The sequence below is a fragment of the Burkholderia territorii genome (genome assembly GCF_001718335.1).
GTDB lineage: Bacteria > Pseudomonadota > Gammaproteobacteria > Burkholderiales > Burkholderiaceae > Burkholderia > Burkholderia territorii.
In genome coordinates this window covers 458,661-516,060 of sequence record NZ_CP013366.1, presented here as the reverse complement: position 1 = coordinate 516,060, position 57,400 = coordinate 458,661, and the positions used below count along the sequence as shown (strand labels likewise).

General features: G+C 64.8%; 49 protein-coding genes, 2 tRNA genes and 3 rRNA genes (1 of these 54 running past the window's edge). 27 read left to right on the top strand and 27 right to left on the bottom strand.

Going from position 1 to position 57,400, the window contains the following annotated elements; translation table 11 throughout:
- The 3 genes from rsmH to coq7 form a co-directional block, all read right to left on the bottom strand.
- Positions 1 to 789: the 5' portion of a 16S rRNA (cytosine(1402)-N(4))-methyltransferase RsmH gene (gene rsmH, locus WS51_RS13125; RefSeq protein ID WP_059451886.1), read on the bottom strand. Its footprint begins 153 nt before the window's first position; only the first 789 of its 942 coding nucleotides appear in the window; the start codon lies at positions 787 to 789; its stop codon lies beyond the left edge, outside the window.
- 23 nt (positions 790 to 812) lie between these two features.
- Positions 813 to 1,241, bottom strand: a complete 429-nt coding sequence (gene mraZ / locus WS51_RS13120; protein ID WP_006400450.1) for a division/cell wall cluster transcriptional repressor MraZ — start codon at positions 1,239 to 1,241, stop codon at positions 813 to 815.
- Positions 1,242 to 1,627: 386 nt separating this feature from the next.
- The gene (coq7, locus tag WS51_RS13115) at positions 1,628 to 2,254 is read right to left on the bottom strand and encodes a 2-polyprenyl-3-methyl-6-methoxy-1,4-benzoquinone monooxygenase (RefSeq protein ID WP_069229291.1); all 627 of its coding nucleotides are present in this window, start codon (positions 2,252 to 2,254) and stop codon (positions 1,628 to 1,630) included.
- Between the two features lie 277 nt (positions 2,255 to 2,531).
- Here coq7 and WS51_RS13110 point away from each other — a divergent pair, with 277 nt between their 5' ends.
- Positions 2,532 to 3,689 (top strand): porin, encoded by a 1,158-nt coding sequence (locus tag WS51_RS13110; RefSeq protein ID WP_059506872.1) that lies wholly within the window; start codon positions 2,532 to 2,534, stop codon positions 3,687 to 3,689.
- A gap of 361 nt (positions 3,690 to 4,050) precedes the next feature.
- Here WS51_RS13110 and WS51_RS13105 read toward each other — a convergent pair whose 3' ends face one another.
- The 8 genes from WS51_RS13105 to WS51_RS13070 form a co-directional block, all read right to left on the bottom strand.
- On the bottom strand, positions 4,051 to 5,724 hold the full coding sequence (locus WS51_RS13105; RefSeq protein ID WP_059506871.1) for a long-chain fatty acid--CoA ligase: 1,674 nt from the start codon (positions 5,722 to 5,724) through the stop codon (positions 4,051 to 4,053).
- Positions 5,725 to 5,860: 136 nt separating this feature from the next.
- Positions 5,861 to 7,936 (bottom strand): molybdopterin-containing oxidoreductase family protein, encoded by a 2,076-nt coding sequence (locus tag WS51_RS13100; RefSeq protein WP_069229290.1) that lies wholly within the window; start codon positions 7,934 to 7,936, stop codon positions 5,861 to 5,863.
- Between the two features lie 292 nt (positions 7,937 to 8,228).
- Positions 8,229 to 8,341 (bottom strand): 5S ribosomal RNA (gene rrf / locus WS51_RS13095).
- A 133-nt stretch (positions 8,342 to 8,474) separates the two neighbouring features.
- A 23S ribosomal RNA gene (locus WS51_RS13090) occupies positions 8,475 to 11,354 on the bottom strand.
- A gap of 288 nt (positions 11,355 to 11,642) precedes the next feature.
- Positions 11,643 to 11,718, bottom strand: a tRNA-Ala gene (locus WS51_RS13085).
- 41 nt (positions 11,719 to 11,759) lie between these two features.
- A tRNA-Ile gene (locus tag WS51_RS13080) sits at positions 11,760 to 11,836 on the bottom strand.
- Between the two features lie 63 nt (positions 11,837 to 11,899).
- Positions 11,900 to 13,432: ribosomal RNA gene (locus WS51_RS13075) — 16S ribosomal RNA — on the bottom strand.
- Together the 16S, 23S and 5S rRNA genes with 2 tRNA genes alongside form the textbook arrangement of a ribosomal RNA operon.
- Before the next feature lie 551 nt (positions 13,433 to 13,983).
- The gene (locus WS51_RS13070; protein WP_059449732.1) at positions 13,984 to 14,760 is read right to left on the bottom strand and encodes an enoyl-CoA hydratase; all 777 of its coding nucleotides are present in this window, start codon (positions 14,758 to 14,760) and stop codon (positions 13,984 to 13,986) included.
- A 129-nt stretch (positions 14,761 to 14,889) separates the two neighbouring features.
- Here WS51_RS13070 and paaN point away from each other — a divergent pair, with 129 nt between their 5' ends.
- The 5 genes from paaN to paaK all read left to right on the top strand — a co-directional run bounded on the left by paaN (position 14,890) and on the right by paaK (position 20,511).
- Positions 14,890 to 16,596 carry a phenylacetic acid degradation protein PaaN gene (paaN, locus tag WS51_RS13065; RefSeq protein WP_069229289.1) on the top strand — a complete coding sequence of 569 codons (1,707 nt, stop codon included), beginning with the start codon at positions 14,890 to 14,892 and terminating at the stop codon, positions 16,594 to 16,596.
- Between the two features lie 87 nt (positions 16,597 to 16,683).
- Positions 16,684 to 17,886: a 3-oxoadipyl-CoA thiolase gene (pcaF, locus tag WS51_RS13060; RefSeq protein ID WP_069229288.1), complete on the top strand. Its 1,203-nt coding sequence runs from the start codon at positions 16,684 to 16,686 to the stop codon at positions 17,884 to 17,886.
- 43 nt (positions 17,887 to 17,929) lie between these two features.
- On the top strand, positions 17,930 to 18,721 hold the full coding sequence (gene paaG, locus WS51_RS13055) for a 2-(1,2-epoxy-1,2-dihydrophenyl)acetyl-CoA isomerase PaaG (protein ID WP_059771565.1): 792 nt from the start codon (positions 17,930 to 17,932) through the stop codon (positions 18,719 to 18,721).
- Position 18,722: 1 nt separating this feature from the next.
- A complete protein-coding gene (gene paaI / locus WS51_RS13050) occupies positions 18,723 to 19,175 on the top strand; it encodes a hydroxyphenylacetyl-CoA thioesterase PaaI (protein ID WP_059545100.1) in 453 nt (150 codons plus the stop codon).
- Between the two features lie 37 nt (positions 19,176 to 19,212).
- Positions 19,213 to 20,511, top strand: a complete 1,299-nt coding sequence (paaK, locus tag WS51_RS13045) for a phenylacetate--CoA ligase PaaK (protein ID WP_059504731.1) — start codon at positions 19,213 to 19,215, stop codon at positions 20,509 to 20,511.
- Between the two features lie 131 nt (positions 20,512 to 20,642).
- On the opposite strand, the gene mltA is transcribed toward paaK, so the two are convergent.
- Positions 20,643 to 21,767 (bottom strand): murein transglycosylase A, encoded by a 1,125-nt coding sequence (mltA, locus tag WS51_RS13040; protein WP_236872380.1) that lies wholly within the window; start codon positions 21,765 to 21,767, stop codon positions 20,643 to 20,645.
- Between the two features lie 28 nt (positions 21,768 to 21,795).
- Between mltA and WS51_RS32865 the strand changes: the two genes are divergently transcribed.
- Positions 21,796 to 21,939, top strand: a complete 144-nt coding sequence (locus tag WS51_RS32865; RefSeq protein ID WP_230938212.1) for a hypothetical protein — start codon at positions 21,796 to 21,798, stop codon at positions 21,937 to 21,939.
- A gap of 14 nt (positions 21,940 to 21,953) precedes the next feature.
- Here WS51_RS32865 and apaG read toward each other — a convergent pair whose 3' ends face one another.
- Positions 21,954 to 22,328 carry a Co2+/Mg2+ efflux protein ApaG gene (gene apaG / locus WS51_RS13035; RefSeq protein WP_057924835.1) on the bottom strand — a complete coding sequence of 125 codons (375 nt, stop codon included), beginning with the start codon at positions 22,326 to 22,328 and terminating at the stop codon, positions 21,954 to 21,956.
- Between the two features lie 177 nt (positions 22,329 to 22,505).
- Here apaG and rpe point away from each other — a divergent pair, with 177 nt between their 5' ends.
- From rpe to WS51_RS12995, 8 genes are all read left to right on the top strand, one after another.
- Complete coding sequence (gene rpe, locus WS51_RS13030; RefSeq protein ID WP_006482066.1) at positions 22,506 to 23,192, top strand: ribulose-phosphate 3-epimerase; 687 nt, start codon at positions 22,506 to 22,508, stop codon at positions 23,190 to 23,192.
- A 4-nt stretch (positions 23,193 to 23,196) separates the two neighbouring features.
- Positions 23,197 to 23,952 (top strand): phosphoglycolate phosphatase, encoded by a 756-nt coding sequence (gph, locus tag WS51_RS13025; protein ID WP_069229287.1) that lies wholly within the window; start codon positions 23,197 to 23,199, stop codon positions 23,950 to 23,952.
- Positions 23,953 to 24,310: 358 nt separating this feature from the next.
- A complete protein-coding gene (gene trpE / locus WS51_RS13020) occupies positions 24,311 to 25,804 on the top strand; it encodes an anthranilate synthase component I (protein WP_059449739.1) in 1,494 nt (497 codons plus the stop codon).
- Between the two features lie 13 nt (positions 25,805 to 25,817).
- Entirely contained in the window at positions 25,818 to 26,417 is a 600-nt protein-coding gene (locus tag WS51_RS13015) for an aminodeoxychorismate/anthranilate synthase component II (protein WP_059791448.1), read from the top strand.
- Positions 26,418 to 26,430: 13 nt separating this feature from the next.
- The gene (gene trpD, locus WS51_RS13010) at positions 26,431 to 27,462 is read left to right on the top strand and encodes an anthranilate phosphoribosyltransferase (RefSeq protein WP_059545097.1); all 1,032 of its coding nucleotides are present in this window, start codon (positions 26,431 to 26,433) and stop codon (positions 27,460 to 27,462) included.
- Positions 27,463 to 27,491: 29 nt separating this feature from the next.
- Positions 27,492 to 28,277 (top strand): indole-3-glycerol phosphate synthase TrpC, encoded by a 786-nt coding sequence (gene trpC / locus WS51_RS13005; RefSeq protein ID WP_059449742.1) that lies wholly within the window; start codon positions 27,492 to 27,494, stop codon positions 28,275 to 28,277.
- On the top strand, positions 28,277 to 28,903 hold the full coding sequence (locus WS51_RS13000; protein ID WP_069229286.1) for a CYTH domain-containing protein: 627 nt from the start codon (positions 28,277 to 28,279) through the stop codon (positions 28,901 to 28,903). Before trpC ends, WS51_RS13000 begins: the two co-directional genes overlap by 1 nt.
- A gap of 13 nt (positions 28,904 to 28,916) precedes the next feature.
- On the top strand, positions 28,917 to 29,831 hold the full coding sequence (locus tag WS51_RS12995) for a uracil-DNA glycosylase (RefSeq protein WP_059504720.1): 915 nt from the start codon (positions 28,917 to 28,919) through the stop codon (positions 29,829 to 29,831).
- Positions 29,832 to 29,949: 118 nt separating this feature from the next.
- On the opposite strand, the gene WS51_RS12990 is transcribed toward WS51_RS12995, so the two are convergent.
- The 4 genes from WS51_RS12990 to WS51_RS12975 form a co-directional block, all read right to left on the bottom strand.
- Positions 29,950 to 30,546 carry an FMN-dependent NADH-azoreductase gene (locus tag WS51_RS12990; protein ID WP_059449745.1) on the bottom strand — a complete coding sequence of 199 codons (597 nt, stop codon included), beginning with the start codon at positions 30,544 to 30,546 and terminating at the stop codon, positions 29,950 to 29,952.
- A gap of 147 nt (positions 30,547 to 30,693) precedes the next feature.
- The gene (locus WS51_RS12985) at positions 30,694 to 32,493 is read right to left on the bottom strand and encodes a M61 family metallopeptidase (RefSeq protein ID WP_059944746.1); all 1,800 of its coding nucleotides are present in this window, start codon (positions 32,491 to 32,493) and stop codon (positions 30,694 to 30,696) included.
- Positions 32,494 to 32,620: 127 nt separating this feature from the next.
- Complete coding sequence (locus WS51_RS12980; RefSeq protein WP_059449747.1) at positions 32,621 to 33,349, bottom strand: DsbC family protein; 729 nt, start codon at positions 33,347 to 33,349, stop codon at positions 32,621 to 32,623.
- A gap of 90 nt (positions 33,350 to 33,439) precedes the next feature.
- Positions 33,440 to 34,618: a UbiH/UbiF family hydroxylase gene (locus tag WS51_RS12975; protein ID WP_059504716.1), complete on the bottom strand. Its 1,179-nt coding sequence runs from the start codon at positions 34,616 to 34,618 to the stop codon at positions 33,440 to 33,442.
- 247 nt (positions 34,619 to 34,865) lie between these two features.
- Here WS51_RS12975 and ychF point away from each other — a divergent pair, with 247 nt between their 5' ends.
- Entirely contained in the window at positions 34,866 to 35,960 is a 1,095-nt protein-coding gene (gene ychF / locus WS51_RS12970) for a redox-regulated ATPase YchF (RefSeq protein ID WP_059504714.1), read from the top strand.
- A gap of 182 nt (positions 35,961 to 36,142) precedes the next feature.
- Here the strand turns inward: ychF and gabP are convergent, their stop codons facing one another.
- From gabP to WS51_RS12955, 3 genes are all read right to left on the bottom strand, one after another.
- Positions 36,143 to 37,534, bottom strand: coding sequence for a GABA permease (gene gabP, locus WS51_RS12965; RefSeq protein ID WP_059545088.1), 1,392 nt, complete (start codon positions 37,532 to 37,534; stop codon positions 36,143 to 36,145).
- Positions 37,535 to 38,001: 467 nt separating this feature from the next.
- Positions 38,002 to 38,346, bottom strand: a complete 345-nt coding sequence (locus WS51_RS12960) for an MmcQ/YjbR family DNA-binding protein (protein WP_059449848.1) — start codon at positions 38,344 to 38,346, stop codon at positions 38,002 to 38,004.
- An 82-nt stretch (positions 38,347 to 38,428) separates the two neighbouring features.
- A complete protein-coding gene (locus WS51_RS12955; protein ID WP_069229285.1) occupies positions 38,429 to 39,691 on the bottom strand; it encodes an MFS transporter in 1,263 nt (420 codons plus the stop codon).
- 193 nt (positions 39,692 to 39,884) lie between these two features.
- On the opposite strand from WS51_RS12955, the gene gcvA reads away from it, so the two are divergent.
- From gcvA to ettA, 3 genes are all read left to right on the top strand, one after another.
- Positions 39,885 to 40,802: a transcriptional regulator GcvA gene (gene gcvA, locus WS51_RS12950; protein WP_059449752.1), complete on the top strand. Its 918-nt coding sequence runs from the start codon at positions 39,885 to 39,887 to the stop codon at positions 40,800 to 40,802.
- Between the two features lie 89 nt (positions 40,803 to 40,891).
- A complete protein-coding gene (locus tag WS51_RS12945; protein WP_069229284.1) occupies positions 40,892 to 41,200 on the top strand; it encodes a DUF3761 domain-containing protein in 309 nt (102 codons plus the stop codon).
- Between the two features lie 189 nt (positions 41,201 to 41,389).
- The gene (gene ettA / locus WS51_RS12940) at positions 41,390 to 43,057 is read left to right on the top strand and encodes an energy-dependent translational throttle protein EttA (protein ID WP_059771543.1); all 1,668 of its coding nucleotides are present in this window, start codon (positions 41,390 to 41,392) and stop codon (positions 43,055 to 43,057) included.
- Between the two features lie 132 nt (positions 43,058 to 43,189).
- On the opposite strand, the gene WS51_RS12935 is transcribed toward ettA, so the two are convergent.
- The 4 genes from WS51_RS12935 to WS51_RS12920 all read right to left on the bottom strand — a co-directional run bounded on the left by WS51_RS12935 (position 43,190) and on the right by WS51_RS12920 (position 46,519).
- A complete protein-coding gene (locus WS51_RS12935; RefSeq protein WP_069229283.1) occupies positions 43,190 to 43,813 on the bottom strand; it encodes an HAD family hydrolase in 624 nt (207 codons plus the stop codon).
- Positions 43,810 to 44,361, bottom strand: a complete 552-nt coding sequence (locus WS51_RS12930) for a cysteine hydrolase family protein (RefSeq protein ID WP_069229282.1) — start codon at positions 44,359 to 44,361, stop codon at positions 43,810 to 43,812. The genes WS51_RS12935 and WS51_RS12930 overlap by 4 nt, the downstream gene beginning before the upstream one ends.
- A 69-nt stretch (positions 44,362 to 44,430) precedes the next feature.
- Entirely contained in the window at positions 44,431 to 46,245 is a 1,815-nt protein-coding gene (locus WS51_RS12925) for an aminopeptidase P family protein (RefSeq protein WP_059504697.1), read from the bottom strand.
- A 19-nt stretch (positions 46,246 to 46,264) separates the two neighbouring features.
- A complete protein-coding gene (locus WS51_RS12920) occupies positions 46,265 to 46,519 on the bottom strand; it encodes a hypothetical protein (protein WP_059449757.1) in 255 nt (84 codons plus the stop codon).
- Between the two features lie 171 nt (positions 46,520 to 46,690).
- Between WS51_RS12920 and WS51_RS12915 the strand changes: the two genes are divergently transcribed.
- From WS51_RS12915 to WS51_RS12885, 7 genes are all read left to right on the top strand, one after another.
- The gene (locus WS51_RS12915) at positions 46,691 to 47,452 is read left to right on the top strand and encodes a response regulator transcription factor (RefSeq protein WP_059504695.1); all 762 of its coding nucleotides are present in this window, start codon (positions 46,691 to 46,693) and stop codon (positions 47,450 to 47,452) included.
- Between the two features lie 26 nt (positions 47,453 to 47,478).
- A complete protein-coding gene (hemA, locus tag WS51_RS12910; RefSeq protein ID WP_059791430.1) occupies positions 47,479 to 48,777 on the top strand; it encodes a glutamyl-tRNA reductase in 1,299 nt (432 codons plus the stop codon).
- A gap of 81 nt (positions 48,778 to 48,858) precedes the next feature.
- Positions 48,859 to 49,941 (top strand): peptide chain release factor 1, encoded by a 1,083-nt coding sequence (prfA, locus tag WS51_RS12905; RefSeq protein ID WP_059449760.1) that lies wholly within the window; start codon positions 48,859 to 48,861, stop codon positions 49,939 to 49,941.
- 7 nt (positions 49,942 to 49,948) lie between these two features.
- Positions 49,949 to 50,791, top strand: coding sequence for a peptide chain release factor N(5)-glutamine methyltransferase (gene prmC / locus WS51_RS12900; RefSeq protein WP_060330316.1), 843 nt, complete (start codon positions 49,949 to 49,951; stop codon positions 50,789 to 50,791).
- 67 nt (positions 50,792 to 50,858) lie between these two features.
- Entirely contained in the window at positions 50,859 to 51,170 is a 312-nt protein-coding gene (grxD, locus tag WS51_RS12895; protein ID WP_011883132.1) for a Grx4 family monothiol glutaredoxin, read from the top strand.
- 24 nt (positions 51,171 to 51,194) lie between these two features.
- Positions 51,195 to 51,791 carry a UbiX family flavin prenyltransferase gene (locus tag WS51_RS12890; protein ID WP_069229281.1) on the top strand — a complete coding sequence of 199 codons (597 nt, stop codon included), beginning with the start codon at positions 51,195 to 51,197 and terminating at the stop codon, positions 51,789 to 51,791.
- A 217-nt stretch (positions 51,792 to 52,008) separates the two neighbouring features.
- Positions 52,009 to 52,800 carry a DODA-type extradiol aromatic ring-opening family dioxygenase gene (locus WS51_RS12885; protein WP_059504690.1) on the top strand — a complete coding sequence of 264 codons (792 nt, stop codon included), beginning with the start codon at positions 52,009 to 52,011 and terminating at the stop codon, positions 52,798 to 52,800.
- Positions 52,801 to 52,905: 105 nt separating this feature from the next.
- Here WS51_RS12885 and WS51_RS12880 read toward each other — a convergent pair whose 3' ends face one another.
- A complete protein-coding gene (locus WS51_RS12880; RefSeq protein ID WP_059449764.1) occupies positions 52,906 to 54,504 on the bottom strand; it encodes an APC family permease in 1,599 nt (532 codons plus the stop codon).
- Between the two features lie 420 nt (positions 54,505 to 54,924).
- Here WS51_RS12880 and WS51_RS12875 point away from each other — a divergent pair, with 420 nt between their 5' ends.
- Positions 54,925 to 55,128 (top strand): cold-shock protein, encoded by a 204-nt coding sequence (locus tag WS51_RS12875; RefSeq protein ID WP_006477070.1) that lies wholly within the window; start codon positions 54,925 to 54,927, stop codon positions 55,126 to 55,128.
- 102 nt (positions 55,129 to 55,230) lie between these two features.
- On the opposite strand, the gene WS51_RS12870 is transcribed toward WS51_RS12875, so the two are convergent.
- Positions 55,231 to 56,481, bottom strand: coding sequence for an Hsp70 family protein (locus tag WS51_RS12870; protein ID WP_059504688.1), 1,251 nt, complete (start codon positions 56,479 to 56,481; stop codon positions 55,231 to 55,233).
- A gap of 253 nt (positions 56,482 to 56,734) precedes the next feature.
- Positions 56,735 to 57,340, bottom strand: a complete 606-nt coding sequence (locus WS51_RS12865; protein WP_059449766.1) for a nitroreductase family protein — start codon at positions 57,338 to 57,340, stop codon at positions 56,735 to 56,737.
- Positions 57,341 to 57,400: the final 60 nt, after the last annotated feature.

The window sequence follows — 57,400 nt, the reverse complement described above, 5'->3', positions numbered from 1 at the left end:
AGGCGCACTCGCGTGCGCCTGCATGAATCGCTTGACGATCCGGTCCTCGAGTGAATGAAAGCTGATGACCACCAGCCGCCCCCCTTGCTCCAGCAACGACAATGCCGCGTCTAGTACGACTTGCAGGTCCGCAAGCTCTTGATTGACGTGAATCCGTATAGCCTGAAAGGTGCGGGTTGCCGGATCCTTGCCCTTCTCACGGGTTTTGACGACGTTACCCACGATTTGGGCAAGCTCGCCCGTGGTGTCGAGAGGCCCAAGACGGTCGGACTCTGCCCGGCGAGCAACAAGCGCCTTTGCAATCTGAAAAGCAAACCGTTCTTCCCCATAATCCCGTATCACCTCCGTCAATTCCTGCACCGAAGCCCGAGCGAGCCACTCGGCCGCCGACTCGCCGCGCGTCGGATCCATACGCATGTCCAGCGGGCCATCGGCGCGAAAGCTGAAGCCGCGCGCCGGATCGTCCACCTGCGGCGAGGACACGCCCAGGTCCAGCAACACCCCCGACACCTTCTCGACACCGCGCGCCGCAAGCGCGTCGCGCATCGATGCAAAGCTGTCATGCACGATCGAGAAGCGCGCATCCTCGATGCGCTGCGCCGTCTCGATCGCCCTCGGATCCTTGTCGAACGCGATCAGCCGGCCGGCCGGCGCCAGCCGCGCGAGCACCGCGCGGCTATGGCCGCCGCGCCCGAACGTGCCGTCGACATAAATGCCGTCCGGCCGCGTCACGAGCGAATCGACCGCTTCGTCCAACAGCACGGTCCGATGCTGCAATTCGTTTCCCATCGCGGGCGTCTCCGTCACCGCAATCAGAACGTGAAATTCTTCAGCGCGTCGGGCATGCCCTGCGCCATCGCTGCCTGCTCCTTCGCGATGTAGGTCTGCGAATCCCACAGCTCGAAGTGACTACCCATTCCCAACAACATGACTTCCTTTTCCAGTCCGGCCGCCATTCGCAGCTCGGGCGATACGAGAATCCGGCCTGCGCTGTCGAGATCGACGTCCATCGCATTGCCGAGAAAAATTCGCCGCCACCAATGAGCGTCCATCGGCAGTGCGGCGATCTTGGCGCGGAACACTTCCCATTCGGGGCGCGGAAACAGCAACAGGCAGCCGTCCGGGTGCTTGGTCACAGTCACCCGTCCTTCTGCCTGTCCTTGCAGCGCTTCGCGATAGCGAGCCGGCACCGACATCCGCCCTTTCGCATCGAGCGTCAGCGCCGACGCCCCTTGGAACACGTTCCGCTCTCCCGTTCAGGGCACCGAAGCACCCGCTCAATGCTCGAGAATTTAGCCCGAATAGCCCGCCAAATCACACAAAAATACACTTTCTCACACTGTCTCCCACTTTAGTGGAAGGGTTTGGCACGGTCAAGGGAGCGGCCCGGATTTTTGACGAATTTTGTTAGTTAGAACAAGGACTTACGCGCGCATGCTCATGCGGCCCCTCATACCAAAAACCGTTATAAATGAATGAGCTAGTGCAACTTGTGAAGGTGATACGTGAGAAAGACGGGCCAGACTGGCGTGCGGAAGGGGCTTCGGGGGCGGGAAAACGCGGAAAAAACGGGCGGTATCGAGGACGGCGGACCGGGACGGCATCGCGCGCCGCCCCGGCCCGAATGTCAGAGATAGTACGCAGTGCTCGTCATGACTTTCGATGCGGCGCGCATCAGCATCCGTGCGGGCAGCGGCAACTCGACGCCGCCGGCATCGGTCGCGGCCTTGCCGTGCTTCACCTCGTCGAGCCGCATCTGCTCGACGATCGCACGCGACGCCGTGTCGGTCGCGGGCAGCTCGGACAGATGCCCGTCGAGATGGCTCTCGACCTGGCGCTCCGTCTCGGCCATGAAACCGAGGCTGACCTTGTCGCCCAGCGTGCCGGCGACGACGCCGATCGCAAGCGCGCCAGCGTACCACAGCGGGTTGAGCAGACTCGGGCGCGAATCGAGTTCCTTCAGCCGATGGGCAGTCCACGCGAGATGATCCTCCTCCTCGCGCGCGGCCTCCTCGAACATCGCCTTCGACGACGACGAGCGCGCGGTCAGCTTCTGCGCCTGATAAAGCGCCTGCGCGCAGACCTCGCCGACGTGGTTCACGCGCATCAGTCCGGCGGCATGCGTGCGCTCCGCGGGCGTCAGTTCGGCGGCCGGCGGCTCCGCCGGCGTGGGCACCGGCCGGCTCATCCGGCTAATGCCGGTCAGCGATCGCAGGCCGCGATCGAATTCGCTGATCAGTTCATCCAACACCATCGTGTTCTCCTGGCTGCGTGTGCTGCCGCGGGCGGCAAGGGCACGTGCTCCGCTGCGTAACCGACTTGATTATTCAGCGGAAATTGCGGTTAACCCGTGATTTTAACCATTGTTGCATAAAGGAAACATGGCAACCTTGCGCCACGGCATTTCGCTTTGTCGGAAAAAACGGCTTTGCTACATTACGTGCGACTTCTTGCGAAGTTGATGGGGCGCGTCAACACAACATAACTATCCGCCCCGCCAAAAAAATTCAGTGATTCTTGGAGATCCGTTAATGAAAAAGTCGCTTCTCGCGCTCGTCGCGCTGGGCGCGTTCGCTGGCGCAGCTCATGCGCAAAGCAGCGTGACGCTTTACGGCATCATCGATGAAGGCCTCATCTTCAACAACAACGCCAAGGGCGGCCACCTGTACGGCCTGGCAAGCGGCGTGATGCAAGGCAGCCGCTTCGGCCTGCGCGGCACCGAAGATCTGGGTAGCGGGCTGAAGGCGATCTTCGTGCTCGAAAACGGCTTCGACGTCAATTCCGGCAAGCTCGGCCAAGGCGGCCTGATGTTCGGCCGTCAGGCTTACGTCGGCCTGTCGAGCCAGTACGGTACGGTCACGCTGGGTCGCCAATACGACTCCGTCGTCGACTTCGTCGGCCCGCTCGAGGCAGGCGACCAGTGGGGCGGCTACATCGCGGCTCACCCGGGTGACCTCGACAACTTCAACAACGCATACCGCGTGAACAACGCGGTCAAGTACACGAGCCCGACCTACGGCGGCTTCTCGTTCGGCGGCCTGTACAGCTTCGGCGGTCAAGCCGGCCAGTTCTCGAAGAACCAGGTCTGGTCCCTCGGCGCCGGTTACAACAACGGTCCGCTGGTGTTGGGTGTCGGCTACTTGAACGCACGCACGCCGGCAAACTTCGGCGGCATGTTCAACACCGGCGCGTCGGCTGCGGCGACGGCGGTGTCGTCGCCGGTCTACGGCGCGTATGCGAACAGCGCGAACACGTACCAGGTCATCGGTGCGGGCGGTGCGTACACGTTCGGCGCAGCGACGATCGGCGCGACGTACTCGAACACGAAGTTCAAGGGCTTCTCGGTCGGTCCGTTCGTGAACCAGACCGCGACGTTCAACAACGGCGAAATCAACTTCAAGTATCAGCTGACCCCGGCGCTGATCGTCGGCGCGGCGTATGACTACACGCAAGGCAGCAAGATCGACGGCAACTCGGCAGCCAAGTATCACCAGGGCTCGCTGGGCGTCGACTACTTCCTGTCGAAGCGCACGGACGTCTACGTGATCGGCGTGTATCAGCACGCATCGGGCAACGCGCTCGATTCGAAGGGCAATGTCATTCCGGCCACCGCATCGATCAACGGTCTCGATCCGTCGAGCACGAGCAACCAGGTTGCAGCGCGCGTCGGCATCCGTCACAAGTTCTAATCAGCTTGCCTGACAAGCCGCAGCATATTGAAGGCGCCTTCGGGCGCCTTTTTCTTTTGCGGCCATGAAGCGGTGTGGGAGGAGAACGGGACGATCGCCCGTACGGGGCGTGCCATCGACGTGAATGCCACGGCCGCTCGTCTGCACCCTGCACCCTGCACCCTGCACGCAGGGTATCGCATCAAGCGTGTGGCGGATCACGGTCGCCGCTGAGTCGGCCTGACGGCTCCGTCGACCATGGCGCCTCCCGGTAGAACGCGTACCGTTCCCGCGACCGTCGAATCACGGCGCGGAAGCCTCGCTGCAGCATTACAAATGAAAAAGCCCGGCACTTGCCGGGCTGACTGGTTCCACTTCGGCGTTACGCGCGTCCGTCGCGCAATTCGCGCCGCAGGATCTTGCCTACGTTCGTCTTCGGCAGCTCCGTGCGGAACTCGACGAGTTTCGGCCGTTTGTAGCCAGTGAGACGCTCCTTGCAGTACGCGAGGATGTCCTTGTCGGTGAGCGCCGGATCCTTCTTCACGACGAACAGCTTCACGGCTTCGCCCGAGTGCTCGTCCGGTACGCCGACCGCCGCCACCTCGAACACGCCCGGATGCGACGCCACCACGTCCTCGACCTCGTTCGGATACACGTTGAAACCGGATACCAGGATCATGTCCTTCTTCCGGTCGACGATCTTCACGTACCCGCGCGCGTCCATCACGCCAACGTCGCCGGTCTTGAAGAATCCGTCCGGGAACATGACCTTCGCGGTTTCCTCCGGACGATTCCAGTAGCCGGCCATGACCTGCGGCCCGCGGATGCAGATCTCGCCCGGCTCGCCGAGCGCGACGTCGTTGCCGGCGTCATCGCGGATGGCCACTTCGGTCGACGGCAGCGGCAAGCCGATCGTCCCGCTGTATTCGGTCGCGGTCACCGGATTGCAGGTCGCGACCGGCGAGGTCTCCGACAGACCGTAACCCTCGACGATCGCCGTATGGGTCTTCTCGTACCAGCGTTTCGCGACGCCTTCCTGGATCGCCATACCGCCGCCGTTGGCGATCACGAGCTTCGACAGGTCGAGCTGGTTGAAGTCAGGATGGTTCAGCAGGGCGTTGTACAGCGTGTTGACGGCCGGAATCGTCGAGATCTGATAACCCTTCAACTCCTTGATCATGCCGCCGATGTCGCGCGGATTCGGGATCAGGATGCCCATGCCGCCCGTGCGCATCGTCAGGAAACCGCACACCGTCAACGCGAACACGTGATAGAGCGGCAGCGCGACGACCGTCACGAACTGTTTCACCTCAGGGTACTTCTCGTGCGCGGGATGGTGCCATGCGCCGGCCTGCAGCACGTTCGACACGATGTTCCGGTGCAGCAGCGTCGCGCCCTTCGCGACACCCGTCGTACCGCCCGTGTACTGGAGGAACGCGACGTCGTCGGGGCCGAGCTGCTGCGGCTTGAAGGTCTGCCGCGCGCCTTCGGACAGCGCGGCCTTGAAGCGCGTGAACGACGGAAGCTGCCACGCCGGCACCATCTTCTTCACATTGCGCACGACATAATTGACGAGCCAGCCCTTGATACCCAGCAGATCGCCCATCGACGCGACCACGACATGCTTGACCGCGGTATTGGCGATGACGGCCTGCAGCGTCGACGCGAAATTCTCGAGGATGACGATCGCCTCCGCCCCGCTGTCCTTGAGCTGATGCTCGAGCTCGCGCGGCGTATAGAGGGGATTGACGTTGACGACGGTGAAGCCCGCACGGAGCACTGCGACGATCGCCACCGGGTACTGCAGCACGTTCGGCATCATGAGCGCGACGCGCGCGCCGCGCTTCAGGCCGCGGGACTGCAGCCACGCGCCGAACTGGCGCGATAGTGCATCGAGCTCGCCGTACGTGATGCTCTTGCCCATGCAGACGAACGCCTTGCGGTCGCGATACTGCTTGAAGCTCTCGTCGAGAAGATCCGGAATGGAAGGATACGGGGACGCGTCGATTTCGGCTGGAACGCCGGGCGGGTACGATTTCAGCCAAATTTTATCCATACTGCGCGTCTCCTCACTGATTTTCGAATGGTCGTGCTAAAACGCATCGTAGCGGCTCGCCCACCCCGAGACAACAGGGTTAGATGCCCACTTCCAACTTTCGGGCAGAATCGTCTGATGATATCTCGAAGTTCGGTCAAATCCGCTCAACTTCCACCAGACAATCGTAAAAAGTCGCCGAGTTGCCGAGATCGGTCAGCGCCTGGCTCGTCACCTCGTTCGCGTTTCGCCCATCCGGCGACAATTTCTTCCACCAGATCGACAGCCCGACGACGAGCCCCGCTCGCGCACGATCAGTCACTCGCGCAACCGCCTGCATCGATCCGCGGTCGTTGAAGATGCGCACGATGTCGCCCTCGCCGATGCCGCGCGCGTCTGCGTCTTCCGGGTGTATGTCGAGGTGCGGCTGGCCTTCCGTACTGCGCAGGCTGTCCACGTTCACGAACGTGCTGTTCAGGAAGTGACGGGCCGGCGGGGAAATCATCGCCAGTGGGTAGCGCGCGGCGAGTTCCGGCGCCGCCTCCGCAGATTCGAACGGCGGCAGGTAATCGGGCACCGGGTCCATGCCCATCTGCTCGAGTCGCGCACTGTAGAACTCGCATTTGCCGGACGGTGTACGGAAACCGCCATTTGCGAAAGGCGCGTCCGCCAACTTCAGTTTGAGCCAGCCGGCACGCTTCAACGTTTCCCAATCACTGTCGAGCGCCGGATCGTCCCAACGCAGCGCCACCCGCGCGACCTGTTCGTCGCTGTGATAAAGCGCCGGCTCGTCGAGCTCCATGCTGCGTGCGATGCCGCGAAAGATTTCCGTGTTCGGCCGCGCCTCACCGACGGGCGGAATCGCCGGGAGATTTGCCATCACGTAGGTATGGCCATACGACTTGTGGACGTCGAGATGCTCGAGTTGCGTCGTGGCCGGCAATACAATATCGGCGAAATCGGCCGTATCTGTCTTGAAGTGCTCGAGAACGACCGTGAACAGATCTTCGCGCGCGAATCCGGCGGCGACTTTCGACGAATCGGGCGCGACCGCGACCGGATTCGAGTTGTAGACGATCACCGCTTCGACCTTGGGGCCGAAGGTTGCGTCGCCCGGGTGCAGCAGCGCGTCGCCGATCGCATTCATGTTGATGACGCGCGGCAGTGTATGAGGCCAGCCGGGCATCAGGTCCGGACGCTGCAGCCCCGCGTGATTGACCGGTGCGGATTCGGACGATGACAGCAGCAGCCCGCCAGCCCGATCGCGCCACGCGCCTGTCAGCGCGGGCAAGCTTGCAATCGCGCGCACGGCATTGCCGCCGCCGCGCACGCGCTGCATGCCGTAATTGAGGCGAATCGATGCCTTGCGGGTCGCACCGTAAAGGCGTGCGAGTTCGATCAGTTCCGATACTTCGATGCCGCAGATTTGCGCGACACGCTCCGGCGGATAGGACAGAGCTCGCGCCTTGAGCGCATCGAAGCCGATCGTATGGCGCGCGATGTAATCGTGATCGAGCAGATCTTCGGTAATCAGCACATGCATCATGCCGAGCGCGAACGCGCCGTCGGTGCCCGGTTTCAACGCGATGTGCTGATGGCATTTTTCTGCCGTCAGCGAGCGGTAGGGATCGATTGCGACCAGACGGGCGCCTCGCCGCTTGGCTTCTTGCGCCCGGGTCCAGAAATGCAGGCTGGATGCGATCGGGTTGGCGCCCCAGATCAGGATCAGCTCGCTCTCCTCGAAATGCTCGAGATGCATGCCGATGCTGCCGCCATACGTATAGCGCAGCCCTGCCGCACCGGCCGCGGAGCAGATGGTCCGCTCGAGCCGCGACGCACCGAGTTTATGGAAGAACCGCTGCGCAATGCTGTCGCCCTGCACGAGTCCCATCGTTCCCGCGTAGCTGTATGGCATGATCGCCTCCGGCGCGCGCGCTGCGATTTCCCCGAGACGTCGGCCAATCTCGTCAAATGCGTCGCTCCAGCTGATCGGCACAAAGCGCCCTTCTCCCTTCGCGCCGACGCGCTTGAGGGGCACGGTAAGCCGGTCGGGATGATGAACGCGGTCGGCATACCGGCTGACTTTCGTGCACAACACGCCCTGCGTAGGCGGATGGTCGGGGTCACCCGTAACCTTGATGGCTCGGCCGTTTTCGACGGTCACGCGCATCGCGCACGTATCCGGACAATCGTGCGGGCAAACGGCCCGAGCTATCTGAGTGGCGACGTTCATCGTTCGGGATGCGACTGAATGGAGATTCGCAAATTTTACGTGGGTGGACCCGATAAGGCCTCATTTCACATGAATTTTGCGTCTATGCGGTTTCGCCCGAAGCGGTACGAGCCGTCTGTGTGGCCGGAAATTGCAGCGATGAAGGCGGGATGAGTTCGGGATGAGGAAGCGGGGATTCAAGGTACGCCACTCGAACGACACGTGCGGAGGTTCGGTTACCTCCGCGCGCATTTGCGCCGCTCAAATGCAAAAACCCCCGCCTGTTTGGGCGGGGGTTTCTGGCTTGAGGGGAGCCTGACGATTACCTACTTTCACACGGGAATCCGCACTATCATCGGCGTAGAGTCGTTTCACGGTCCTGTTCGGGATGGGAAGGGGTGGGACCGACTCGCTATGGTCATCAGGCAAAGGGGGTTGTCCTGCTGGCGTGGCCAACAGAACCAATCCTGGAAGAAGCAGTAATCTTGGGTTGTGTGTATCACACACGAGAATCCAACTTGTCCGACGCGCTCATCTTGGCGCGAGACAGACTTGTTATAGGATCAAGCCTTACGGGCAATTAGTATCGGTTAGCTGAACGCATTACTGCGCTTACACACCCGACCTATCAACGTCCTGGTCTCGAACGACCCTTCAAGGGGATCTAGTCCCCAGGGATATCTCATCTTAAGGCGAGTTTCCCGCTTAGATGCTTTCAGCGGTTATCTCTTCCGAACATAGCTACCCGGCGATGCCACTGGCGTGACAACCGGTACACCAGAGGTTCGTCCACTCCGGTCCTCTCGTACTAGGAGCAGCCCCCTTCAAATATCCAACGCCCACGGCAGATAGGGACCAAACTGTCTCACGACGTTTTAAACCCAGCTCACGTACCTCTTTAAATGGCGAACAGCCATACCCTTGGGACCGGCTACAGCCCCAGGATGAGATGAGCCGACATCGAGGTGCCAAACACCGCCGTCGATATGAACTCTTGGGCGGTATCAGCCTGTTATCCCCAGAGTACCTTTTATCCGTTGAGCGATGGCCCTTCCATACAGAACCACCGGATCACTATGACCTGCTTTCGCACCTGCTCGACTTGTCGGTCTCGCAGTTAAGCACGCTTATGCCATTGCACTATCAGCACGATTTCCGACCGTACCTAGCGTACCTTCGTACTCCTCCGTTACGCTTTGGGAGGAGACCGCCCCAGTCAAACTGCCTACCATGCACTGTCCCCGACCCGGATCACGGGCCAAGGTTAGAACCTCAAACAAACCAGGGTGGTATTTCAAGGACGGCTCCACCGAAACTAGCGTTCCGGTTTCATAGCCTCCCACCTATCCTACACAGATCGGTTCAAAGTCCAATGCAAAGCTACAGTAAAGGTTCATGGGGTCTTTCCGTCTAGCCGCGGGTAGATTGCATCATCACAAACACTTCAACTTCGCTGAGTCTCGGGAGGAGACAGTGTGGCCATCGTTACGCCATTCGTGCAGGTCGGAACTTACCCGACAAGGAATTTCGCTACCTTAGGACCGTTATAGTTACGGCCGCCGTTTACCGGGACTTCAATCAAGAGCTTGCACCCCATCATTTAATCTTCCGGCACCGGGCAGGCGTCACACCCTATACGTCCACTTTCGTGTTTGCAGAGTGCTGTGTTTTTATTAAACAGTCGCAGCCACCAGTTTATTGCAACCCCTTCACCCTCCTGGCGCAGGCCAGTCAAGCTACAAGGGCGTACCTTATCCCGAAGTTACGGTACCAATTTGCCGAGTTCCTTCTCCCGAGTTCTCTCAAGCGCCTTAGAATACTCATCTCGCCCACCTGTGTCGGTTTGCGGTACGGTCATCGTTAGACTGAAGCTTAGAGGCTTTTCTTGGAACCACTTCCAATTGCTTCGCTCCCGAGGGAGCTCGCGCCACACCCTTGAATTACGCGCCCGGATTTGCCTAAGCGCCTTCTCCAATGCAGCGACCGGGACTTCCAACACCCGGACAACCTTCCGCGATCCGTCCCCCCATCGCATCTAACGACGGTGCAGGAATATTGACCTGCTTCCCATCAGCTACGCATTTCTGCCTCGCCTTAGGGGCCGACTCACCCTACGCCGATGAACGTTGCGTAGGAAACCTTGGGCTTACGGCGAGGGGGCCTTTCACCCCCTTTATCGCTACTCATGTCAGCATTCGCACTTCCGATACCTCCAGCACCCTTTACAAGGCACCTTCGCAGGCTTACGGAACGCTCTCCTACCATGCGTGCAAGCACGCATCCGCAGCTTCGGTATATAGCTTAGCCCCGTTACATCTTCCGCGCAGGACGACTCGATCAGTGAGCTATTACGCTTTCTTTAAAGGGTGGCTGCTTCTAAGCCAACCTCCTGACTGTTTTAGCCTTCCCACTTCGTTTCCCACTTAGCTATATTTGGGGACCTTAGCTGGCGGTCTGGGTTGTTTCCCTCTTGACACCGGACGTTAGCACCCGATGTCTGTCTCCCGTGATTGCACTCTTCGGTATTCGGAGTTTGCTATGGCGGGGTAATCTGCAATAGACCCCCAACCATGACAGTGCTCTACCCCCGAAGGTGAGACACGAGGCACTACCTAAATAGTTTTCGGAGAGAACCAGCTATTTCCAGGTTTGTTTAGCCTTTCACCCCTATCCACAGCTCATCCCCTAACTTTTCAACGTTAGTGGGTTCGGACCTCCAGTACGTGTTACCGCACCTTCATCCTGGCCATGGATAGATCACCTGGTTTCGGGTCTACGCCCAGCAACTGAACGCCCTATTCGGACTCGCTTTCGCTACGCCTGCCCTATACGGTTAAGCTTGCTACTGAACGTAAGTCGCTGACCCATTATACAAAAGGTACGCCGTCACCCCTTGCGAGGCTCCGACTGTTTGTATGCATGCGGTTTCAGGATCTATTTCACTCCCCTCCCGGGGTTCTTTTCGCCTTTCCCTCACGGTACTGGTTCACTATCGGTCGATCACGAGTATTTAGCCTTGGAGGATGGTCCCCCCATCTTCAGACAGGATTTCACGTGTCCCGCCCTACTTGTCGCACACCTAGTTCTTTCATACTGTTTTCGCCTACAGGGCTATCACCTGCTATGGCCGCACTTTCCAGAGCGTTCGGCTAACAATACAAATAAAGAGTGCAAGGCTCATCCCATTTCGCTCGCCACTACTTTGGGAATCTCGGTTGATTTCTTTTCCTGCGGTTACTTAGATGTTTCAGTTCACCGCGTTCGCTTCGCATGGCCTATGTATTCAGCCATGGATACTCCATACGGAGTGGGTTTCCCCATTCGGACATCCCCGGATCAAAGCTTGTTTGCCAGCTCCCCGGGGCTTTTCGCAGGCTACCGCGTCCTTCATCGCCTGTGATCGCCAAGGCATCCACCACATGCACTTGTTCGCTTGACCCTATAACGAGTCTGTCTCTTCGACAGTCGCTACAGGTTGAGTTCTCGCGTTGTGCCGTATTCCAATTAGAGTCGAACATGAAGTTCGAATCATCTTGAGATACATCGATACAATCACAACCCGGATAGTTTCCACGTCCATCTCAAAGACGCTTCCGCTATCCAAATTACTTACTTCTTCCAGATTGTTAAAGAACGACAGCCGATATGGTGTTACTCATATCACTCTGACTGGCTCAATCGCCAATGACAAAGACTCGACCCAAGTCGAACGCTTGTCATTGAGGGTTGGTGGAGGCAGACGGGATCGAACCGACGACCCCCTGCTTGCAAAGCAGGTGCTCTCCCAGCTGAGCTATGCCCCCATGTACAGAATTCCTCAGGTGTGTACCGCCACACAAGACGGTGGTGGGTCTGGTTGGATTCGAACCAACGACCCCCGCCTTATCAAGACGGTGCTCTAACCGACTGAGCTACAGACCCCTGAGTCTGTCTTTAATTTACAGCCGATAAGCGTGAGCGCTCAATTTTGCGAGATAGCTCTGGAAAGGAGGTGATCCAGCCGCACCTTCCGATACGGCTACCTTGTTACGACTTCACCCCAGTCATGAATCCTACCGTGGTGACCGTCCTCCTTGCGGTTAGACTAGCCACTTCTGGTAAAACCCACTCCCATGGTGTGACGGGCGGTGTGTACAAGACCCGGGAACGTATTCACCGCGGCATGCTGATCCGCGATTACTAGCGATTCCAGCTTCATGCACTCGAGTTGCAGAGTGCAATCCGGACTACGATCGGTTTTCTGGGATTAGCTCCCCCTCGCGGGTTGGCAACCCTCTGTTCCGACCATTGTATGACGTGTGAAGCCCTACCCATAAGGGCCATGAGGACTTGACGTCATCCCCACCTTCCTCCGGTTTGTCACCGGCAGTCTCCTTAGAGTGCTCTTGCGTAGCAACTAAGGACAAGGGTTGCGCTCGTTGCGGGACTTAACCCAACATCTCACGACACGAGCTGACGACAGCCATGCAGCACCTGTGCGCCGGTTCTCTTTCGAGCACTCCCGCCTCTCAGCAGGATTCCGACCATGTCAAGGGTAGGTAAGGTTTTTCGCGTTGCATCGAATTAATCCACATCATCCACCGCTTGTGCGGGTCCCCGTCAATTCCTTTGAGTTTTAATCTTGCGACCGTACTCCCCAGGCGGTCAACTTCACGCGTTAGCTACGTTACTAAGGAAATGAATCCCCAACAACTAGTTGACATCGTTTAGGGCGTGGACTACCAGGGTATCTAATCCTGTTTGCTCCCCACGCTTTCGTGCATGAGCGTCAGTATTGGCCCAGGGGGCTGCCTTCGCCATCGGTATTCCTCCACATCTCTACGCATTTCACTGCTACACGTGGAATTCTACCCCCCTCTGCCATACTCTAGCCTGCCAGTCACCAATGCAGTTCCCAGGTTGAGCCCGGGGATTTCACATCGGTCTTAGCAAACCGCCTGCGCACGCTTTACGCCCAGTAATTCCGATTAACGCTTGCACCCTACGTATTACCGCGGCTGCTGGCACGTAGTTAGCCGGTGCTTATTCTTCCGGTACCGTCATCCCCCGGCCATATTAGGACCAAGGATTTCTTTCCGGACAAAAGTGCTTTACAACCCGAAGGCCTTCTTCACACACGCGGCATTGCTGGATCAGGCTTTCGCCCATTGTCCAAAATTCCCCACTGCTGCCTCCCGTAGGAGTCTGGGCCGTGTCTCAGTCCCAGTGTGGCTGGTCGTCCTCTCAGACCAGCTACTGATCGTCGCCTTGGTAGGCCTTTACCCCACCAACTAGCTAATCAGCCATCGGCCAACCCTATAGCGCGAGGCCCGAAGGTCCCCCGCTTTCATCCGTGGATCGTATGCGGTATTAATCCGGCTTTCGCCGGGCTATCCCCCACTACAGGACATGTTCCGATGTATTACTCACCCGTTCGCCACTCGCCACCAGGTGCAAGCACCCGTGCTGCCGTTCGACTTGCATGTGTAAGGCATGCCGCCAGCGTTCAATCTGAGCCAGGATCAAACTCTTCAGTTCAAACCTGTTACTGTTTTCGGTTCTTTCGAACCGGTCGCTCACTCAAAGCTGACAGGAATATGAACCACTTCATAAACCTGACTTACTTTAGTGTGAGACTCTTGATACTTTTGCTATCTGATCCGAGGATCAGCTCGCCGCCATCAAGCGCCCACACTTATCGGCTGTTAATTTTTAAAGAGCATTTCTGCGGGAAACCTGGAGTTTCCCAACAGCGCTGCGTTTTCAGCAGCAGAGAAGCGAGATTATGAACCGCGTTTCTCGGTTCGTCAACAACTTTTTGAACTGCTTCGTTGCGACGACCGGGGTTCAACTTCGTGTGCGCCGGCGGCTCTACAGCCAGCCCAACCGCACCGCTTCCCTTCTTCCTCCGCGCCGCGTTACCGTTAGCGCGAAAGAGGCGTGATTCTATGCACCCGCCCCCGTCTCCGCAAGCCCTTTGTGAAAATATTTTGAAAAGCGCCCGTGCGCTGTCGCGCACGGGGGCTTCGGGCTCGGTGCACCGGACGATCTACCGACGACCGGCGCCCATCAGCCAGTCGCCGCCCAAATCAGCGGTTCTTGAACACCGGCTTGCGCTTTTCGACGAATGCCGCCATCCCTTCCTTCTGATCTTCGGTCGCGAACAGCGAATGGAACAGTCGACGCTCGAAATGCACACCCTCGGCCAGCGTCGTCTCGTAGGCGCGATTCACCGACTCCTTGACCATCATGATCGCCGGCAGCGAAAACTCGGCGATCGTCGTCGCAGCGGCAATCGCTTCGTCAAGCAGTTTGTCGGCCGGCAGCACGCGCGACACGAGCCCCGCCCGCTCCGCCTCGGCTGCGTCCATGAAGCGCGCCGTCAGGCACATGTCCATCGCCTTCGCCTTGGACACCGCACGCGGCAGGCGCTGCGTGCCGCCCGCGCCCGGCATCACGCCCAGCTTGATCTCGGGCTGGCCGAACTTGGCCGTATCCGCCGCGAAGATGATGTCGCACATCATCGCGAGCTCGCAGCCACCGCCAAGCGCAAAGCCAGCCACGGCAGCAATGATCGGCTTGCGAATCTCGCGGACGGTCTCCCAGTTGCGCGTGATGTAGTCGCCGCGATAGACATCCATATAGGAATAGGTCGCCATCATGCCGATGTCGGCCCCGGCCGCGAACGCCTTCTCGCTTCCCGTCACGACAATCGCGCCGATTCCGTCGTCCGCGTCGAACGCTTTCAGCGCAGCGCCCAACTCATCCATCAGCGCATCGTTCAACGCATTCAGCGCCTTCGGACGGTTCAGCGTGATCAGCCCGACTCGCCCCCGGGTCTCCACCAGGATGTTCTCGTAAGACATCTATTTCTCCTCGATCAATGAAATGAGAAACGCCTCGCACATGCGAATAGTTTGATGCTACCATTCTCCGACCAACCGGTCGGTTAATTAATCGATCCAACCCTTCCCTATGTCCATCAGGCTGCCGTCATGACCCATGCACTGTTCACGAAGCACGAAGACACGCTGAAACACGCCCTCGCCGCCATCGAGAGCCGCGGGTACTGGAGCCCGTTCGCGGAAATGCCGAGCCCCAAAGTGTACGGGGAAAGCGCGAACGCAGATGGCGAAGCGGCGTTCAACGCACACCTCGGCAACACGTTCGCGCTCGACCAGCCGGCCTCCGGCGGAACCGTCGGTGCGGAGCAGTCGCCGTACGGGATCGCGCTGGGCGTCCGCTATCCGAAATCGACGCCCGACGAACTGATTGCCGCAGCCGCCGCTGCCCAGCGCGCATGGCGTGAGGCCGGCCCGAGCGCCTGGATTGGCGTCAGTCTCGAAATCCTCGCACGGCTGAATCGCGCGAGCTTCGAGATCGCCTACAGCGTGATGCACACGACGGGCCAGGCGTTCATGATGGCGTTCCAGGCCGGGGGCCCGCACGCGCAGGATCGAGCGCTCGAAGCGGTCGCCTACGCGTGGGCCGAATTGCGTCGCGTCCCCGCCGATGCACACTGGGAGAAGCCGCAAGGCAAGAACCCGCCGCTCGCGATGCACAAGCGCTATACGATCGTTCCGCGCGGCACCGGCCTCGTGCTCGGCTGCTGCACGTTCCCGACCTGGAACGGCTACCCCGGCCTGTTCGCCGACCTCGCGACCGGCAACACGGTGATCGTCAAACCTCATCCGGGCGCGATCCTGCCGCTCGCGATCACGGTCCGCATCGCGCGCGACGTGCTGCGCGAAGCCGGCTTCGATCCGAACGTCGTTACGCTCCTTGCGACCGAACCGAACGACGGCGCCCTCGTGCAGGACCTCGCGCTGCGCCCTGAAATCAAGCTGATCGACTTCACCGGCAGCACGCAAAACGGCACGTGGCTCGAACGCACTGCGCATCAGGCACAGGTGTATACCGAAAAGGCCGGCGTCAACCAGATCGTGATCGATTCGACCGACGACCTGAAGGCCGCGGCCAAGAACATCGCGTTCTCGCTGGCGCTGTACTCCGGCCAGATGTGCACGGCACCGCAGAACATCTACGTGCCGCGCGACGGCATCCGGACGGCAGACGGCCATGCAAGCTTCGACGAAGTCGCCCAGGCGATCGCCGTCTCCGTGCAGAAACTGACCGGAGACCCGGCTCGCTCGGTCGAGCTGATCGGCGCAATCCAGAACGACGGCGTGGCCGCGCGGATCGACGACGCCCGCAAGCTCGGTCGAGTACTCGCCGACAGCCAGACGCTCCAGCATCCGACGTTCGCCAATGCCCGAGTGCGCACGCCGCTCGTGCTGCAGCTCGACGTGGCCGATCGCGCGAAATTCACGCAGGAGTGGTTCGGCCCGATCTCGTTCGTGATCGCGACCGACTCGACCGCGCAGTCGCTCGATCTCGCCGGCGAAATCGCCGCGGAACATGGCGCGCTGACGCTCTCCGTCTACAGCACCGACGACAAGGTTCTCGACGCCGCGCACGATGCGGCGGTGCGTGGCGGCGTCGCGCTGTCGATCAATCTGACGGGCGGCGTGTTCGTCAACCAGTCGGCGGCATTCTCCGACTTCCACGGCACCGGCGCGAACCCGGCCGCCAATGCGGCGCTCGCCGATCCGGCGTTCGTCGCCAGCCGGTTCCGCGTGGTGCAAAGCCGCGTTCATGTTGCGCCGAAGGCCGTACCCGTGGAAGCCGGCCAGACGGCATAACCCGAATGGCCGACGTGCAAACGCCGTCGCATTCTTTACCATGAACGAATCCGCCAACCGGCGGGTTCGTTGCACATCGACACCTCCATGAACGACGCCTACATCTGCGACGCGATTCGCACACCCATCGGCCGCTACGGCGGCGCCCTGAAAGACGTTCGTGCCGACGATCTCGGCGCGGTGCCGCTCAAGGCGCTGATCGAACGCAACCGCAACGTCGACTGGTCGGCGATCGACGACGTGATCTACGGCTGCGCGAACCAGGCAGGCGAAGACAACCGCAACGTCGCGCGCATGTCCGCATTGCTCGCGGGCCTGCCGACAGCCGTGCCGGGCACGACGCTGAACCGGCTGTGCGGTTCCGGCATGGACGCCGTCGGCACCGCCGCACGCGCGATCAAGGCGGGCGAAGCACGCTTGATGATCGCGGGCGGCGTCGAAAGCATGACGCGCGCGCCGTTCGTGATGGGCAAGGCCACCAGCGCATTCGCGCGCCAGGCCGCCATTTTCGACACGACGATCGGCTGGCGCTTCGTCAATCCGCTGATGAAACAGCAATACGGCGTCGATTCGATGCCCGAGACGGCCGAGAACGTCGCGGACGACTACAACATCAGCCGTGCCGACCAGGATCTGTTCGCGCTGCGCAGCCAGCAGAAGGCTGCGCGCGCGCAGCAGGACGGCACGCTCGCCGACGAAATCGTCCCGGTCACGATTCCGCAGAAGAAGGGCGACGCGCTCGTCGTATCGCGTGACGAGCATCCGCGCGAAACGTCGCTCGAAGCGCTCGCGAAGCTGAAGGGCGTCGTGCGCCCGGACGGATCGGTGACGGCCGGCAACGCGTCGGGCGTCAACGATGGCGCATGCGCGCTGCTGCTCGCCAATGCGGAAGCGGCCGACCAGTACCGGCTGCGCCGCCGCGCACGCGTCGTCGGCATGGCGACCGCCGGCGTCGAACCGCGCGTGATGGGAATCGGCCCGGCGCCGGCCACGCAAAAACTGCTGCGCCAGCTCGGCATGACGATCGACCAGTTCGACGTGATCGAGCTGAACGAAGCGTTCGCGTCGCAGGGTCTCGCGGTGTTGCGCATGCTCGGTATCGCCGACGACGATCCGCGCGTGAACCCGAACGGCGGTGCGATCGCGCTCGGTCACCCGCTCGGCGCATCGGGCGCGCGGCTCGTGACCACGGCGCTTCACCAACTCGAGCGTACGGGCGGCCGCTTTGCGCTCTGTACGATGTGCATCGGCGTCGGCCAGGGCATCGCGATCGCCATCGAGCGCGTGTAACCGACGCGCCGCGCCTATAACGAAGTCATGAAGGAGACACTGCATGTCATATGAGGCGATCCAGCTGGATATCGATCAGACTGCCCGCGTGGCCACGATCACCCTCAACCGTCCGGACAAGCTGAACAGCTTCACGCGGGCGATGCATCGCGAACTGCAGTCTGCCCTCGATGAAGTCGAGACGGCCGGCGCACGTGCGCTGATCCTGACCGGTGCGGGGCGCGGCTTTTGCGCAGGCCAGGACTTGGCCGACCTCGACTTCACGCCCGGCGCGTCCACCGACCTCGGCACGCTGATCGACGAGCATTTCAATCCGCTGATCCGTCGCCTGCAACGCATGCCGATTCCCGTGATCGCCGCCGTCAACGGCACGGCGGCCGGCGCCGGCGCGAATCTCGCACTCGCCTGCGACCTCGTCTTCGCCGCACGCTCGAGCAGCTTCATCCAGGCCTTCGTCAAGATCGGGCTCGTGCCCGATTCGGGCGGAACGTGGTTCCTGCCGCAACGCATCGGCATGGCACGCGCGCTGGGGCTCGCCCTGACCGGCGACAAGCTCGGCGCCGAACAGGCCGAACAATGGGGCTTGATCTGGCGCGCAGTCGACGACGACAAGCTCGCCGCGTCCGCCCGTGAGCTCGCCAGCCAGCTCGCGCAACAACCGACGCTCGCGATCGCGTCGATCAAGCAATCGATGCGCGACAGCGTCACGAATACGCTCGATCAGCAGCTCGACCTCGAGCGCGACCTGCAGCGCAAGCTCGGCCAGTCACACGACTATGCGGAAGGCGTGAAGGCGTTCATCGAGAAGCGCGCGCCGCGCTTCGAGGGGCGTTGACATGACCACGTCCAATGACATGCTCGACCCCGATGCGCTCGCCCGCGCGACTGCACGGGCCATGTACGACGCAGATGCCTGCAGCCGCGCGTTCGGCATGGAAATCGCGGAAGTGCGGGCCGGCTATGCGCGCCTGCAAATGCGCGTCCGGCCGGAATTCCTGAACGGACATCAGACTTGCCACGGCGGCATCATCTTCACGCTCGCCGATTCGACGTTCGCGTTCGCGTGCAACTCGTACAACCTGAATACTGTTGCGGCCGGCTGCTCGATCGAATACCTGCGTCCCGTACACGGCAACGACCTGCTGACGGCCGAAGCGATCGAGCAGACGCGCAGCGGCCGACACGGGATCTACGACATCCGCGTCACGAACCAGACAGGCGAAACGGTCGCGATGTTTCGGGGCAAATCGGCCCAGATCAAGGGCACGGTGCTGCCCGAAGAGCATTGACGTCACGGCTCGCCCATAACAATCACTGGAGACAGGCATGACTACCCCGCTACCGCTCGAGCCGATCGAGACCGCCTCGCGCGACGAGCTGACCGCACTGCAGCTCGAACGCATGAAGTGGTCGCTCCGGCACGCGTACGACCATTCACCCGTCTATCGCCGCAAATTCGACGAAGCGGGCGTACATCCCGACGACCTGAAGACGCTCGCGGATCTTTCACGCTTCCCGTTCACGACCAAGGCCGACCTGCGCGACAGTTACCCGTTCGGAATGTTCGCGGTGCCGCAGGACCAGATCTCGCGCATTCATGCGTCGTCGGGCACGACCGGCAAGCCGACCGTCGTCGGCTATACGGCACGCGACATCGACACGTGGGCCAATCTCGTCGCGCGCTCGATCCGCGCGGCCGGTGCGCGGCGCGGCGACAAGGTTCATGTCAGTTACGGATACGGGCTGTTTACCGGCGGGCTCGGCGCACACTACGGCGCCGAACGCGCGGGGCTGACCGTGATTCCGTTCGGCGGCGGCCAGACCGAAAAGCAGGTGCAGCTGATCCAGGATTTCCGGCCCGACATCATCATGGTGACGCCGAGCTACATGCTGTCGATCGCCGACGAGATCGAGCGCCAGGGCCTCGATCCCGCACAAAGTTCGCTGCGCATCGGCATCTTCGGCGCGGAGCCGTGGACCAACGACATGCGCACGGCCATCGAGCAGCGGATGGGCATCGACGCGGTCGACATCTATGGGTTGTCCGAAGTGATGGGACCCGGCGTTGCATCGGAATGCGTCGAGACCAAGGACGGCCCGACCATCTGGGAAGATTACTTCTATCCGGAGATCATCGATCCCGACACCGGCGAAGTATTGCCTGACGGCGAACTCGGCGAACTGGTGTTCACGTCGTTGACGAAGGAAGCGCTGCCGATCATCCGCTACCGGACGCGCGACCTCACGCGTCTGCTGCCCGGCACCGCCCGCACGATGCGCCGGATGGAAAAGATCACCGGGCGTTCGGACGACATGATGATCGTGCGTGGCGTCAACGTCTTCCCGACGCAGATCGAGGAGCAGCTGCTGAAACAGCGCGCTCTAGCACCGCACTATCAGATCGTGCTGACGAAGGAAGGCCCGCTCGACGTGCTGACACTCAACGTCGAGCCGTGCCCGGAAACGGCACCCGACACGGCGGCGATCCATGCAGCCAGGCAGGCGCTCGCGCACGACATCAAGTCATTGATCGGCGTGACGGCCGTCATCAACGTGTTGCCCGTGAACGGAATCGAACGCTCGGTCGGCAAGGCGCGCCGCGTGATCGACAAGCGCAAGGGCTGATACCCGCCACTGCCCGACCGCCGCGAGCAACAACATCGGCCGCACAAAAAACAGCCCGACCGGCCAACGACACCGGTCGGGCTGCTTCATTTCGAGCGCCGGTCAAACTTGAACACCGGCGCCACTGCACGTCATGAATTCGGGAACAGCAGCCACATCCGGCCGATCTGCTTCATCCGTCCGGCCAGGTCGCCCGCTTCGTCGCCCAGCCCCCAGAAATAGTCGGCCCGCACGCCGCCCTTGATCGCGGAACCCGTGTCCTGTGCGAACACGAGCCGGTTCATCGGCGTATTGGTCAGCGGCCGCGTCGTCTGCAGGAACACGGGCGTACCGAGCGGAATCGACGACGGATCGACCGCGATCGAGCGCTCCGCCGTGAGCGGCACCCCGAGTGCACCGATCGGACCGTCCGCGCCGCCGTGCGGCGCGTCTTCCTTTGTCGGCATGTCGCGGAAAAACACGAATCGCGGATTCGTGTCGAGCAACGCATCGACGCGAGTCGGGTTCGCCTTCGCCCAAGCCTTGATGCCCTGCATCGTCGCCTGCGCGGGCGTCAGCTCGCCGCGATCGAGCAGCCACTTGCCGATCGAGCGATACGGCTGGTTGTTGGTGCCGCCGAAGCCGACCCGCATCACCGAACCGTCGTCGAGAAGCACGCGCCCCGAACCCTGCACCTGCAGAAAGAATGCCTCGATCGGATCGTCGACCCACACGAGTTCGTTGCCGTTCAGGATGCCGGCCCGCTCGAGCTGCGCACGCGGGGGCAGCGCCGCACCGGCGCGATAGCCGGCCGGCCAGCGGTACAGCGCGTACTGGTAAGGACCGCGACGCACGCGCGAGCCGTGCAGCAACGGCTCGTAATAACCGGTCACGAGCCCGTCGAGCGTGCCGTTGGTGTTCGCGAGCTGAAACGGCGTGAAATACGTTTCGAAGAACGCGCGCGCGCTGCTGACGTCGAGCTCGTCGAGGCGGTCGGCGGCAGCGCAGGCACGCTGCCACGCCGGCTGGCGCGCGAGCCGCACGCAGTTCTGCCGCAGCGCGGCCGTCGCACCGATCAGCGAATCGTCCTGCCACCCCGGCACCTGCTGCCACGCGACCGGCGTGAGCCGCTTCGCGGCCACCTGTCCCGGCACGATCGCCGCGCCGGTCGGCGGCTTGAGTGCCGACGTCCGCGTCGGCGCGCCGCCGCACGCGGCAAGCAGCACGGCCGTCGCGGCGGCCGCAACCCAGCCGGCCGCCCGGGGCCCAAACCACATACAATGTCCGTTCTTGATGGAAACCGCCATGTCAGATTTTCTCGACCAATATCCGATGCTCATCTTCGCGCTCGAGGCTTTCGTAGCGCTTGCCCTGCTTGTCTTCATCGTCGTGTGGACGTCGTCCGGCCGGAAGAAGCACGCGCGCGGCAACGACCGCCAGCCACGCTGACCGACAGCGCACGCTCAATGCAGCGTGCGAGGCATGTGCAGCGCGAACTCGTCGACCGGCGCGTCGAACCGCTCGCCGTCCTCCGCCACGCAGAAGTACGCGCCGCGCATCGTGCCGACCGGTGTCGCGATCACGGCCCAGCTCGTGTATTCGAACTGTTCGCCCGGCTGCAGCAGCGGCTGGTGCCCGACGACGCCGAGCCCCTTCACTTCCTGCACGTGATTTTCGCTGTCCGTGATGATCCAGTGGCGCGCGATCAGTTGCGCCGCGACCTGCCCCGTGTTGCGGATGGTCAGCGTGTACGCGAATGCGTATTGACGCCGATCGGGGTCGGATTGTTCCGGCAAGTAGCTGGTTTTCACCGAAACGGTGAACTGATACTGACTCATGGTGTTTCCACTGTAGGTAACCGCCCGCGCCGACTGGAGCGGCTGGGCCGCGGGCGCGCCGCACTGGTTCGGCATTCTATTCGGAATCGGGCCGCAACCGCACGGCCCGTCGCCGCGAACCGGGCTGCCGGACGGTAGAATGGCGGTTTTGCGCCGCAGCGTCCCCGCTCCCCTGTCATGACTCAATTCCGCATCGCTCCCAGCATCCTGTCGGCCGACTTTGCACGGCTCGGCGAAGAAGTCCGCAACGTGGTCGCCGCCGGCGCCGACTGGATTCACTTCGACGTGATGGACAACCATTATGTGCCGAACCTCACGATCGGCCCGCTCGTCTGCGAGGCGATCCGCCCGCACGTGCAGGTGCCGATCGACGTGCATCTGATGGTGCGTCCGGTCGACCGGATCGTGCCCGATTTCGCGAAGGCCGGCGCGAACCTGATCAGCTTCCACCCGGAAGGCTCGGATCACATCGACCGTACGCTGTCGCTGATCCGCGATCACGGCTGCAAGGCCGGCCTCGTGTTCAACCCGGCGACGCCGCTGAACTATCTCGATCACGTGATGGATCGCCTCGACTTCGTGCTGCTGATGTCGGTGAACCCGGGTTTCGGCGGCCAGTCGTTCATTCCGGAAACGCTGAACAAGCTGCGCGAAGCGCGCGCCCGCATCGACGCATACACGGAACGCACCGGCCGCGAAATCCTGCTCGAGGTGGACGGCGGCGTGAAGGCCGACAACATCGCGGAAATCGCGGCGGCCGGTGCGGACACCTTCGTCGCGGGCTCGGCGATCTTCGGCAAGCCCGACTACCGCAAGGTGATCGACGAAATGCGCGCAGCACTCGCCACCGTCGAGCGGAGCTGACGCCGTGGCCGAATCCTCGCTGGCTGGACCGGCATCGGCCGGAGCCGACGGCCCGATCCGTTTCGGGATGCCGCGCATCGACGCGGCGCTGATCGACCTCGACGGCACGATGGTCGACACGGCCGACGATTTCACGGCCGGGCTGAACGGAATGCTCGCGCGGCTGGGCGCACCGGCCACGTCGCGCGACGAGGTGATCGGCTACGTCGGCAAGGGTTCCGAGCATCTGATCCAGAGCGTGCTGAAGCCGCGCTTCACGCCCGATGAGGCGCACGCGCGCTTCGACGACGCGCTCGCGATCTACCAGACCGAATACGCCAAGATCAACGGCCGCCACGCACGCCTCTATCCGGACGTCGCAACCGGCCTCGACGCACTGCGCGCGGCCGGCGTCCGGCTCGCGTGCGTGACGAACAAGCCGCACCGCTTCGCGGTCGAGCTGCTCGAGCAATACGGGCTGATCGATCGCTTCGGCATCGTGCTCGGGGGCGACAGCGTCGCGCGCAAGAAGCCCGATCCGCTGCCGATGCTGACCGCATGCGACGCGCTCGGCGTCGCGCTTGGCGCGGCGGTCGCGATCGGCGACTCGGAAAACGACGCGCTGGCCGGCCGCGCGGCGGGAATGGCGACGCTGACGGTGCCGTACGGCTACAACCACGGCAAAGCTATACAAACGATAAATTCGGATGGTATAGTCGATTCGTTGCTGGTCGCGGCCCGCGCGATTACCGCGCACAACGTCGGCCGGCCAACCATCTGATTATTTCTTCCATCCGCATGTTTCTGAATAAAAAACGGAGTCTGAGCAGCATCGACCGGGGAGCCTGGCCCTGGCGTCGCTGGTCGCGCTAACCTCTTCGATGAGGTACGCTGAGGCACGTCTTCAGCGCCGTTTTTTATCTCGCTGCGCATCCGCGCGCCGATCGTCGCACCACCTCGAGTTCTACCGCGTCCGAATGCTTGCGTTCAGGGCCGGCCGCAGGCTCGCGACGTTCACGCCCGGAGTGCCGGCCGGCAACAGGCACTTCTCGATCGACCGCCCTTTCGCCGACGGCAGCCCGCGCAGCGTCAAGTGATCCCTGGCGCACTCCGCCGCTCGTCCCGAACAGGACCGGAACATGACCGAACTCGAATTCCAATCGCTGGCGAACGAAGGCTACAACCGCATCCCGCTGATCGCGGAAGCGCTCGCCGACCTCGAAACGCCGCTGTCCCTCTACCTGAAGCTGGCCCAGCCTGAACGCGCGGGCGCCAACTCGTTCCTGCTCGAGTCGGTGGTCGGCGGCGAACGCTTCGGCCGCTACTCGTTCATCGGCCTGCCCGCTCGCACGCTGGTGCGCACGCGCAACGGCGTGTCCGAAGTGGTGCGCGACGGCCAGGTCGTCGAGACGCACGACGGCGACCCGTTCGAATTCATCGAGTCGTTCCAGGCGCGCTTCAAGGTCGCGCAGCGTCCGGGCCTGCCGCGCTTCTGCGGCGGCCTCGCCGGCTATTTCGGCTACGACGCGGTGCGCTACATCGAGAAGAAGCTCGCGAATACCGCGCCGCGCGACGATCTCGGCCTGCCGGACATCCAGCTGCTGCTCACCGAGGAAGTCGCGGTGATCGACAACCTTGCCGGCAAGCTCTACCTGATCATCTACGCGGACCCGGCCCAGCCCGAAGCCTATACGAAGGCAAAGCAGCGCCTGCGCGAACTGAAGCAGCGCCTGCGCACGACCGTGCAGCCGCCCGTGACGTCGGCGAGCGTGCGCACCGAAACGTTCCGCGAATTCAAGAAGGAAGACTATCTGGCCGCCGTGCGCCAGGCGAAGGAATACATCGCGGCCGGCGAGCTGATGCAGATCCAGGTCGGCCAGCGGCTGACGAAGCCTTACCGCGACAATCCGCTGTCGCTGTATCGCGCGCTGCGTTCGCTGAATCCGTCGCCGTACATGTATTACTACAACTTCGGCGATTTCCATGTGGTCGGCGCGTCGCCGGAAATCCTCGTGCGCCAGGAAAAGCGCGGCGAAGACCAGATCGTCACGATTCGTCCGCTGGCCGGCACGCGTCCGCGCGGCAACACGCCCGAGCGCGACGCGGAACTCGCGACCGAACTGCTGAACGATCCGAAGGAAATCGCCGAGCACGTGATGCTGATCGACCTCGCGCGCAACGACGTCGGCCGCATCGCGGAGATCGGCTCGGTGCAGGTGACCGACAAGATGGTGATCGAGAAGTACTCGCACGTGCAGCACATCGTCAGCTCGGTCGAAGGCAAGCTGAAGCCCGGCATGACGAACTACGACGTGCTGCGCGCGACGTTCCCGGCCGGCACGCTGTCCGGCGCGCCGAAGGTGCGCGCGATGGAGCTGATCGACGAGCTCGAGCCGATCAAGCGCGGGCTGTACGGCGGTGCGGTGGGCTACCTGTCGTTCTCGGGCGAGATGGATCTCGCGATCGCGATCCGCACCGGCCTGATCCACAACGGCAACCTGTACGTGCAGGCGGCGGCCGGCGTCGTCGCGGACTCGGTGCCCGAATCCGAATGGCAAGAGACCGAGAACAAGGCGCGCGCGGTGCTGCGTGCGGCCGAACAGGTCCAGGACGGCCTCGATAGCGACTTCTGACCGGAGACTGACCATGCTGCTCATGATCGACAACTACGACTCGTTCACCTACAACCTGGTCCAGTACTTCGGCGAACTGGGCGAGGACGTGCGCACGTACCGCAACGATGAAATCACGCTCGACGAGATCGCGCGCCTGGACCCCGACACGATCTGCCTGTCGCCCGGCCCGAGCAACCCGCAGCACGCGGGCATCACGCTCGACGTGCTGCGCGAATTCGCGGGCAAGAAGCCGATCCTCGGCGTGTGCCTCGGCCATCAGGCGATCGGCGAAGCGTTCGGCGGCCGCGTCGTGCGCGCGAAGACCATCATGCACGGCAAGGTGAGCCGGATCGAAACCGACTGCCGCGGCGTGTTCGCCGACCTGCCGAAGCATTTCGACGTCACCCGCTACCATTCGCTCGCGATCGAACGCGAATCGCTGCCCGACTGCCTGGAGGTGTCCGCGTGGACCGACGACGGCGAAATCATGGGCGTGCGTCACAAGACGCTGCCGATCGAGGGCGTGCAGTTCCACCCGGAATCGATCCTCTCCGAGCACGGCCACGCGCTGCTCGAGAATTTCCTGAAGCAGAATCGTGCAACGGCCCGCGCGGCCGCGCAGCCGGCCTGACGGGAGACGCACGATGACGATTACCCCGCAGGAAGCGCTGCAACGCACGATCGAGCACCGCGAGATCTTCCACGACGAAATGCTGCACCTGATGCGGCTCATCATGCGCGGCGACATGTCGCCGGTAATGGCGGCCGCGATCATCACCGGGCTGCGCGTGAAGAAGGAGACGATCGGCGAGATCGCCGCCGCCGCGACCGTGATGCGCGAATTCGCGAACCACGTCGACGTGCAGGACAACTCGAATTTCGTCGACATCGTCGGCACGGGCGGCGACGGCTCGCACACGTTCAACATCTCGACCGCGTCGATGTTCGTCACGGCGGCAGCCGGTGCGAAGGTCGCGAAGCACGGCAACCGCGGCGTGTCGAGCAAGTCGGGCAGCGCGGACGTGCTCGAAGCGCTCGGCGTGAACATCGACCTGCAGCCCGACCAGGTTGCCGCGTCGATCGCCGAAACCGGCATGGGCTTCATGTTCGCGCCGAACCATCATCCGGCGATGAAGAACATCGCGGCCGTGCGCCGCGAGCTCGGCGTGCGGACGATCTTCAACATTCTCGGCCCGCTGACCAATCCGGCCGGCGCGCCGAACCAGCTGATGGGCGTGTTCCACCCTGACCTCGTCGGCATCCAGGTGCGCGTGATGCAGCGCCTCGGCGCGCAGCACGTGCTGGTCGTGTACGGCAAGGACGGAATGGACGAAGTCTCGCTCGGCGCCGCGACGCTCGTCGGCGAATTGCGCGACGGCAAGGTGCACGAATACGAGATCCATCCCGAGGACTTCGGCCTGCAGATGGTGTCGAACCGCACGCTGAAGGTGGAAAATGCCGAGGAATCGCGCACGATGCTGCTCGGCGCGCTGGACAACCAGCCGGGCGTCGCCCGCGAGATCGTCACGCTGAACGCGGGCACCGCGCTCTATGCGGCCAATATCGCCGAATCGATCGCGGACGGCATCCAGCTCGCCCGCGAAGCGATCGCCAGCGGCAAGGCGCGCGCGAAGGTCGACGAACTCGTGCGCTTCACGCAGCAGTTCAAGCGCTGACTCCCCTTTCGAATCAAGCAGGAATCCACATGAGCGACATTCTCGATCGAATCATCGCCGTCAAGCGCGAAGAAGTCGCGGCGGCCATGCGCAGCACGCCGCTCGAGGCACTGAAACTGGAAGCGTCCGCCCGCGACCTGCGCGACTTCGTCGGCGCGCTGCGCGCGAAGCAGGCGGCCGGCAATGCGGCGGTGATCGCCGAAGTGAAGAAGGCAAGCCCGTCGAAGGGCGTGCTGCGCGAACATTTCGTACCGGCCGACATCGCGCGCTCGTATGCGGCCCACGGCGCGGCCTGCCTGTCGGTGCTGACCGACGAGCAATTCTTCCAGGGCAGCGTCCGCTATCTCGAGGAAGCGCGCGCGGCCTGCACGCTGCCGGTGCTGCGCAAGGACTTCATCGTCGACGCGTACCAGATCCTCGAAGCGCGCGCGATGGGCGCCGATGCGATCCTGCTGATCGCGGCCGCGCTCGACACGCCGCTGATGCAGGAACTCGAGGCCTATGCGCACTCGCTCGGCCTCGCGGTGCTGGTCGAAGTTCACGACCGCAACGAGATGGAGCAGGCGCTGACGCTGAAGACGCCGCTGCTCGGCATCAACAACCGCAACCTGCGCACGTTCGAGACGACGATCCAGACCACGCTCGGCATGCTCGACATGATTCCGGCGGACCGCATGGTCGTGACCGAGTCGGGCATCCTGTCGCGTGCCGACGTCGACACGATGCGCGCGGCGAACGTGAACGCGTTCCTCGTCGGCGAGGCGTTCATGCGCGCCGACCAGCCGGGCGAGGAACTCGCGCGGATGTTCTTCTGATGGCGATCGAAAAGGAAATCAAGCTCGCGCTGCCGGCCGGCCAGGCCGATGCGGCGCGACGCTTCTTCGAGACGCTGACCGGCGAACCCGGCCACGACATCACGCTCGCGAACGTCTACTACGACACGCCCGATCTCGCGCTGGCCCGCTCGAAGAGCGCGGTGCGCGTGCGCCGCGCGCCGCAGGGCTGGCTGCAGACGTTCAAGACGGTCGGCAGCGCGGAAGGCGGCCTGCATCGGCGCCATGAATGGGAGCTGCCCGTCGCCGGCGATGCGCTCGAAATCGACGCGCTCGTCACCGCATGCGACGTGCCGGAAGCCGCCATCGCGCTGCGTGATGCGGCGCCCGCGCTGCATGCGCTGTTCCGGACGGATTTTTCGCGTACGCTGTGGCGCATCGCAATCGGCGGCGCGACCGTCGAGGCCGCGGTGGACGTCGGCGAGATCGTCGTCCAGGCGGAAAACGATACGCGCCGCGAACCGATCAGCGAAATCGAACTCGAATTGATCGACGGACCGGAAGCGGCGCTCGCGACACTCGCTGCCGAACTGCAGCAGGCGCTGCCGGGCCTCGCTCCCGAAAACATCAGCAAGGCGCAGCGCGGCTACCGGCTGCGTGCGCAATAAACCCGCATCACGCATGGCAACCCGCAAGACTCTTCGCACGCCTCAACAGGCGTCGCTGTTCGACGATCCCGTGCCGGAAACGGCGCAGGACGACATTTCCGCCCCGGCGCCCGCGCCCGCCGCGGCCGGGCGCAAGCCCGCACGAAAAGCCGCGGCGACCGCCCCGGCGTCTTCCGCGCCGCAGCCGGCAGTCGCGCACCACCCGCAGGTCCCGCATCTTGCCGCGCAGTTCGACGCGCTGCCGGCCGTCTGGCGCGACGTGCTGAAACCCTTCACCGACAGCGACGCATACGCACCGCTGTGCCGCTTCGTCGACGACGAGCGCGCGGCCGGCAAGACGGTCTACCCGACCGACGTGTTCCGCGCGCTGCGCCTGACGAGCCCGGACGACGTGAAGGTCGTGATTCTCGGCCAGGACCCGTACCACGGCGACGATCGCGGCACGCCGCAGGCGCATGGCCTCGCATTTTCAGTGCCGCCGGCCGTGCGCACGCCGCCGTCGCTGCGCAACATCTTCAAGGAAATCGCCGCGAACTTCGGCCACGACACGCCGCGTCACGGCTGCCTCGATAGCTGGGCACGCCAGGGCGTGCTGTTGCTGAACACCGTGCTGACGGTCGAGCGCGGCGCGGCGGCGAGCCACGCAAAGCGCGGCTGGGAGCAGTGCACGGACACGCTGATCCGCGAACTCGCCAACCGCCATCGCGGGCTCGTGTTCATGCTGTGGGGCGCGCATGCGCAGGCCAAGCGCGCACTATTCGATGCGAGCGCGCACTGCGTGCTCGAGGCGCCGCATCCGTCGCCGCTGTCCGCGCACCGCGGCTTCCTCGGTTGCCGTCACTTCGCGCTCGCGAACGACTATCTGGTCGAAGCGGGCCGCGAGCCGATCGACTGGCGCCTGCCGGAAGTCGCCGAAACGCTCGCGTAACCGCCGTTCAGCGTTTCGCGCTCACGTCGGGCTGCACCACGCAAAAACGCCGCGCCTCTTTCGGGGCGCGGCGTTTTTTTTCGGGTGACGCAGCGGGTGCGACTCACCCGCATCGGCGTTACGCGGCAGCGATCGCTTCGCGGGCGCCGGCGAGCGCGGCGCTTTGCGCATCGGGCCCGAGGTTCAGGCCTTCCGCATGGATGAAGCTCACGTCGGTCAAACCGATGAAGCCGAGGAACGTGCGCAGGAACGGCGTCTGGCTGTCGTTCGGCGTGCCGAGGTACTTGCCGCCGCGCGCCGTGACCACGTGAACCTTCTTGCCCTTGATCAGGCCTTCCGGGCCGTTCTCGGTGTAGCGGAACGTGACGCCTGCACGCGCGATCCAGTCGAAATACGTCTTCAGTTGCGACGACACACCGAAGTTGTACATCGGCGCGCCGATCACGATGATGTCGGCGGCCTGCAGTTCGGCGATCAGTGCATCGCTCTTCGCGACGATCGCATTCTGTTCCGCGCTGCGCTGGTCGGCCGGCGTGAAGAATGCGCCGAGCACCGATTCGTCGAGGTGCGGCAGCGCGTCGGCCAGCAGATCGCGAACCACGACCTTCGCGCCCGGGTTCGATTGTTGCAGCTTTGCCGTCAGCTCGTTGGCCAGCAGCGTGGATTGCGCACCTTGCGAGCGCGCCGCGGAATTGATTTGCAGAATGGTCGTCATGTCAGGCTCCGGTTTGGTTGCGCTTCGGTAGCGCGAGTGACGCCATTGTGCGTGGCCGCATGATCGCGAAAAAGCGGGTTCCGGGCGACGGATTGTTGCAACAGCAGAACGATCGTCGATCGAGCCCCGAAACCCGCCCGTGCATGCTCAGCCCTTCAGCCAGGCTTCGCGGGCCTTGTGCGCGGCAGCCGGCTTCGCGGCCGCCGTGAGCCGGTAGCGCGCGACTTCCGGCCCGTCGAGCTTCAGTTTCGCGGTCCGCAGCTCGTCGCGGCGGAATGCGTGCACCTCGACCTTGTCGCCCGGGCGGTAGCGCGCGAGCAGCGTGTCGAGATTCGTGCCGGTGACGCGCAGCCCGTCGAGCGCGATCAGCGTGTCGCCGGCCGACAGCCCCGCACGGTGCGCGCCGCCGCCTTCGTACACCGCCGCCAGCGTGCAGTCCGCGCCACCGCGCAGGCGCGCGCCGATCGTCGGCTTCGCGGCAGCGCCAGGTGCGACTTCGGGCGCGAGCGTCACGCCGAACGGCGCGAGCAGCTCGGCGAGCGGCAGGTCGCGCGTGCCGTGCACGGCGTCGGCGAACAACCGGCCCAGCGCGACGCCCGTCGCTTCCTCGATCAGCGCCTCGACCTCGTCTTCCTCGACGCCCGCCTGCTTGCCGCGATAGAACTCGCGTCCGTAGCGTTGCCACAGCAAGCGCATCACGTCGTCGAGCGACTTGCGGTTGCGCGTCTGTGCCCGAATCGCGAGATCGAACGCGAGCGCGACGAGCGAACCCTTCGTGTAGTAGCTGACGATCGCGTTGGTCGCGTTCTCGTCCTGACGGTAGTACTTGATCCACGCGTCGAACGAGCTTTCCGCGACGCTCTGCTTCAGCCGCCCGGTGCCGCGCAGCACGCCGCCGATGGTGCGGCCGAGCGCCGCGAAATATTCGTCCTGCGACATCAGCCCGCAGCGCACGAGCATCAGGTCGTCGTAGTACGACGTGAAGCCCTCGAACAGCCACAACAGCGACGTGTAGTTTTCGCGCGCGAGGTCGTACGGCACGAACGCGGCCGGCTTGATGCGCTTCACGTTCCACGTATGGAAATACTCGTGGCTGCACAGGCCGAGGTACGTGCGATAGCCTTCCGTCGTTTCCGGCCGGCCCTTCACCGGCAGGTCGGTGCGGTTGCAGATCAGCGCGGTCGACGCACGATGCTCGAGACCGCCGTAGCCGTCGCTGACGGCGAGCGTCATGAACACGTAGCGGTCCATCGGCGCTTTCTTCGATTTCGGCTCGAACAGCGCGATCTGCGCCTCGCATACGCGCTTCAGATCGGCGCGCAGGCGTTCCATGTCGAGCTGCGTCACGCGCCCGGCGATCACGATGTCGTGCGGCACGCCGTGCGCGTCGAACGTCGCCAGCGCGAATTCGCCGATCGTCACCGGATGATCGGCGAGTTCGTCGTAGTTCGATGCCCGATATGCACCGAAGCCGTAGCGCCTCGTGCCGCGCCCCTCGGGCAGCGACGTGCCGACGCGCCACGTGCGGAACGCCGCGCCCGCCGGCTTCGCGATGTCGACTTCGCACGGCGCATCCTCGCGGCCGGCGACGCTCAGGAACACGGCCGTGGCATTGAAGAAGCCGCCCGATTCGTCGAGATACGCGGAGCGGACCGACAGGTCCCACGCGTACACGTCGTAGCGCAGCGTCAGCGCGCCGCTCACCGGCGCGGCGCGCCACGTGTTCTTGTCCGTTTTCGCGATCCGCACCTTGCGGCCGGCGTCGTTGAACGCGGCGAGCGTCACGATGTTGCGCGCGAACTCGCGCACGAGGTAGCTGCCCGGAATCCACACCGGCAGCGAGAAGTGCTGGCCTTCGGGATCGGGATCGGCGACCGTCACCGACACTTCGAACAGGTGCGCGGCAAGATCTTTCGGGGCAATCGAGTAACGGATCGGCTGGGTCATCGCGGAAATGGGTAGAAAATCGGACGAAACGTGGACGAAATGCGGCGAGCGGAAACGAAGAGAGGCGCCGGCTGATGTCGCGGGCGCCCCTCGCTGACCGGGCCATGCGGCCCGGCGTGCCGGTCGGTTACTTGCTCGACGCGAGCGCCTGGTTCAGCTGGTCGGCCGACACCGCGCCCGGCAGGCGACGGCCATCGGGCAGGAAGATCGTCGGCGTGCCCGTGACGTTCATCCCGCGGCCGAGCGCGAGGTTCTTGTCGAGCGCGGTCGTGTCGCAGGTGCCGGCGCCGGTCGGCGCGCGATGGTCGAGCATCCAGCCCTCCCAGCTTTTCGCGCGGTCGGTCGCGCACCAGATCGCCTTCGACTTCGCGGTCGAATCGGGCGACAGCACCGGATACAGGAACGTGTAGACGGTCACGTTGTCGATCGACTGCAGCGTCGTCTCGAGGCGCTTGCAGTACGGGCAGTTCGGATCGGAGAACACCGCGATCTTGCGTGCGCCGTTGCCCTTGACGACCTTGATCGCGTTCGCGAACGGCAGGCTCGCGAAGTCGATCTTGTTGAGGTCGGACAGGCGCGCGTCGGTCAGGTTCTTGTGCGTCTTGGTGTCGACGAGATCGCCGAGCAGCACGTAGTCGCCGGCGGCATCGCTATAGATGATCTGGGAGCCGAGGTTCACTTCGTAGAGGCCCGCGACCGGCGATTTCGACACGCTCTTGATCGGCGCGTCGTTGCCGAGGCGCGCTTGCAGCGTGGCTTTCAGCTTGTCGGTGGTCTGGTCGGCCTGCGCGGTGCAGCCGAGCGTCGCCATCGCGACGGCCAGCGCCAGCGATGCGATGCGGATCGTTTTTTTCATCCTGTAGTTCCTTCAGCTCAATCGGAGTGCACGTCACAGTGTACGCCGTAACGCAGCCCTGTCCGACAGGCCGAAGGCGCGAAGGTTCGATCAGCCGAGCGCGGCCGACACGAGCCAGCGCTTCACGAGCGGTTGCGCGCCGACGAACGCCATGCCCGCGTTGCGCACCGCCTTCGCCAACGAGCCAGGCACCGCGAACAGCCGCTGCAGCCCGTCGGTCGCGACCATCAATGCGCGGATGTCCTCGCGGCGCGAACGCTCGTAGCGGCGCAGCAGCACCGTGTCGCCGAGATTGCGGAAGCTCTCCTTGTTCGCGATCGCATCGGCGAGCGCCGCGACGTCGCGCAGCCCGAGATTCATCCCCTGCCCCGCGAGCGGGTGAATCAGGTGCGCCGCATCGCCGACGAGCGCGACACGCGGCGCGATCAGCTTGTCGACGGTCTGCAGCGCGAGCGGGAAGCCGGCCGCCGGTGTCACGCATTCGAGCGTGCCGACCTGGCCGTGCGACACGCGCTCGACTTCGGCCGCGAGCTGCGCGGGATCGAGCGCGAGGAGTTCGTCCGCGTGTGCGGTGTGCGCGGACCATACGAGCGACACGTGCCCGTCCGGCAGCGGCAGCAACGCGATGATCTCGCCTTCGTGGAACCACTGGCAGGCCGTCTCGCGGTGCGGCAGCGACGCCTTGAAGTTCGCGACGACGCCAGTCTGCCGGTAATCGCGCCGTTCGACCCTGGCCCCCATTTGAGAGCGCACCCACGAATGCGCGCCGTCCGCGCCGACCACGAGATCCGCTTCGAGCACCTGGCCGGACGACAGCGTGAGCACGGCCGCGTCGTGGCGCACGTCGAAGCCCTGCGCGCGCGCATCGAACCACGTGAGGTTCGGCTGGAATCGCAGCGCTGCATCGAGCGACGTCTCGATCAGCGACGATTCGGCGATCCACGCCAGTTGCGGCACGGACGCCTGGTATGCGGAAAAATGCAGTTCCGCGTGCGCATCGCCGTACACGCGCATGTCGTAGACCGGCGCGAGCCGCGCGTGGTCGAGCGCCTGCCAGACTCGCAGCCGCTCCAGCAATGCCTGCGAGCTCGACGACAACGCGTAGATGCGCGTGTCGAACGCGAGATCGGCGGGGCGCGGCGTGGCCGGCTGGGCGAGCAAGGCGGTCTTGTAGCCGGACTGGGTCAGCGCGAGCGCGGCCGTCTTGCCGACGAGCCCGCCGCCGACCACGGCGACGTCGAAGGTGTGGTGGGCAGTCATGGCGGGCATTATAGCCGCGGGGCCAATCCCTTACGCGGCCGGACTTTGCGGGAAATCAGCAGAATCGCAGACCGCGCCGGCAGCGCGGCGGCCCGTCGCATCGGGCATTCGGGGGAAGGCCGGAAACCGGGGCATCGGCACGGTACAATAACGCCTCTGAACGTCGGTCCGGCGCGCCTGCAGCGCTGGCCGTCCCTATTTTCCCGCGCTGCCGTGCCGTGGCCGGCCGCGCCGCCTTACCCGTCCGAAGGATTCCATGAGTCTCAAATGCGGCATCGTCGGCTTGCCCAACGTCGGCAAGTCCACTCTGTTCAATGCGCTGACCAAGGCCGGCATCGCCGCCGAGAACTACCCGTTCTGCACGATCGAGCCGAACGTCGGCATCGTCGAAGTGCCCGACGCGCGCCTGAAGGCGCTCGCCGAGATCATTCACCCCGAGCGCATCGTGCCGGCCGTCGTCGAATTCGTCGACATCGCGGGCCTCGTCGCGGGCGCGAGCAAGGGTGAAGGCCTCGGCAACCAGTTCCTCGCGAACATCCGCGAAACCGACGCGATCACGCACGTCGTGCGCTGCTTCGAGGACGACAACGTCATCCACGTCGCCGGCAAGGTCAGCCCGATCGACGACATCGAAGTGATCAACACCGAACTCGCGCTCGCCGACCTCGGCACCGTCGAGAAGGCGCTCACGCGCTACTCGAAAGCCGCGAAGTCGGGCAACGACAAGGAAGCGGTGAAGCTGGCCGCGGTGCTCGAAAAGGTGCGCGCGCATCTCGACCAGGGCAAGGCCGTGCGCGGCCTCGATCTGTCGGACGACGAGCAGGCGCTGCTCAAGCCGTTCTGCCTGATTACCGCGAAGCCGGCGATGTATGTCGCGAACGTGAAGGACGACGGCTTCGAGAACAACCCGCACCTCGAAGCGGTGCGCAAGTACGCGGAAAGCGAGAATTCGCCGGTGGTCGCGGTGTGCGCGGCGATCGAAGCGGAAATCGCCGATCTCGACGATGCGGACAAGGAAGCATTCCTCGCCGACATGGGCATGGAAGAGCCGGGCCTCGACCGCGTGATCCGCGCGGGCTTCAAGCTGCTCGGCCTGCAGACCTACTTCACCGCGGGCGTGAAGGAAGTGCGGGCGTGGACGATCCACATCGGCGACACGGCGCCGCAAGCAGCAGGCGTCATCCATACCGACTTCGAGCGCGGCTTCATTCGCGCGCAGACGATCGCATTCGACGATTTCATCGCGTACAAGGGCGAACAGGGCGCGAAGGAAGCCGGCAAGATGCGCGCCGAAGGCAAGGAATATGTCGTGCAGGACGGCGACGTGATGAACTTCCTGTTCAACGTCTGATACGTGCAATGCCGATGCCGTGCAATGCCGATGCCGTGCGATACGCTCGGCGTCGCTTGATGCGCATTCGGCATCAAAAACAAATGGGCCGATCGGCGAATGTCGATCGGCCCATTTTTCATTCACGGACTTGCCTGTCGGCCAAAGACGGGCACGCCGCCCGCCTTCTGATCGTCACGTCATCACGTCGCCGACACCCGCCGCCCCGCGCCTGCCCGCGCGTCGCGACCGCGCTTGTTCAGCCACGAAGCAAACAGCACGAGCAGCGCAAGCACGGCCGTCGCCGCCACTTCCATCCGGTGCTCCTCGCTCACGAACATCACGGTCAGCGTACCGCAGATGAACAGGATCACCGCCCATGTGAGCCACGGGAACAGCCACATCCGCAGCGTCAGGTCCGCGCCGCTCGATTCGAGCGTCTTGCGCATGCGCAGCTGCGAGATCGCGATCACCAGATACACCAGCAGCGCGATCGCGCCCGAGGTCGCCAACAGGAAGCCGAACACCTGCTCCGGCATCAGGTAGTTCGCGATCACGGTCAGGAAACCGAATGCGGTCGACGCGAGCACGGCCGCTCGCGGCGTGCCCGTCGAATCGGTGCCGTGCAGGAACGCGGGCGCATCCTTGCGCTTCGACAGCGAGAACAGCATCCGCGACGCGGTGTAGAGCGCGGAGTTCAGGCAGCTCGCGACCGACACGAGCACGATCACGTCGATGATGGCCTTCGCGTTCGGCACCCCGATCAGTTCCATCGCGCGCTGATACGAGCCGTGCTTCGGCAGCAGCGGATCGTTCCACGGCACGATGGCCGCGACGACGAGGATCGAGCCGAGATAGAACAGCGTGATACGCCAGATGACGGAGTTGGTCGCACGCACGATCTGGCGTTGCGGATTGTCCGACTCGGCGGCCGCGATCGTCACGATCTCGGTGCCGAGGAACGAGAACATCGTCGTCAGCATCGCGGCGAGCACCGCGCCGGCGCCGTTCGGCATGAAGCCCTGGTGCGCGAACAGGTTCGACACGCCCGAGACGGCCGGCGCGGGCACGATACCGACGATCGCCGCGCCGCCGATGCACAGGAACACGACGATCGCGACCACCTTGATCAGCGCGAACCAGAACTCGAATTCGCCGTAGTTCTTCACCGAGAAGAGGTTGGTGATCGTCAGCAGCAACGTGATGCCGAGCGCGAAGATCCAGGTTGCGATGCCCGGGAACCACGCGTTGAGAATGGTGGCGGCGGCGGTCGCCTCGATCGGGATCACGAGCACCCAGAACCACCAGTACAGCCAGCCGATGGTGAAGCCGGCCCAGTGGCCGATCGCGCGATCGGCATAAGTCGAGAACGAACCGCTGTCCGGATGCGCGACGGCCATCTCGCCGAGCATGCGCATCACCAGCACGACCAGGACGCCCGCGATCGCATACGCGAGGATCGAAGCCGGGCCGGCCTCCGCGATCGCGTGGCCGGAGCCGACGAACAAGCCGGCGCCGATGACGCCGGCAATCGACATCATCGTCACGTGACGCTGCTTCAGACCCGTGCCGAGGCCTGTCTTGCTTCCACTCATGTGTCTCTCTCCAAAAAACGGTTCCGATATGACCGGGTGTCGCGTGAAGGCGGCGCGGGAGTTGTCGTTGTTGGATCCGGCAGCCAGTCGCGCATGCGCGGCATGCGGGCAGACAGCGGATCGGGCCTGTTACGGTCGGTGCGCGCCGCAGTCTGCGAAGCTGCGGGTGCGATGCGGCACACGGGGCGCCGGCGCATCGCGTGCGCCCTTTTCCGTCGGCTGTCGGTCAGCCGCCTTCGAAGCGAAGGAGTGTAAGCATCAAACGGTTCGCGACTAAGAACCAATTGAAGAATTTCGATGGAACCACTTGTTGCATCGACGCGGATCGATGCAACGCATGGTCCGGTTTCGGGGTTCGCTTGCGGGGTGCCGGAGCGGGCCCCGCGTGGCGAGACATGCACCGCGACCTCGCGACGGATGCATTCCGCCAAAGCTGGTGCGCGCCGCGCGCGTGCCGAGCCGGATGCTCAGTTCGCGCCGCCCGGCCCCGCGTCGCGCCATTTGGCCGGCACGATCGCGCGCCATTCTCGCAGAAGCAGGTTTTTCACGGCGTCGGGATGCGCGGCCGACAAGCGCACCAGCACGATCGGCCAGCCCGCATAGTGGTCGGTCACGTAATACACGTCGGGCTCCGATTCGATCAGCCACGCGCGCTCGTCGGGGCCGACGCCCTTCACGACGAGCGTGTCGCCGTCCTCACGCAGGCGCGCGAGCATCTTGCCCTTCACCTTGAATGCGGGCGTGCCGTACGACGTGCCTTCCTCGACACCCCGCCATGCCAGCACGATCTGCCGAACTTCGTCGAATGTCACGATGCGCCTCCGCCGGTCGATGATCGATGTCGCGGCCACCGTAGCGGAAATCGCGGATGACGCCTGGCCGGGCGACGGATCCCTAGCGGCCGGCCGCGCGTGCCGCAACCGGCGCGCGGCCGGTGGTGGCAACGATCGCGAACGCGATCGCATTCGCGGCGGCACTGGCCAGGATCGGCATGAGATAGCCGCCACCCGCGTCGTAGACGAAACCGGCGGCGGCAGGCCCGACCAGCGTGCCGAACGCGACGCTCGTGTACAGGATGCCGATGATCGCGCTCACGTTGCGGCCGCCGAAGTAGTCCATCACGACGGCCGGCAAGACGGCGACCCAGCCGCCGTAAAACACGCCGAATACGAGTGCGAACGCGGCGAGCGTCGCGACGCTTCCGGCACCGGCCCACGCGACGAGCGCGGCCGCCATGCCGGCGAACATCGCGAGCAGCGATGCGCGGCGGCCGAAGCGGTCGGCGAGGCCACCGAGGAAGAAGCGCCCTGCCGTGCTGCCGACGCCGATCGCGCCGAGCAGCAGCACGGCCGTCGACTGCGCAACGCCGTGATCGAGCGCGTACGGTACGAGATGCACGAACGGCACGAATACGCCGAACGAGCAGACGAGGCATGCCGCATACAGGCTCGCGAACGGCCGCGACGTCACGGCTTCGCGCACCGTCGCGCCGGCCGGCACCGATGAAGTGTTACCCGGCTGTCCGTCGCCCGATTTTGCACGTGCCACATCGCCATCGGGCAGTAATCCACGCCCGCGCGGATCGTTCTCGATCAGCAGCGACATGCCGGCGCCCACCACCACCGCGATCGCCGCGAGCGCGACGTACGCGCCGCGCCAGCCGGCGTGCGCGATCAGCGCGGAGGCGAGCGGCGGCATCACGAGCGTGCCGACGCCGATCCCCGCCACCGCGAGCCCCGACGCGAGGCCACGGCGCCGCACGAACCAGCGTTGCACGGCCCCGACGGCCGGCACATACGCGCAGCCGACGCCCAAGCCGACACCGAGCCCGTACGCGACATAGACCTGCAGCAGCGTATGCGCGGCACCGGCCGCCGCGAGGCCCGCGGCGGTCAGCAACATGCCCGCGACGGCGAGCCGCCGGGAGCCGAAGCGATCGGCAAGCGGGCCGCTGACGATGCCGAAGCCGAAATACAGGAAGCCGGCGAGCGAGAACACGAGCGAGATCTGCCCGCGCGACGCGGCGAAATCCCGCTGCAGCGATTCGACGAACGCGCTGAACGTATATGCGCTGCCGAAGCCGACGAACGTGACGGCGAACGCGGCCGCCACCACGTACCAGCCGTAGAAGACGCGCGATGCGCGCGGGCCGTTCATGACGATCCTCCTCTCAGGTTCCGCCGGACACCGCATGGCGCCCGGATTGCCTCATGGATATAGTTGAACTATGTTGATTGCACCGCCACCGCAAAACACGATGACGACGCTACGATCCAATGCAACAACGGTACTCGTGCATGCTCGTCGCCTCAAACGATATTTCGTCGGCGTTTCGCTTTAGAAAAACTCAATGATCCGTTCCCGCCTGCCACCGCTGAACGCGTTGCGTGCGTTCGAGGCGGCCGCCCGCCACCTGTCGGTGAAATCGGCGGCCGAGGAGCTGTCGGTCACGCCGGGCGCTGTGAGCCAGATGATCCGCACGCTCGAGACGCACCTCGGCGTACAGTTGTTCGAGCGCGTGAATCGCGGGATTCTGCTGACGGCGGCGGGCCGCGATTACCTGCCGCCCGTGCGCAACGCGTTCCGGCAGATCGCCGACGCGTCGCAGCGCGTGGCGGGCGCCGCCGACAGCGGCGCGCTGACCGTGAGCGTCACACCCTTTTTTGCGTCGGCGTGGCTCGTGCCGCGCCTCGCGCAATTCCGCGACGCGTGCCCGGACATCGACCTGCAGATCGTCACGAGCCACGCGCTCGCCGATTTCTCGCGCGACGGCGTCGACGTCGCGATCCGTCACGGTCTCGGCCGCTACATCGGGCTATGCAGCGAGCGCCTGTTGACCGTGGAGATCGTCGCGCTCGCGGCACCGGCCCTCGTCGCGCGGCTCGGGATGCCGGCGACCCCCGCCGACCTGGCCGGATGGCCGCATCTGCACGACGCCGAGCGCAAGGGCTGGCACATCTGGTTCGACGCGCAGCGAATCGCTGATTTCGGTCCGCCGCGCGGCCCCGCGTTCGACGATTCCGGGCTGTTGCTGCAGGCGATCCTCGCCGGCCAGGGCGCCGGCCTGCTGCCGGCGGCGATGGTGCGCCGCGAGCTCGCGAGCGGGCGGCTCGTCCAGCTTGCCGACGCCGCGTGGCTCGACGATTTCGCGTACTACCTCGTCTATCCGCCGCATCATGCGGAACGCGCGAAAGTCGCCGCGTTCCGTCGATGGATTCTCGAAGCCGCGCAAGCCGATGGAGCGGCATCGATGACAGGCGCGACGTAGCGTCGCTGCCCCGCCGGGCGGCGGCAACGATCGTCGGCCGATCGGCTAACATGCGTCGCGCAACCGACAACGACATCCGGAGAGAGACCATGCCTGCCCTGTTGCGACGCCTGACATGCATCGCGAGCCTGTCGGCCGCGCTGTTCGTCGCGTGCGCCGCCCTGCCGCCCGCGGCACACGCGTATCGCGCGTCGCCCGGATACGGCAGCGAAGCCGACCTCGACCGGCACGACACGTACCGCAATCGCGACGGCGACACCGTCCATGCGCCCGCGCATTCGAAATCGGGCCGCGTGCCCGACGGCGCGAGCGCGCGCTGCCGCGACGGCACGTACAGCTTCAGCCGGCATCGGCGCGGTACCTGCTCGGGACACGGCGGCGTCGCCGCGTGGCTGTGAACGCGGGTCGGCCGAATGGCCTGCGCGGTGCCTGCCGCAGCCGGCGGCGAAGTACAATACGCGCTCTCGCCGCCAACCCGCGGCGACACCGCCGCGCCCCGCGCGGCACGCCCCGTACCGAATCACCCGACGCCACGCACGCCGATGCGCTGCGCGGCAGTCTCAACCCTTTCTGAGTTTCACATCCAAATGGCCCAATACGTTTTCACGATGAACCGGGTCGGCAAGATCGTGCCGCCCAAGCGCCAGATCCTGAAGGACATCTCGCTGTCGTTCTTTCCCGGCGCGAAGATCGGCGTGCTCGGCCTGAACGGCTCGGGCAAGTCGACGCTTATCCGCATCATGGCGGGCGTCGACAAGGACATCGAAGGCGAAGCGACGCCGATGCCGAACCTGAACATCGGCTACCTGCCGCAGGAACCGCAGCTCGATCCGTCGAAGACGGTGCGCGAAGCCGTCGAGGAAGGCCTCGGCGACCTGTTCCAGGCGAACAAGAAGCTCGAGGAAATCTACGCCGCGTATGCGGAACCGGACGCCGACTTCGACGCACTCGCGGCCGAGCAGGCGAAGTACGAAGCGATCCTCGCGTCGAGCGACGGCGGCAGCCCCGAGCAGCAGCTCGAAGTGGCCGCCGATGCGTTGCGCCTGCCGCCGTGGGACGCGAAGATCGAGCACCTGTCGGGCGGCGAAAAGCGCCGCGTCGCGCTGTGCAAGCTGCTGCTCGAGAAGCCGGACATGCTGCTGCTCGACGAACCGACCAACCACCTCGACGCCGAATCGGTCGACTGGCTCGAGCAGTTCCTGGTGCGCTTCCCGGGCACCGTCGTCGCCGTTACGCACGATCGCTATTTCCTCGACAACGCGGCCGAGTGGATTCTCGAGCTCGACCGCGGCCACGGCATTCCGTGGAAGGGCAACTACAGCAGCTGGCTCGACCAGAAGGAAGAGCGCCTGAAGCAGGAAGAGGCAGCCGAATCGGCGCGCCAGAAGGCGATCAAGAAGGAACTGGAGTGGGTGCGCCAGAACCCGAAGGGCCGCCAGGCGAAGTCGAAGGCGCGTATCGCGCGCTTCGAGGAGCTGAACAGCCAGGAATACCAGAAGCGCAACGAAACGCAGGAAATCTTCATTCCGGTCGGCGATCGCCTCGGCAATGAAGTGATCGAGTTCAAGAACGTCAGCAAGTCGTTCGGCGACCGCCTGCTGATCGACAACCTGAGCTTCAAGATCCCGGCCGGCGCGATCGTCGGCATCATCGGCCCGAACGGCGCCGGCAAGTCGACGTTGTTCAAGATGCTGACCGGCAAGGAACAGCCGGATTCGGGCGAAGTCGTGATGGGCCCGACCGTGAAGCTCGCGTACGTCGACCAGAGCCGCGACGCGCTCGACGGCTCGAAGACGGTGTTCGAGGAAATCTCGGGCGGCGCCGACGTGCTGACGGTCGGCAAGTACGAAACGCCGTCGCGGGCGTACATCGGCCGCTTCAACTTCAAGGGTGGCGACCAGCAGAAGATCGTCGGCAATCTGTCCGGCGGCGAACGCGGGCGCCTGCATCTCGCGAAGACGCTGATCTCCGGCGGCAACGTGCTGTTGCTCGACGAACCGTCGAACGACCTCGACGTCGAGACGCTGCGCGCGCTGGAAGACGCGCTGCTCGAATTCGCGGGCTCGGTGATGGTGATCTCGCACGATCGCTGGTTCCTCGACCGGATCGCGACGCACATCCTCGCGTTCGAAGGCGATTCGCAGGTCACGTTCTTCGACGGCAACTACCAGGAATACGAGGCCGACAAGCGTGCGCGCCTCGGCGAGGAAGCAGCGAAACCGAAGCGCCTGCGCTACAAGCCGATCAGCCGCTGAGCGGCGCGGCTCGCGCATCCGGCAACACGGTCATGCGTTGCCGGATGCCGAACGCCGCAGCTTCCGGGCCGACATAACGAAAAAGCGGGCCCATGGCCCGCTTTCGTCATCCGGCGATAGTTCGGCCGCTGCCTACGCGAGCGCGCCCAGCTCGCGCAAGCGCGCCTCGGTCGCCGCTGCGCTCGTGTGGTGAATGCCATGCCAGCCGAGCGCCGTCGCGGCTGCGGCGTTCTTCGCGTTGTCGTCGATGAACACGAGCTCGTGCGGCGCGATGCCCGGCACGTGCGGATCGATCCGCGCATGCATCTCGCGGTAGATCGCCGGATCGGGCTTGACGAGCTTCACGCGGCCCGACACGACGATGTCCTTGAAGCGCCGCAGCACGGGGAAGTTGTCCCACGCATACGGAAACGTCTGCGCGGACCAGTTGGTCAGCCCGAAGAGCGGCATTCCCTGTGCGTCGAGCCGCTCGACGAGCGCGGCGCCGTCGTCGAGCACGCCGCCGATCATCTCGTGCCAGCGCGCGTAGAACGCGCAGATCAGCGCCTCGTGCGCCGGAAACTTCGCGACGAGCTCGCTCGTCCCTTCGTCGATCGTCTGCCCGCCGTCCTGGCGGACCACCCAGTCCATCGCGCACACGTGCGTGAGGAACCAGCGGCGCTCGGTTTCGTCGGGAATCAGCTGCCGGTACAGATACTCGGGGCTCCAGTCGATCAGCACGCCGCCGAAATCGAACACCACCGCCTTGATCGTCATGCGAACTCCGTCGCGAGCACGTCGGCAAGCGGGCGCGGCGTCACGGAATTGCCCGACAGCGTATTGTTTTCCCACACGAAGTGATGATGCGCGACGATCTGCGCAGCCGACAGGTGCGAGCGCTCGTTCGTCGTGTGCAGGTCGGACACGACGGTCGTCCGGTAGCCGAGCAGCGCCGCGCGCCGCGCGGCCGAATCGACGCAGAACTCGGTCGCATAGCCGCAGATCAGCACCGAACGGATGCCGTTGCCGTCGAGTCGCGCGGCGAGCGGCGTGTCGTGGAACGCATCGCTCGCCTGCTTGCGGATGCGCCAGTCGGCACGATCGACGATCAGTTCCTCATGCAATTCCCAGCCGGGCGTGCCGGGCACGATGTCGTCGTCCGCGTCGCCGTCGTGCTGCACGAAGCACACGGGCGCGTGCGCCGCGCGCGCCGCCGCCGTCAGACGGTTGATGCCCGATACGACGTCGTCGAGCCGGTACGCGGGCCGCGCCCGCTGCACCAGCCCGCGCTGCATGTCGATCACGATCACTGCGGTATCTGCCATCGGTTGCCCTCTCTGTCGTGGCCCGGCCGTCGGGCGGCCGGTGTCGTGTGTTGCGTGTTGCGTGTTGCGTCAGATCGGTTGCGTGCGCGCGTCGAGCCACGCCTTCGCATCGCCGCTCACGTGCCGGCCGACGCGCTCGCGCACGGTCGCGTGATACGTGTTCAGCCACGCACGCTCTTCCTCGTGCAGCATCTCGACGAGCACGCAGCGCGTGTCGATCGGACACAGCGTCAGCGTCTCGAACGCGAGGAAGTCGCCGAACTCGGTCTGCCCGGCCGCGCGGTTCACGACCAGGTTCTCGATCCGGATGCCCCATTTGCCGGGCCGGTACACGCCCGGCTCGATCGACGTGATCATCCCCTCTTCCATCGCGGTGTACGGCTCGGCCGGCGCGTAGTGCGAGATGACCTGCGGGCCCTCGTGCACGTTCAGGAAGTAGCCGACGCCGTGGCCGGTGCCGTGGCCGTAGTCGAGCCCGGCCGCCCACATCGGCGCGCGCGCGATCGCGTCGAGCATCGGCGAGCGGATGCCGCGCGGGAAACGCGCACGCGACAGCGCCATCATCGACTTCAGCACGATCGTGAAATCGCGGCGTTGCAGATCGCTGACCGTGCCGACCGGCACGACGCGCGTGATGTCGGTCGTGCCCGTGGTGTACTGGCCGCCCGAATCGACGAGCAGCAGGCCGTCGCCGGCGATCGTCGCGTGCGACTCGGGCGTCGCGCGATAGTGCGGCATCGCGCCGTTCGCGTTGAAGCCGGCGATCGTCGCGAAGCTCGGCGACACGTAGCCGGGGCGCCGAGCGCGCGCGGCCGTGAGCTGCTCGTCGATCGTCAGCTCGGTGATCGTCTCGCGGTTCACCGCCTGCTCGAACCACGCGAAGAATTCGGCGAGCGCGGCACCGTCGTGCTCCATCGTCACGCGCACGTGTTCGATCTCGGCGGACGTCTTGCGCGATTTCGCGAACGTCGACGGGTTCACGGCCTCGACCAGCTTCACGCCGGCCGGCACGGCCTCGAGCGTGCCGAACGTCACGCGGCGCGGGTCGATCAGCAGCGTCGCGCCGTCAGGGAGTGCCGCGAGCGCCGCGCGCGCGGCGTCGTACGCGCGGACCTCGACGCCGTCCCGCGCGAGCGACGCGGCCAGCGCCGGCGACACCTTGCCGTCGGCGACGAACAGCGTCGCGCGATCGGCGCCGATCATCGCGTGCGCGACGAACACCGGGTTGAAGTTGACGTCGGCGCCGCGCAGGTTGAACAGCCACGCGAGATCGTCGAGCGTCGACACGAAATGCCATTGCGCGCCCTGCGCGTGCATCGCACGGCGGACTTCGGCGAGCTTGCTCGCACGCGTCGTGTCGGCCTGCGGCGCGACGTGCTCGAACACCGCGTCGCCCGGCAGCCCGGGACGCTCAGGCCAGATCGCGTCGAGCAGGTCGAGATCGGTGCGCAGCGCGATGCCGCGCGCGCTCAGCGCGGCCGTCAGCGCACGCGCCGCCGCGACGCCGAGCACGGCACCGTCGACGCCGACCGTCTCGCCGGCCGGCACGTTCCGGGCGAGCCAGTCGACATGCGGCGCGCTTTGCTGCCCGCCCGTCATCTTCATCAGCTGGACGCCCGTGCCGGCGAGTTCCGCCTCGGCCTGGACCCAGTAACGGCTGTCGACCCACAAGCCCGCGAAATCCGCGGTCACGACCAGCGTGCCGACCGAGCCGGTGAAGCCGGACAGCCAGCGGCGCGCCTGCCAGCGTTCGGGCAGGTACTCGGACAGGTGCGGGTCGGCGGACGGCACGAGATAGGCGGCCAGGTCCTCGCGGACCATCGCGCCGCGCAGCAGCGCGAGGCGGGCCGGCACCGACGAGACTTCGGGGAGACGGGCATTCATGATTTCACCTGAGAGGCTTTCAGCGACGGGCAGACACAGCGACCGTCACGGCTACGGCGAGGAACGCGACGCCGGTGCAGACCGGCCATTCGAGCGTTTCGCCATCGTAAAACAGTCCGGAGAGATTGCCGGCCATGCGCGCGGCGGCAGCGCCAGCGATGCCGACGAGTACCGCGATCCACCATGCCGGCCGGCCCGTGCGCCGCATCGGATGCAGCCACCGGCCGAACAGCCCGACGGCCGCTCCCAGGACAAGGATTCCAAACCAGTTCATTCGACGCCTTCTATAAATTCAGATTCGTCCCATAGGCGTGAACGTTGCCAGCGACTAGCATCGATTCATCCATCGAACCCGAGACCAGCCGGGCGCCGCGAACATTCGAGTGTAGGGGCCGACCCGACGTTATGGCAAGCGCGCACCGGCAGCCGTATTGAAGAAATCCTCATGCGAATCGCCCTGATCGATCCGGAGGCACGTCATGCTGCGCTCCTGAACCGCCTGCTCTTCGCCGGCGGTCACGTGTGCCACGCGTTTGCGTCCAGCGCCGCGTTCTTCGAGTGGCTCGCCACCGATACCTGCGACATGCTGATCACCGGCAACTGGGCCGGCGATCAACCGGCCGAGGAAGTCATTCCGCGTGCGCAGGCGATCCTGCCCGGCCTGCCGGCCATCGCCGTGATGCGACTGCCGCGCGAAAGCGAAGTCGTGTCGTGCCTGCACGCGGGCGCCGACGACTGCCTCGTGCGCCCGGTGAGCGGGCCCGAGCTGCTCGCACGGGTCAATGCGCTGAGCCGGCGCGCCGGCGTGCGCCGCCCGCCGAATCGCACGCGCGAAATGTATGGAGAATATGCGTTCGACGCGACCCACGGCCTCGTGCGCTTCGGCGACGCCGTCGTCGCGCTCACGCCGAAGGAGTTCCGCTTCGCGCAACTGCTGTTCGCGAACCTGTCCCGGCCCGTGTCGCGCGCCCATATCCTCGAAACCGTCTGGGCCCGACACCGCGACATGAAGTCGCGCACGCTCGACACGCACGCGTCCCGGCTGCGCAGCAAGCTGCAGCTGCTCCCCGAGCGTGGCTACCGGCTTCTGCCGCTCTACGGCTACGGCTATCAGCTCGACCGCGTGCCGATCGAGCCCCCAAATTCAAGGCCCCGCCATGCTGATGCCCGGTATGCGGCGAGTGAGGAAATCACCGAGACGCTATAATACGGGGCTAAACGATAGCCCTCGATATGCAACTCCTCACGATCGGAATCAATCACCACACTGCGCCTGTCGCCCTGCGCGAACGCGTGGCGTTTCCGCTCGAGCAAATCAAGCCGGCTCTCGTCACGTTCAAGAACGTGTTCCTCGGCCCTCAGGCGCCCAATGCGCCCGAAGCGGCGATCCTCTCCACCTGCAACCGCACCGAACTCTATTGCGCGACCGATGATCGGGCCGCGCGCGACGGCGCGATTCGCTGGCTGTCGGAGTACCACCGGATTCCGGTCGACGAACTCGCGCCGCACGTCTATGCGCTGCCGCAGTCGGAAGCGGTTCGGCACGCGTTCCGCGTCGCGTCGGGCCTCGATTCGATGGTGCTCGGTGAAACGCAGATTCTGGGCCAGATGAAGGATGCGGTGCGCACGGCGACGGAAGCCGGCGCGCTCGGCACTTACCTGAACCAGCTGTTCCAGCGCACGTTCGCGGTCGCGAAGGAGGTGCGCGGCACGACCGAGATCGGCGCGCAGTCGGTGTCGATGGCCGCCGCGGCCGTGCGCCTCGCGCAGCGCATCTTCGAAAAGGTTTCGGATCAGCGCGTGCTGTTCATCGGCGCAGGCGAGATGATCGAGCTCTGCGCGACGCACTTCGCCGCGCAAAGCCCGCGCGAGCTCGTCGTCGCGAACCGCACGGCCGAACGCGGCCAGCGGCTCGCCGAACGCTTCAACGGCCGCGCGATGCCGCTGTCGGACCTGCCCGCCCGCATGCACGAATTCGACATCATCGTGTCGTGCACCGCGTCGACGCTGCCGATCATCGGTCTCGGCGCGGTCGAGCGCGCGGTGAAGGCGCGCCGCCATCGGCCGATCTTCATGGTCGATCTCGCGGTACCGCGCGACATCGAGCCGGAAGTCGGCAAGCTGAAGGACGTGTTCCTCTACACCGTCGACGATCTCGGCGCGATCGTGCGCGAGGGCAATGCATCGCGCCAGGCCGCGGTTGCGCAAGCCGAGGCAATCATCGAGACGCGCGTGCAGAATTTCATGCAGTGGCTCGACACGCGCAGCGTCGTGCCGGTGATTCGCCACATGCATACGCAGGCCGACGCGCTGCGCCGCGCGGAAGTCGAGAAGGCGCAAAAGCTGCTCGCGCGCGGCGACGACCCGGCGGCAGTCCTCGAAGCGCTGTCGCAGGCGCTCACCAACAAGCTGATCCACGGTCCGACGAGCGCGCTCAACCGCGTGAACGGCGCCGATCGCGATTCGCTGATCGAACTGATGCGCGGCTTCTACCAGCACGCGCCGCGCTCCAACGACCAGTCCGGCCACTAGCGCCGGCCGTCTGTCCTGCCGCCGGCCGCGCGCCGGCCTATCCTTTCCGAATACCCTTGCCCGGGAGCGCCGCTCCACACCATGAAGACGAGCATGCAACGCAAGCTCGACCAGCTGTCTGTCCGGCTGGCCGAACTGAACGACCTGCTGAGCCGCGAAAACGTCACGGCCGACCTCGACCAGTACCGCAAGCTGACGCGCGAACACGCGGAACTCGGCCCGGTCGTCGAGCAATACGCGCTGTGGCGCCAGTCGCGCAGCGACGAGACGGCCGCGCAGGAACTGCTCGCCGATGCATCGATGCGCGATTTCGCCGAAGACGAGATTCGCAGCGCGCGCGAACGCATGGTTCGCCTCGAAGGCGAGCTGCAGAAGATGCTTCTGCCCAAGGACCCGAACGACGACCGCAACATCTTCCTCGAAATCCGCGCCGGCACCGGCGGCGACGAATCCGCGCTGTTCGCGGGCGATCTGCTGCGCATGTACCTGCGTTACGCGGAGCGCCAGCGCTGGCAGGTCGAGATGATGTCGGAAAGCCCGTCGGATCTCGGCGGCTACAAGGAAGTGATCGTGCGGATCGCCGGCCAGGGCGCGTACTCGCGCCTGAAGTTCGAATCGGGCGGCCATCGTGTGCAACGCGTGCCGGCGACCGAGACGCAAGGGCGCATCCACACGTCCGCCTGCACGGTCGCGGTGATGCCGGAAGCCGACGAGATCGGCGAGGTCGAGATCAATCCGGCCGACCTGCGGATCGACACGTTCCGTGCGTCGGGCGCGGGCGGCCAGCACATCAACAAGACCGATTCGGCGGTGCGCGTCACGCACATTCCGACCGGGATCGTCGTCGAGTGCCAGGACGACCGTTCGCAGCACAAGAACAAGGACCGCGCGCTGAAAGTGCTCGCCGCGCGCATCAAGGACAAGCAGTATCACGAGCAGCACGCGAAGGAAGCGGCGACGCGCAAGAGCCTGATCGGCTCGGGCGACCGCTCCGAACGGATCCGCACGTACAACTTCCCGCAGGGCCGGATGACCGACCACCGGATCAACCTGACGCTGTACCGGCTCGAGGCGCTGATGGACGGCGATCTCGACGAACTGATCGGCGCGCTCGTGAGCGAACACCAGGCCGAGCTGCTCGCGTCGCTCGGCGACACCGACTGAGGCCGCGATGCCCGACACCACCGCCGACGAACTGCTGCGCGCGTCGCCGCTCGACCCGGTCGATGCGCGCGTGCTGCTCGCACACGCGCTCGGCTGGACCCGCACGCAGCTGATCACGCGCGGCGACGCGCCGCTCGAGCCGGCCGCGATCGCGCGCTACCGCGCGCTCGAAGCGCGCCGCGCGGCCGGCGAGCCGGTCGCACAACTCGTCGGGATGCGCGAGTTCTTCGGCCGGCCGTTCGACGTGACGCCCGACGTGCTGATCCCGCGCCCGGAAACCGAACTGCTCGTCGAAGCCGCGCTCGACGCGATCGACGGGCGGCCGCATCCGGCCGTGCTCGATCTGGGCACCGGCAGCGGCGCGATCGCCGTGTCGATCGCCGCCGAACGGCCCGATGCACGCGTATGGGCGCTCGACCGTTCTCCGGCCGCGCTCGAGGTCGCGCAGCGCAACGCGAACAAGCTGCTCGACGCGCGCCGCCCCGGCGGCCCGCTGCACTGGCTGCAGAGCGACTGGTACGCCGCGCTCGATCCGGCGCTCGCGTTCGACACGATCGTCAGCAACCCGCCGTACATCGCGCAGCACGATCCGCACCTCGCGCAGGGCGACCTGCGGTTCGAGCCGCGCGGCGCGCTCACCGACGATGCCGACGGCCTCAGCGCGATCCGCACGATCGTCGCCGGCGCCAGCGCCTACCTGAAACCCGGCGGCACGCTATGGATCGAGCATGGCTACGACCAGGCCGAAGCGGTGCGCGCATTGCTCGTGTCGCGCGGCTTCATCGCGGTCGAATCGCTCGCCGATCTGGCCGCGATCGAACGCACGACGGGCGGCCGCCGGCCCGGCTGATGGCCGGCTCGCCCGGTTGAAATCCGCTATCATTTCGTTCTAACGCCCCGCAAACGCAAGGTCAGTCATGGACACCCAACAACGAATCAAGCAAATCGTCGACGAAAACCAGGTCGTGCTCTTCATGAAGGGCAACGCGCAATTCCCGATGTGCGGCTTCTCGGGCCGCGCCGTGCAGGTGCTGAAGGCCTGCGGCGTCGACCAGTTCAAGACGGTCAACGTGCTCGAGGATGACGAAATCCGCCAGGGCATCAAGGAATTCTCGAACTGGCCGACCATCCCGCAGCTGTACGTGAAAGGCGAATTCATCGGCGGCTCGGACATCATGATGGAGATGTACCAGTCCGGCGAACTGCAGCAACTGTTCGCCGCCGCTTAAGGCGCGGCACCCGCCCCCTTCCCGATGGCATCTCCCAGCGCGCCGCCACACCGGCTGATCGTCGCGATCACCGGCGCCACCGGCGCGATCTACGGCGTGCGGCTGCTCGAAATGCTGCGCGCCGCCGGCGGCGTCGAAACGCATCTGCTGGTTTCGAACGCCGGCTGGCTCAATATCCAGCATGAACTGAAGCTGCCCAAGGCAGAGGTCGAAAGCCGCGCGGATGTCGTGCATTCGGTGCGCGATGTCGGCGCGACCATCGCGTCCGGTTCGTTCGCGACCGACGGAATGGTGATCGCGCCCTGCTCGATGAAGACGCTCGCGAGCGTCGCGCACGGCCTGTCCGACAACCTGATCACGCGCGCGGCCGACGTCACGCTGAAGGAACGCCGCCGCCTCGTGCTGATGGTGCGCGAAACGCCGTTCAACCTCGCGCATCTGCGCAACATGACCGCCGTGACCGAAATGGGCGGCATCGTGTTTCCACCGCTGCCGGCGTTCTACGCGATGCCGAAAACGATCGAGGAGCTCGTTGATCAGACCGTCACGCGCGTGCTGGATCTGTTCGCACTCAGTGCACCGATGACGACGCCCTGGGCCGGCATCCGGCCGACCGCGTAATCTTCCGACACGGCGCTTCGGCGCCGTTTTTCATGCATCTTCGCCGATTCCGCCATCTTCCGGCTCGATCCCGCATTCCCGCGCCCCTGCTCGCCACACAGGCCCGAGGCCGGCTCGATTATCAACACATGTGATTCAATCAAATTCCGCAAAGTCGATTTATCAATACCCAGTGCGCGTCTATAGTCACAGGCAAATCCCTTTGCAGGCTCCCACCATGAACCGCTTGCCCTCGCTTTACCTGTCCCACGGCGCGCCGACGCTGCCGATCGATCCGACACTGCCGTCCGGCGCGTTCACGCACCTCGGCGCCGAATTGCCGCGCCCGCGCGCGGTACTGATGCTGTCCGCGCACTGGGGCACACAGCAGCCGGTCGCGAGCGTGGCCGCGCACCCTGAAACGATTCACGACTTCTACGGCTTTCCGCGCGCGCTGTACGAGATCCGGTACCCGGCGCCGGGCGCGCCCGAGGTCGCCGAACGGGCGGCCGCGCTGCTGAACGCGGCCGGCATCGCCACCGCGACGACCGAGCATGGCCTCGACCACGGCGCGTGGGTGCCGATGCTCCTGATGTTCCCGGAAGCCGACGTGCCCGTCGCTCAGTTGTCGATTCAGCCGCGCGCGGATGCCGCCCATCACTTCGCGCTCGGCCGCGCGCTGCGGCCGCTGCGCGACGAAGGCGTGATGGTGATCGGCTCGGGCCAGATCACGCATAACCTGCGCGCGGCCGATTTCAGCGCGGCGCCGGAGGACGCGGACCCGCGCGTCGCGGAATTCACCGATTGGTTCGAGGCAAAGCTCGCCGCGCGCGATGTCGACGCGCTGCTCGACTATCGCCGGCAAGCGCCGCACGCGGCGCTGATGCATCCGACCGACGAACACTTGCTGCCGGTGTTCACGGCACTCGGCGCGGCCGACGACGATTACCAGCTCGGCATCCAGTCGCTCGGCACGTATCAACGCGTGCTCGCGATGACGAACTACGTGTTCGCGAGCGCAACTGCCTGAAGCCGCCGCCACCGCGACGAGGCAAACAAAAAGCCCGCCCGAGCAATGCTCGAGCGGGCTTTTTCACGCTTTGCGCCACCGCCGATTCCGGTGGCGAGTCAGCCGTCAGGCACCGATCCCTTCGAGGATCTCGTCGTGCGACTCGCGCTCGTCGAGATACTGGGTCCGGTAGCCGGTGTTCACACCCCAGAAGTAGAACACCAGCGAGATGGCCGCGACGATCAGCATGTCCCAGCCGTACGGCAGCACGCCGTAACCGCCGAATTCCTTGCTGCCGATCAGCGACAGCACGGCCATCGTCGGCAGGTACGCGACCAGCCACCAGGCGGCCTTCAGGTCGGCGCCCCAGCCGGTCCAGCCCGACTTCGACTGGAAGTAGAAGTACACCGGCAGCGCGACGATCATCAGCAGGATGATTTCGCCCGTCAGCGGCCACTTTGCCCAGTACAGGATCAGCGACGCGCAGACGAACGCGAACGGTGCGATCAGCTTCATCAGCGGGATCGACAGCGGACGCTCGATGTCGGTCGCCGCGCGGCGCAGCGCCATCAGGCTGATCGGGCCGGTCAGGTACGAGATCACCGTCGCGACCGAGATCACTGCCGCGAGCGAGCTCCAGCCGCGGAAGAAGAACAGGAAGATGAACGACACGAGCAGGTTGAACCACATCGCCTGACGCGGCACGCCATAGATCGGGTGCACGTTGCCGAACATCTTCGGCATCGTGTTGTTGCGCTCCATCGCGTAGATCATGCGGGTGGTCGTCGCCATGTAGGTCGTGCCGGTGCCGCTCGGGCTGATGAACGCGTCGACGTACAGCAGGATCGCGAGCCAGTTCAGGTTCAGCGCGATCGCGAGTTCCGCGAACGGCGACGAGAAGTTGAAGTGCGACCAACCCTTCGCGACGTCGGCCGGGTTCACCGAGCCGATGTACGCCATCTGCAGCAGCACGTAGATCACGAGCGCGAGCAGGATCGACGAGATCACGGCGAACGGCACGCTGCGCGACGGATTGCGCGCTTCACCGGCCAGGTTCACCGGGCTCTGGAAGCCGTTGAACGCGAACACGATGCCGCTCGTCGCAACCGCGGTCAGCACGGCCGACCAGCCGTACGGCGCGAAGCTCGCATTCGATGCGGTGCCGAGGTTTTCCGAATGGAAGCTCGACAGCATCAGGCCGAGGATCGTGAGGCCGGGGATCAGGAACTTGAAGATCGTGATCGCGGTGTTCGCGCGCGCGAAGGCCTTGACGCCCCAGTAGTTCAGCATGAAGTAGATGACGACCAGCACGGCCGACAGCAGCAGGCCCGGTGTCGTCAACTCGCCGTTCACGAACAATGCGTGCGCCCACGGATACGGCCACGTGCTCATGTACTGGATCGATGCTTCCGCCTCGATCGGAATCACCGATACGATCGCGATCCAGTTCGCCCACGCGCTGATGAAGCCCACCAGCGAACCATGCGAATAACGCGCGTAGCGGACCATGCCGCCCGACTCGGGGAACATCGCGCCCAGTTCGGCATACGTCAGTGCAATCGCGAGAATCACGACCGCGCCGATGATCCATGCGCAAATCGCCGCCGGACCGGCAATCTTCGCAGCCTTCCACGCGCCGAACAGCCAGCCCGAGCCGATAATCGAACCCAGCCCCGTCAGCATCAATGCAAACGGGCCGATGTTCCGTTGAATAGAACTCTTCACATCCTCTCCTATGTCTCAAAAAGCATGGTCGGCCCGCTGCCCGGGATCGGCTCGGACAACACCGCGCATGCCATTTTGGGGGGATGGATCACCCGATCGGGGCAACCCTTCCACGCGGCGCGTAGTTTAACGGTTGCACCTCCAAGTTGGCGCCAAAATCGTTCGTCCCCTACAAAAAATTCGCGTCGTTTGCAAGGTTTGTAAACCTTAACTCCGCAATAACCCTGAGTGCATGGAAATACGGTTGACCGCGCGACCGATTAGCCGTATAAACAACGTTGCAGGATTTCAAGCGGCGAGTGAATTGGTTCTTTCGTAGTTCGCCCATCAACGGTACTCCGGTTGGTCCCATTACCCCCTTCCTTGATTTTCCGCACCCATGGGCTTCGGCCCCGTTTTATCTTTTTAGGAACAAGTAACATGGCAACCGGTACCGTCAAGTGGTTCAATGACGCAAAGGGCTTCGGCTTCATCACCCCGGAAGGCGGCGGCGACGATCTGTTCGCGCACTTCTCGGAAATCCGCGTCGAAGGCTTCAAGACGCTGCAAGAAAACCAGAAGGTTGAATTCGAAGTGAAGACGGGCCCGAAGGGTCTGCAAGCTGCGAACATCCGTCCGGTCTAAGCTCGGCGCGATATTTCGTGTAAAAAAGCCCCGCTTCGGCGGGGCTTTTTGTTTTCCGGCGCCGGCAGCGTTGCGACCGCCGCCGATCCGAATGGCCGTCGCTCAGCCGAACAGCCGCTGCGCGTGAATGCCCAGGCCGGTCGCGACGCTCGCGAGGCGATCGCCGAACACCGGCTGCGCGTCCGGGAATGCACCAGCGAGCGCACCCGACAGGAACGCGAGCCCGGTCGAGCCGCCGGTGAAATACAGCGCGCCGACGTCGCGCGGCGCGACACCCGCAAGCCGCACCGTTTCGCGCGCGGCATCGACGATGCGCGCGGTGTCGTCGACGCTCGCGTCGACGAGACGCTCGGCGTCGAACGCGATCTGCAGATCCTCTTCCACGTCGTTCAGGTCGATGATCGTCTCGCCGCCCGCCGCCACGCCGATCTTCGCTTCTTCCGCGCGCGCCATCAGCGCATGCCCGAGCCGTCGCTCGACCACGCGCGTGAGCCGGTCGTGCTGTCGCACGTCCTGGTACAGGTGCTTCATCAGTTTCAGCTCGCCCAGCCGCTTCGGCGTGTAGACCGTGTTGATCAGGTGCCAGGTCGCCAGGTCGAAATAGATGCGGTTCGGCAGTTCACGCCCCTCGGGATCGAGCGCGCGGTAGCCGAACGCGGGCAGGATCGCCGCCAGCTCGACACGGCGGTCGTAGTCGGTGCCCGCGACGTGCACGCCGTGGTGCGCGAGCACGTCGTCCTTGCGCTCGAGGCGCGCCATTCGCTCCGGCCCGACGCGCACCAGCGAGAAGTCCGACGTGCCGCCGCCGATGTCGGCGACCAGCACGAGCCGCTCGGCCTGCTGGCGCGACTCGTAGTCGAACGCGGCGGCGATCGGTTCGTACTGGAAATGCACGTCCGTGAAACCGACCGACTGCGCGGCCGCTTCGAGCTGGTTCTGCGCGAGGCGGTCGGCGCGCGGATCGTCGTCGACGAAGAACACCGGCCGGCCAAGCACCGCGCGCCCGATCGGCGCGCCGGCGCACGCCTCGGCCTTGCGCTTCAGGTGCGTCAGGAAGCGCGCGATGATCTCCGTGTACGCCATTGCGCTGCCGTCGCCGAGATCGGTCGTGGTCTCCGCGAGCGGCGAGCCGAGGATGCTCTTCATCGAGCGCATCAGGCGGCCGTCGAAACCGTCGATATAGGACGCGAGCGCCGCCCGGCCAAATTCGACCGTCTGCTCGTCGTTGTTGAAGAAGATCGCGGTGGGCAACGTCAGGTGGTCGCCCTCGACGGGCGCGAGGCGCATGCCTGCGCCGTCGGGCAGTGCCACGGCGGAATTGGACGTGCCGAAATCGATCGCGCAGTAAGTCATGGGAAGGTGCCGCAACATGGCCGGCGCGAAAACGGAAAGGACGGGCTTTTTAACATGAAGCCCGCCGGATCACAACCGGCTCGGCCACCGGGGCCGCGCAACCGGCCCACGGCCCCGATCGGGCCGGCCCGCGGCGCACCGGCAGCGGGTGCATGCGGGCCGCTCGACACGTCGATGCCGTCGGCTTTCGCGCTTGCGACGCCCGTACGGCCGGCTGCGGACAACGTACGGCGAAGTGCCGCCGGCTCCGAAATCAGGCCGCCGCGTCGAAACCCTTCTTCCATGCGCCCGCATAGACGACTTCGCCGATCGCATGACGCGTGCGGGGCGCCTTTTCGCGATCGCGCAGCACCGGATCGAGCTTGTCGACGTTGCCGTAGTGGCCGAGCGAGATGATCGCCGGGATCGCGACGTCGGCCGGAATCTCGAAGGCGTCGCGGAACGCCTTCGCGTCGAAGCCGCTCATCTGGTGTGCGGCGAGACCGAGCGCGTGCGCCTGCAGCACCAGCGACATCGCGGCCGCGCCCGCGTCGTACAGCGCGGTCGGCGCCGGTTCGCCCTTCGGCGTGAGCGTGTGCGCGGTCACGGCGATCAGCACCGGTGCCGGCGCGTTCCAGCCCTGGTTAAAGGGCACGAGCGTCGCGAATGCGCGCTTGAACGCGGCTTCGTCGCGCGTGCGGTCGAACACGATGAAGCGCCACGGTTGCGCGTTGTACGCAGACGGCGCCCAGCGCGCGGCTTCGAGCACCGCGTGCAGATCGGCGCCGCTGATCGGCTCGTCCGAATACGCGCGCGGGCTCCAGCGGCCCGCGATCAGGTCGTGAATCGAAACAGTGGTGGGAGCAGGTTTGACGGACATGCGGTTCCTCGCTGACATCGATGAAGGGGCGCGAACGCCCCGCGAACCGCAAGCATAACC

Excerpts from the sequence above, each read along its gene's own strand:
- coq7 (WP_069229291.1), bottom strand. The coding sequence starts at position 2,254 with ATGGTGTTGGATGAACTGATCAGCGAATTCGATCGCGGCCTGCGATCG.
- WS51_RS13110 (WP_059506872.1), top strand. The coding sequence starts at position 2,532 with ATGAAAAAGTCGCTTCTCGCGCTCGTCGCGCTGGGCGCGTTCGCTGGC.
- WS51_RS13105 (WP_059506871.1), bottom strand. The coding sequence starts at position 5,724 with ATGGATAAAATTTGGCTGAAATCGTACCCGCCCGGCGTTCCAGCCGAA.
- WS51_RS13100 (WP_069229290.1), bottom strand. The coding sequence starts at position 7,936 with ATGAACGTCGCCACTCAGATAGCTCGGGCCGTTTGCCCGCACGATTGT.
- WS51_RS13070 (WP_059449732.1), bottom strand. The coding sequence starts at position 14,760 with ATGTCTTACGAGAACATCCTGGTGGAGACCCGGGGGCGAGTCGGGCTG.
- paaN (WP_069229289.1), top strand. The coding sequence starts at position 14,890 with ATGACCCATGCACTGTTCACGAAGCACGAAGACACGCTGAAACACGCC.
- pcaF (WP_069229288.1), top strand. The coding sequence starts at position 16,684 with ATGAACGACGCCTACATCTGCGACGCGATTCGCACACCCATCGGCCGC.
- paaG (WP_059771565.1), top strand. The coding sequence starts at position 17,930 with ATGTCATATGAGGCGATCCAGCTGGATATCGATCAGACTGCCCGCGTG.
- paaI (WP_059545100.1), top strand. The coding sequence starts at position 18,723 with ATGACCACGTCCAATGACATGCTCGACCCCGATGCGCTCGCCCGCGCG.
- paaK (WP_059504731.1), top strand. The coding sequence starts at position 19,213 with ATGACTACCCCGCTACCGCTCGAGCCGATCGAGACCGCCTCGCGCGAC.
- mltA (WP_236872380.1), bottom strand. The coding sequence starts at position 21,767 with ATGTGGTTTGGGCCCCGGGCGGCCGGCTGGGTTGCGGCCGCCGCGACG.
- WS51_RS32865 (WP_230938212.1), top strand. The coding sequence starts at position 21,796 with ATGTCAGATTTTCTCGACCAATATCCGATGCTCATCTTCGCGCTCGAG.
- apaG (WP_057924835.1), bottom strand. The coding sequence starts at position 22,328 with ATGAGTCAGTATCAGTTCACCGTTTCGGTGAAAACCAGCTACTTGCCG.
- rpe (WP_006482066.1), top strand. The coding sequence starts at position 22,506 with ATGACTCAATTCCGCATCGCTCCCAGCATCCTGTCGGCCGACTTTGCA.
- trpE (WP_059449739.1), top strand. The coding sequence starts at position 24,311 with ATGACCGAACTCGAATTCCAATCGCTGGCGAACGAAGGCTACAACCGC.
- WS51_RS13015 (WP_059791448.1), top strand. The coding sequence starts at position 25,818 with ATGCTGCTCATGATCGACAACTACGACTCGTTCACCTACAACCTGGTC.
- trpD (WP_059545097.1), top strand. The coding sequence starts at position 26,431 with ATGACGATTACCCCGCAGGAAGCGCTGCAACGCACGATCGAGCACCGC.
- trpC (WP_059449742.1), top strand. The coding sequence starts at position 27,492 with ATGAGCGACATTCTCGATCGAATCATCGCCGTCAAGCGCGAAGAAGTC.
- WS51_RS13000 (WP_069229286.1), top strand. The coding sequence starts at position 28,277 with ATGGCGATCGAAAAGGAAATCAAGCTCGCGCTGCCGGCCGGCCAGGCC.
- WS51_RS12995 (WP_059504720.1), top strand. The coding sequence starts at position 28,917 with ATGGCAACCCGCAAGACTCTTCGCACGCCTCAACAGGCGTCGCTGTTC.
- WS51_RS12990 (WP_059449745.1), bottom strand. The coding sequence starts at position 30,546 with ATGACGACCATTCTGCAAATCAATTCCGCGGCGCGCTCGCAAGGTGCG.
- WS51_RS12985 (WP_059944746.1), bottom strand. The coding sequence starts at position 32,493 with ATGACCCAGCCGATCCGTTACTCGATTGCCCCGAAAGATCTTGCCGCG.
- WS51_RS12980 (WP_059449747.1), bottom strand. The coding sequence starts at position 33,349 with ATGAAAAAAACGATCCGCATCGCATCGCTGGCGCTGGCCGTCGCGATG.
- WS51_RS12975 (WP_059504716.1), bottom strand. The coding sequence starts at position 34,618 with ATGCCCGCCATGACTGCCCACCACACCTTCGACGTCGCCGTGGTCGGC.
- ychF (WP_059504714.1), top strand. The coding sequence starts at position 34,866 with ATGAGTCTCAAATGCGGCATCGTCGGCTTGCCCAACGTCGGCAAGTCC.
- gabP (WP_059545088.1), bottom strand. The coding sequence starts at position 37,534 with ATGAGTGGAAGCAAGACAGGCCTCGGCACGGGTCTGAAGCAGCGTCAC.
- WS51_RS12955 (WP_069229285.1), bottom strand. The coding sequence starts at position 39,691 with ATGAACGGCCCGCGCGCATCGCGCGTCTTCTACGGCTGGTACGTGGTG.
- gcvA (WP_059449752.1), top strand. The coding sequence starts at position 39,885 with ATGATCCGTTCCCGCCTGCCACCGCTGAACGCGTTGCGTGCGTTCGAG.
- WS51_RS12945 (WP_069229284.1), top strand. The coding sequence starts at position 40,892 with ATGCCTGCCCTGTTGCGACGCCTGACATGCATCGCGAGCCTGTCGGCC.
- ettA (WP_059771543.1), top strand. The coding sequence starts at position 41,390 with ATGGCCCAATACGTTTTCACGATGAACCGGGTCGGCAAGATCGTGCCG.
- WS51_RS12935 (WP_069229283.1), bottom strand. The coding sequence starts at position 43,813 with ATGACGATCAAGGCGGTGGTGTTCGATTTCGGCGGCGTGCTGATCGAC.
- WS51_RS12930 (WP_069229282.1), bottom strand. The coding sequence starts at position 44,361 with ATGGCAGATACCGCAGTGATCGTGATCGACATGCAGCGCGGGCTGGTG.
- WS51_RS12925 (WP_059504697.1), bottom strand. The coding sequence starts at position 46,245 with ATGAATGCCCGTCTCCCCGAAGTCTCGTCGGTGCCGGCCCGCCTCGCG.
- WS51_RS12920 (WP_059449757.1), bottom strand. The coding sequence starts at position 46,519 with ATGAACTGGTTTGGAATCCTTGTCCTGGGAGCGGCCGTCGGGCTGTTC.
- WS51_RS12915 (WP_059504695.1), top strand. The coding sequence starts at position 46,691 with ATGCGAATCGCCCTGATCGATCCGGAGGCACGTCATGCTGCGCTCCTG.
- hemA (WP_059791430.1), top strand. The coding sequence starts at position 47,479 with ATGCAACTCCTCACGATCGGAATCAATCACCACACTGCGCCTGTCGCC.
- prfA (WP_059449760.1), top strand. The coding sequence starts at position 48,859 with ATGAAGACGAGCATGCAACGCAAGCTCGACCAGCTGTCTGTCCGGCTG.
- prmC (WP_060330316.1), top strand. The coding sequence starts at position 49,949 with ATGCCCGACACCACCGCCGACGAACTGCTGCGCGCGTCGCCGCTCGAC.
- grxD (WP_011883132.1), top strand. The coding sequence starts at position 50,859 with ATGGACACCCAACAACGAATCAAGCAAATCGTCGACGAAAACCAGGTC.
- WS51_RS12890 (WP_069229281.1), top strand. The coding sequence starts at position 51,195 with ATGGCATCTCCCAGCGCGCCGCCACACCGGCTGATCGTCGCGATCACC.
- WS51_RS12885 (WP_059504690.1), top strand. The coding sequence starts at position 52,009 with ATGAACCGCTTGCCCTCGCTTTACCTGTCCCACGGCGCGCCGACGCTG.
- WS51_RS12875 (WP_006477070.1), top strand. The coding sequence starts at position 54,925 with ATGGCAACCGGTACCGTCAAGTGGTTCAATGACGCAAAGGGCTTCGGC.
- WS51_RS12870 (WP_059504688.1), bottom strand. The coding sequence starts at position 56,481 with ATGACTTACTGCGCGATCGATTTCGGCACGTCCAATTCCGCCGTGGCA.
- WS51_RS12865 (WP_059449766.1), bottom strand. The coding sequence starts at position 57,340 with ATGTCCGTCAAACCTGCTCCCACCACTGTTTCGATTCACGACCTGATC.